The 56077-nt window shown below is 71.1% G+C and carries 50 protein-coding genes (2 of these 50 only partly in view); 22 read left to right on the forward strand and 28 right to left on the reverse strand.

Annotated features, from left to right (window positions below; translation table 11 throughout):
• From AB0I59_RS35955 to AB0I59_RS35970, 4 genes are all read right to left on the reverse strand, one after another.
• A protein-coding gene (locus AB0I59_RS35955) for a DUF4132 domain-containing protein (RefSeq protein WP_358140184.1) crosses the window boundary here: on the reverse strand, nt 1-1959 show its 5' portion. Its footprint begins 105 nt before the window's first position; only the first 1959 of its 2064 coding nucleotides appear in the window; the start codon lies at nt 1957-1959; its stop codon lies off the left edge, out of view.
• A gap of 100 nt (nt 1960-2059) precedes the next feature.
• Complete coding sequence (locus AB0I59_RS35960; protein ID WP_358140187.1) at nt 2060-3730, reverse strand: amidohydrolase; 1671 nt, start codon at nt 3728-3730, stop codon at nt 2060-2062.
• Nucleotides 3727-5637, reverse strand: a complete 1911-nt coding sequence (locus AB0I59_RS35965) for an NAD(P)-binding protein (RefSeq protein ID WP_358140190.1) — start codon at nt 5635-5637, stop codon at nt 3727-3729. Before AB0I59_RS35965 ends, AB0I59_RS35960 begins: the two co-directional genes overlap by 4 nt.
• Nucleotides 5634-7064, reverse strand: coding sequence for an APC family permease (locus AB0I59_RS35970; protein WP_358140193.1), 1431 nt, complete (start codon nt 7062-7064; stop codon nt 5634-5636). The genes AB0I59_RS35965 and AB0I59_RS35970 overlap by 4 nt, the downstream gene beginning before the upstream one ends.
• Nucleotides 7065-7151: 87 nt before the next feature.
• Between AB0I59_RS35970 and AB0I59_RS35975 the strand changes: the two genes are divergently transcribed.
• Nucleotides 7152-7835: a TetR/AcrR family transcriptional regulator gene (locus AB0I59_RS35975; RefSeq protein ID WP_358140196.1), complete on the forward strand. Its 684-nt coding sequence runs from the start codon at nt 7152-7154 to the stop codon at nt 7833-7835.
• A gap of 265 nt (nt 7836-8100) precedes the next feature.
• Here the strand turns inward: AB0I59_RS35975 and AB0I59_RS35980 are convergent, their stop codons facing one another.
• Nucleotides 8101-9591, reverse strand: a complete 1491-nt coding sequence (locus AB0I59_RS35980) for an FAD-dependent oxidoreductase (RefSeq protein WP_082777402.1) — start codon at nt 9589-9591, stop codon at nt 8101-8103.
• 56 nt (nt 9592-9647) lie between these two features.
• Nucleotides 9648-10568 (reverse strand): biphenyl-2,3-diol 1,2-dioxygenase, encoded by a 921-nt coding sequence (gene bphC, locus AB0I59_RS35985; RefSeq protein WP_061259558.1) that lies wholly within the window; start codon nt 10566-10568, stop codon nt 9648-9650.
• Between the two features lie 304 nt (nt 10569-10872).
• Between bphC and AB0I59_RS35990 the strand changes: the two genes are divergently transcribed.
• Entirely contained in the window at nt 10873-11727 is an 855-nt protein-coding gene (locus AB0I59_RS35990; RefSeq protein ID WP_358140199.1) for an SDR family NAD(P)-dependent oxidoreductase, read from the forward strand.
• A 24-nt stretch (nt 11728-11751) separates the two neighbouring features.
• Nucleotides 11752-12579, forward strand: coding sequence for an SDR family NAD(P)-dependent oxidoreductase (locus AB0I59_RS35995; protein ID WP_358140203.1), 828 nt, complete (start codon nt 11752-11754; stop codon nt 12577-12579).
• Between the two features lie 23 nt (nt 12580-12602).
• Here AB0I59_RS35995 and AB0I59_RS36000 read toward each other — a convergent pair whose 3' ends face one another.
• The 7 genes from AB0I59_RS36000 to AB0I59_RS36030 all read right to left on the reverse strand — a co-directional run bounded on the left by AB0I59_RS36000 (nt 12603) and on the right by AB0I59_RS36030 (nt 20352).
• The gene (locus AB0I59_RS36000; RefSeq protein WP_061259560.1) at nt 12603-13787 is read right to left on the reverse strand and encodes an acyl-CoA dehydrogenase family protein; all 1185 of its coding nucleotides are present in this window, start codon (nt 13785-13787) and stop codon (nt 12603-12605) included.
• Nucleotides 13784-14815, reverse strand: coding sequence for a 4-hydroxy-2-oxovalerate aldolase (gene dmpG / locus AB0I59_RS36005; protein WP_061259561.1), 1032 nt, complete (start codon nt 14813-14815; stop codon nt 13784-13786). Before dmpG ends, AB0I59_RS36000 begins: the two co-directional genes overlap by 4 nt.
• Nucleotides 14816-14856: 41 nt before the next feature.
• Complete coding sequence (locus AB0I59_RS36010; RefSeq protein WP_061259562.1) at nt 14857-15765, reverse strand: acetaldehyde dehydrogenase (acetylating); 909 nt, start codon at nt 15763-15765, stop codon at nt 14857-14859.
• A 10-nt stretch (nt 15766-15775) separates the two neighbouring features.
• A complete protein-coding gene (locus AB0I59_RS36015; RefSeq protein ID WP_358140208.1) occupies nt 15776-16597 on the reverse strand; it encodes a 2-keto-4-pentenoate hydratase in 822 nt (273 codons plus the stop codon).
• Nucleotides 16598-16766: 169 nt separating this feature from the next.
• Nucleotides 16767-17801, reverse strand: coding sequence for a 2Fe-2S iron-sulfur cluster-binding protein (locus AB0I59_RS36020; protein WP_061259564.1), 1035 nt, complete (start codon nt 17799-17801; stop codon nt 16767-16769).
• Nucleotides 17798-19483, reverse strand: a complete 1686-nt coding sequence (locus tag AB0I59_RS36025; RefSeq protein WP_358140211.1) for an FAD-binding protein — start codon at nt 19481-19483, stop codon at nt 17798-17800. The genes AB0I59_RS36020 and AB0I59_RS36025 overlap by 4 nt, the downstream gene beginning before the upstream one ends.
• Complete coding sequence (locus tag AB0I59_RS36030; protein ID WP_358140213.1) at nt 19480-20352, reverse strand: alpha/beta fold hydrolase; 873 nt, start codon at nt 20350-20352, stop codon at nt 19480-19482. Before AB0I59_RS36030 ends, AB0I59_RS36025 begins: the two co-directional genes overlap by 4 nt.
• Before the next feature lie 235 nt (nt 20353-20587).
• Here AB0I59_RS36030 and AB0I59_RS36035 point away from each other — a divergent pair, with 235 nt between their 5' ends.
• Nucleotides 20588-21160, forward strand: a complete 573-nt coding sequence (locus tag AB0I59_RS36035; protein ID WP_061259566.1) for a flavin reductase family protein — start codon at nt 20588-20590, stop codon at nt 21158-21160.
• Nucleotides 21161-21189: 29 nt separating this feature from the next.
• Here the strand turns inward: AB0I59_RS36035 and AB0I59_RS36040 are convergent, their stop codons facing one another.
• A complete protein-coding gene (locus AB0I59_RS36040; RefSeq protein ID WP_061259567.1) occupies nt 21190-22080 on the reverse strand; it encodes an IclR family transcriptional regulator in 891 nt (296 codons plus the stop codon).
• 379 nt (nt 22081-22459) lie between these two features.
• Here AB0I59_RS36040 and AB0I59_RS36045 point away from each other — a divergent pair, with 379 nt between their 5' ends.
• From AB0I59_RS36045 to AB0I59_RS36080, 8 genes are all read left to right on the forward strand, one after another.
• On the forward strand, nt 22460-23350 hold the full coding sequence (locus AB0I59_RS36045; protein ID WP_358140217.1) for an LLM class F420-dependent oxidoreductase: 891 nt from the start codon (nt 22460-22462) through the stop codon (nt 23348-23350).
• Complete coding sequence (locus AB0I59_RS36050) at nt 23347-23865, forward strand: nuclear transport factor 2 family protein (protein ID WP_358140220.1); 519 nt, start codon at nt 23347-23349, stop codon at nt 23863-23865. Before AB0I59_RS36045 ends, AB0I59_RS36050 begins: the two co-directional genes overlap by 4 nt.
• Nucleotides 23862-24323: a nuclear transport factor 2 family protein gene (locus AB0I59_RS36055; protein WP_061259570.1), complete on the forward strand. Its 462-nt coding sequence runs from the start codon at nt 23862-23864 to the stop codon at nt 24321-24323. The genes AB0I59_RS36050 and AB0I59_RS36055 overlap by 4 nt, the downstream gene beginning before the upstream one ends.
• Before the next feature lie 232 nt (nt 24324-24555).
• Nucleotides 24556-25032, forward strand: coding sequence for a hypothetical protein (locus AB0I59_RS36060; RefSeq protein WP_358140223.1), 477 nt, complete (start codon nt 24556-24558; stop codon nt 25030-25032).
• Nucleotides 25033-25141: 109 nt separating this feature from the next.
• Nucleotides 25142-26764, forward strand: coding sequence for a multicopper oxidase family protein (locus AB0I59_RS36065; RefSeq protein WP_358140226.1), 1623 nt, complete (start codon nt 25142-25144; stop codon nt 26762-26764).
• A 13-nt stretch (nt 26765-26777) separates the two neighbouring features.
• Nucleotides 26778-27671 (forward strand): F510_1955 family glycosylhydrolase, encoded by an 894-nt coding sequence (locus AB0I59_RS36070; RefSeq protein ID WP_358140229.1) that lies wholly within the window; start codon nt 26778-26780, stop codon nt 27669-27671.
• A gap of 380 nt (nt 27672-28051) precedes the next feature.
• Entirely contained in the window at nt 28052-28897 is an 846-nt protein-coding gene (locus AB0I59_RS36075; protein WP_061259574.1) for a helix-turn-helix transcriptional regulator, read from the forward strand.
• Nucleotides 28898-28968: 71 nt separating this feature from the next.
• Nucleotides 28969-30669, forward strand: coding sequence for an AMP-binding protein (locus AB0I59_RS36080; protein WP_358140232.1), 1701 nt, complete (start codon nt 28969-28971; stop codon nt 30667-30669).
• Between the two features lie 41 nt (nt 30670-30710).
• Here AB0I59_RS36080 and AB0I59_RS36085 read toward each other — a convergent pair whose 3' ends face one another.
• Genes AB0I59_RS36085 through AB0I59_RS36100 form a run of 4 tightly spaced genes read right to left on the reverse strand, consistent with a single transcriptional unit; the run spans nt 30711 to nt 35681 of the window.
• The gene (locus tag AB0I59_RS36085; protein WP_358140235.1) at nt 30711-30845 is read right to left on the reverse strand and encodes a hypothetical protein; all 135 of its coding nucleotides are present in this window, start codon (nt 30843-30845) and stop codon (nt 30711-30713) included.
• A 26-nt stretch (nt 30846-30871) separates the two neighbouring features.
• Nucleotides 30872-32209, reverse strand: a complete 1338-nt coding sequence (locus tag AB0I59_RS36090; protein WP_358140238.1) for a serine hydrolase domain-containing protein — start codon at nt 32207-32209, stop codon at nt 30872-30874.
• Nucleotides 32206-34287, reverse strand: coding sequence for a S9 family peptidase (locus AB0I59_RS36095; RefSeq protein ID WP_358140241.1), 2082 nt, complete (start codon nt 34285-34287; stop codon nt 32206-32208). Before AB0I59_RS36095 ends, AB0I59_RS36090 begins: the two co-directional genes overlap by 4 nt.
• On the reverse strand, nt 34284-35681 hold the full coding sequence (locus AB0I59_RS36100) for an MFS transporter (RefSeq protein ID WP_358140244.1): 1398 nt from the start codon (nt 35679-35681) through the stop codon (nt 34284-34286). The genes AB0I59_RS36095 and AB0I59_RS36100 overlap by 4 nt, the downstream gene beginning before the upstream one ends.
• Before the next feature lie 133 nt (nt 35682-35814).
• Between AB0I59_RS36100 and AB0I59_RS36105 the strand changes: the two genes are divergently transcribed.
• Together AB0I59_RS36105 and AB0I59_RS36110 are read left to right on the forward strand one after the other, a co-directional pair.
• Entirely contained in the window at nt 35815-36933 is a 1119-nt protein-coding gene (locus AB0I59_RS36105; RefSeq protein ID WP_061259577.1) for a sensor histidine kinase, read from the forward strand.
• Nucleotides 36933-37586, forward strand: a complete 654-nt coding sequence (locus tag AB0I59_RS36110) for a response regulator (RefSeq protein WP_061259578.1) — start codon at nt 36933-36935, stop codon at nt 37584-37586. The genes AB0I59_RS36105 and AB0I59_RS36110 overlap by 1 nt, the downstream gene beginning before the upstream one ends.
• Before the next feature lie 19 nt (nt 37587-37605).
• On the opposite strand, the gene AB0I59_RS36115 is transcribed toward AB0I59_RS36110, so the two are convergent.
• The gene (locus AB0I59_RS36115; RefSeq protein ID WP_358140248.1) at nt 37606-38958 is read right to left on the reverse strand and encodes a serine hydrolase domain-containing protein; all 1353 of its coding nucleotides are present in this window, start codon (nt 38956-38958) and stop codon (nt 37606-37608) included.
• Nucleotides 38959-39005: 47 nt separating this feature from the next.
• Nucleotides 39006-39458 (reverse strand): Lrp/AsnC family transcriptional regulator, encoded by a 453-nt coding sequence (locus AB0I59_RS36120; protein WP_358140251.1) that lies wholly within the window; start codon nt 39456-39458, stop codon nt 39006-39008.
• 30 nt (nt 39459-39488) lie between these two features.
• On the opposite strand from AB0I59_RS36120, the gene AB0I59_RS36125 reads away from it, so the two are divergent.
• Complete coding sequence (locus AB0I59_RS36125; protein ID WP_061259581.1) at nt 39489-39791, forward strand: hypothetical protein; 303 nt, start codon at nt 39489-39491, stop codon at nt 39789-39791.
• A 114-nt stretch (nt 39792-39905) separates the two neighbouring features.
• Here the strand turns inward: AB0I59_RS36125 and AB0I59_RS36130 are convergent, their stop codons facing one another.
• Nucleotides 39906-41039: a serine hydrolase domain-containing protein gene (locus tag AB0I59_RS36130; protein ID WP_358140254.1), complete on the reverse strand. Its 1134-nt coding sequence runs from the start codon at nt 41037-41039 to the stop codon at nt 39906-39908.
• A gap of 244 nt (nt 41040-41283) precedes the next feature.
• On the opposite strand from AB0I59_RS36130, the gene AB0I59_RS36135 reads away from it, so the two are divergent.
• Both AB0I59_RS36135 and AB0I59_RS36140 read left to right on the forward strand, forming a co-directional pair.
• Nucleotides 41284-42405 carry a sensor histidine kinase gene (locus AB0I59_RS36135; RefSeq protein ID WP_358140257.1) on the forward strand — a complete coding sequence of 374 codons (1122 nt, stop codon included), beginning with the start codon at nt 41284-41286 and terminating at the stop codon, nt 42403-42405.
• Nucleotides 42393-43037, forward strand: a complete 645-nt coding sequence (locus AB0I59_RS36140; protein WP_358140260.1) for a LuxR C-terminal-related transcriptional regulator — start codon at nt 42393-42395, stop codon at nt 43035-43037. Before AB0I59_RS36135 ends, AB0I59_RS36140 begins: the two co-directional genes overlap by 13 nt.
• 343 nt (nt 43038-43380) lie before the next feature.
• Here AB0I59_RS36140 and AB0I59_RS36145 read toward each other — a convergent pair whose 3' ends face one another.
• The 5 genes from AB0I59_RS36145 to AB0I59_RS36165 all read right to left on the reverse strand — a co-directional run bounded on the left by AB0I59_RS36145 (nt 43381) and on the right by AB0I59_RS36165 (nt 49612).
• Nucleotides 43381-44601 carry an acyl-CoA dehydrogenase family protein gene (locus AB0I59_RS36145; RefSeq protein ID WP_358140263.1) on the reverse strand — a complete coding sequence of 407 codons (1221 nt, stop codon included), beginning with the start codon at nt 44599-44601 and terminating at the stop codon, nt 43381-43383.
• A gap of 240 nt (nt 44602-44841) precedes the next feature.
• On the reverse strand, nt 44842-46305 hold the full coding sequence (locus tag AB0I59_RS36150) for an oxygenase MpaB family protein (protein WP_358140266.1): 1464 nt from the start codon (nt 46303-46305) through the stop codon (nt 44842-44844).
• Entirely contained in the window at nt 46302-47036 is a 735-nt protein-coding gene (gene uppS, locus AB0I59_RS36155) for a polyprenyl diphosphate synthase (protein WP_358140269.1), read from the reverse strand. The genes AB0I59_RS36150 and uppS overlap by 4 nt, the downstream gene beginning before the upstream one ends.
• Before the next feature lie 252 nt (nt 47037-47288).
• The gene (locus AB0I59_RS36160; RefSeq protein ID WP_082777404.1) at nt 47289-48239 is read right to left on the reverse strand and encodes a glucosyl-3-phosphoglycerate synthase; all 951 of its coding nucleotides are present in this window, start codon (nt 48237-48239) and stop codon (nt 47289-47291) included.
• A 98-nt stretch (nt 48240-48337) separates the two neighbouring features.
• Nucleotides 48338-49612, reverse strand: a complete 1275-nt coding sequence (locus tag AB0I59_RS36165) for an MFS transporter (protein ID WP_358140273.1) — start codon at nt 49610-49612, stop codon at nt 48338-48340.
• 122 nt (nt 49613-49734) lie between these two features.
• Here AB0I59_RS36165 and AB0I59_RS36170 point away from each other — a divergent pair, with 122 nt between their 5' ends.
• Nucleotides 49735-50310 (forward strand): TetR/AcrR family transcriptional regulator, encoded by a 576-nt coding sequence (locus tag AB0I59_RS36170; RefSeq protein ID WP_061259588.1) that lies wholly within the window; start codon nt 49735-49737, stop codon nt 50308-50310.
• Between the two features lie 62 nt (nt 50311-50372).
• Here the strand turns inward: AB0I59_RS36170 and AB0I59_RS36175 are convergent, their stop codons facing one another.
• Entirely contained in the window at nt 50373-51842 is a 1470-nt protein-coding gene (locus AB0I59_RS36175) for an XRE family transcriptional regulator (protein WP_061259589.1), read from the reverse strand.
• A gap of 423 nt (nt 51843-52265) precedes the next feature.
• Between AB0I59_RS36175 and aceA the strand changes: the two genes are divergently transcribed.
• Nucleotides 52266-53558, forward strand: coding sequence for an isocitrate lyase (gene aceA / locus AB0I59_RS36180; protein WP_061259590.1), 1293 nt, complete (start codon nt 52266-52268; stop codon nt 53556-53558).
• A gap of 160 nt (nt 53559-53718) precedes the next feature.
• Here the strand turns inward: aceA and AB0I59_RS36185 are convergent, their stop codons facing one another.
• Nucleotides 53719-54699: an alpha/beta hydrolase fold domain-containing protein gene (locus AB0I59_RS36185; protein ID WP_061259591.1), complete on the reverse strand. Its 981-nt coding sequence runs from the start codon at nt 54697-54699 to the stop codon at nt 53719-53721.
• An 89-nt stretch (nt 54700-54788) separates the two neighbouring features.
• On the opposite strand from AB0I59_RS36185, the gene AB0I59_RS36190 reads away from it, so the two are divergent.
• The 3 genes from AB0I59_RS36190 to AB0I59_RS36200 all read left to right on the forward strand — a co-directional run.
• Nucleotides 54789-55163 (forward strand): hypothetical protein, encoded by a 375-nt coding sequence (locus tag AB0I59_RS36190; RefSeq protein WP_228643933.1) that lies wholly within the window; start codon nt 54789-54791, stop codon nt 55161-55163.
• A 106-nt stretch (nt 55164-55269) separates the two neighbouring features.
• A complete protein-coding gene (locus AB0I59_RS36195; protein WP_358140278.1) occupies nt 55270-56034 on the forward strand; it encodes an ABC transporter permease in 765 nt (254 codons plus the stop codon).
• 6 nt (nt 56035-56040) lie between these two features.
• A protein-coding gene (locus tag AB0I59_RS36200; protein ID WP_358140281.1) for an ABC transporter permease crosses the window boundary here: on the forward strand, nt 56041-56077 show its 5' end (the start). The gene runs 749 nt beyond the window's last position; only the first 37 of its 786 coding nucleotides appear in the window; its start codon is at nt 56041-56043; the stop codon falls past the right edge of the window.

The following is a 56077-nucleotide window of genomic DNA, read 5'->3' on the forward strand; positions in this document are numbered from 1 at the left end:
CTCGAACGGCAGGAACACCGATGAGGCGGAGGTGAGCGGCGCGTCGCCGGGAAGATCCGCGCGGCGGAACCGGATCGCGTCGGTGGCGGCGCAGGAGGCCGTGCCCCAGGCGTCCCGCTGGGGGTCGGAGGCGACCCGCATGCCCCAGCTCGCCTGCCAGCCGGCGAGCGTCTTGACGGCCGCCCCTATGTCGCCGCCGCATTCGTAGTCCCAGTGACCGATCGACAGCCCGCTCCAGCCGCGCTGCTCCAGCAGCGCCTTGGCCTGCCCGTAGCGCACGAAGTGGCCCTTGAAACGGTCGGAGTGGGTGCGGGTGCGCTCCTCGGCGGGAGTGAGCAGGTAGACCTCGCGAAACATCTGCTTGAACGGCTGCCTGATCCCCCGCTTCAGCAGGTGGTCGCGCCAGCCGCGCACCCCCTCGGCGCTCTCCTGGATAGGGTGCCACAATCGGACGGGCGTGTCGGCGCCTGGACGCACGGATCTGCCGCTCGCGTCGACCAGTGCCCAGTCGCCGCCGCTCCTGACCGGCAGCCCGGCGAACCCGTCGGGGAGCCGCCAGATGAGGGCGCGGGTGTAGGGGCCGGTGACCGGATGGTCGAAGAAGTACTGCTCGGCCTCCTGCCAGGACAGCTCGCGTTCGACGATGAGCATCTGCTCCAGGCGCAACCGCTCGGCGGCCTGCGTGCGTTTGAGGTCTTTCAGTGTGGCCTTGAGATCGGCGAGCACGGGGTCCTTGCGGATGGACTGGGGCGCCGACTTGACGACGCGCCCGGACGCGTTGACGAACCGCAGCACCGGCCCGTCGACGTCGAGCCGGACGACGCAGTCGCCGGCCTGCTCCTCCCGGACCCCGTCGGGGCCGAGCCCGAAGGCCGGGACCGTCCGGTCGACGAGCTGTTCGTGGCTCAGCCCCTCTTGTACGGCCACCGCGTCGAGGGCATCGGACGCCTTCGCCAGCAGGGCCGGTCTACGCAGCTTGGCTCGCACGCGCGCGAGCACGCCCACCGTGTCGAGGCCGCCCCGCTTGGCCAGCGCGTTCAGTGCGGCGTTGGCCAGTCTCTCGTTGCGGCAGACGGCAGCGCCGCCGGTGCCGTTGCGCCCGATGCCGCAGTTGATGGCGACGTCGCCGAGCAGCGTGGACACCCAGGGCGCGTCGATCACCTCACAGGTCCACAGCATGCCGCGCAGCGGGAGGGCGGTGTGGCGAGCGAGGAAGACCCTGCCGCCGGGCTCGCGGCTCTCGCGATGGGTGGCCACGCGGGAGAGGATCTCGCGCAGCACTGCCACGCCGTCGTCAGTGAGCAGCGTACGGACCTTGGCGAGCCAGGGTTCGCTGGGCCTGTGGGCCTTGGCCTTGCGCCAGTGTTTCAGCAGGGGCAGCACGGCGGGGTGAGCCAGCCGGGCGGCGTACTTCCCTGCCATGGCACGGGCGATGGGGTCGCCGTCCCAGACCAGGCTGCGCACGACCCCAGCCGGCCCGTGCTCTGGGGGCTCGGTCAGGACGCGCTCCAGGTCCTTGCGTAACGCGGCCCGGCCCGGGCTGCGGTGAGCCGGGTGCCACGGCGGCGCGTCACCAAGGATCTGACGGCGCTCGGAGTATCCGAGCGCCGCGATGGCGGCCAGCGGAATCCGGTACAGCTCGGCGTGCCCGGTGTGACCGCAACTCGACAGCGCGTCGGCGATCTCCCACAGGACGCGCGCGTCCTCGAACGTCCAGGGGATGTCGCCATCGGCCACCTCACGCACCAGCCGGAGCACCTCCTCGGGGTACTCGTGGCCGCCCTTGTCGCCCAGGCTGAGCCGCAGTTGCGCCCACATGCCGAACGCCCTGCGCCCGGCCTCGTCGGCGCCAGGCCGCCTGCCCGCGTCGTACAGGGCGAACAACTCACGCGGCAGCCCCTCGATGCGGTAGTTGAGCAGGTAGCCCTGGGACTTGGGAAAGTTGCCGAGGACGCCCATGTCAGCCTCCGGCCGCCCCGGACCTGGTGCGGCGGAAGTTCACGGCGCCCGCTCTGGACGTGCTGTGGGGGAAACAGGGCAAACCCAAGCTGACGCGGCACTAGCGGCCGGCGTCGTGGACCACGACTCCCCCGGCGATGGTGGTGAGCACCGAGGCGGTGTGGATGTCCTCGACGGGGCGGGTGAAGAGGTCGTGGTCCAGGATGGCGAGGTCGGCCTTTTTGCCTCGTTCGATGGTGCCGGTGACCCGGTCCAGGTGGTTCACATAGGCCGATCCGATGGTGGCCGCCCGCAGCGCGCCGGCGAGAGTGAGGCGCTGCTCAGGCAGGAAGGGCCGATGGGCGTGCCGGGCCGGATCGGCCCCGGGGTTGTAGGTGGTGCGGTTGACCGCAACATGGAGGCCGAGGATCGGGTCCGGTGAGGAGACAGGCCAGTCACTGCCCATGGCCAGGCGGGTGCCGTACTGTTCCAGCGCCGCGAAGGGGTACTGCCAGCGGCCTCGCTCCTCGCCGAGGAAGGGCAGGGTGAGGTCGGTCATCTGGTCGTCGTGGTAGGCCCAGATCGGCTGCATCGTGGCGCCGACGCCGAGCATGGTGAAGCGGGGCAGGTCGTGGGGATGGACGATCTGGATGTGGGCCAGGTGGTGACGCAGGTCGCGGCGGCCATAACGGACCAATGCGGCCTCGACCGCGTCGAGAACCTCACGTACGGCGCGTTCGCCGATGGTGTGGAAGTGCACCTGCAGACCGGTGCCGTGGAGGTGGGTCACGACCTCGGCGAGCTCGGCCGGGTCGAAGAAGGAGATGCCGTGGTTGGCAGTGGGATGACCGTGCCGGTCCAGGTAGGGGGAGAGGGTGGCGGCGGTGAAGTTCTCGCACACCCCGTCCTGCATGATTTTCACGGCGTCCAGGGACAGGCCGGGGCCGACCGTCGCGCGTACGTGAAGGAGATCGTCGAGCTGCTCGATGCCCTGGTCGCGGCGCCACCACAGGCAACCGCGTACGCGGGCGGTGAGCAGGCCGCGGGAGATCAGCTCCTGGTAGGCGGGGATCGGATCGGGAGAGCCGGCGTATGCGCCGACGAGGGCGTCCTGCCAGGCGGTGATGCCGAACGCGTGCAGGTGGCGTTGCGCGGCAAGGAGCGCCTGGACCTGCTCGTCGAGGCCGGGTGCCGGGATCAGCCTCTCGACCAGGTGCATGGCGCCTTCGTGGAGCACGCCGGTCGGGTTGCCGCTCGCGTCGCGCTCAATCCGGCCGTCGGCCGGATCCGGGGTGACGGCGCTGATGCCGGCCAGTTCCATGGCCCGGGAGTTGACCCAGGCGCCGTGGTGGTCACGGTTGAGCAGGAAGGCCGGCCGGTCGGGGAGGATCGTGTCGAGATCGGCGGCAAGGGGGGTGCCGCCGGGGAAAGCGGCCATCATCCAGCCGCCCCCGGTGATCCAGGAGGCGGCCGGATGATCGGTGGCGTAGCGGGCGACAGCCGACAGGTACTGCTCGCGCCGGGTCAGGCCGGTCAGGTCACACCGCAGCATCTCCAGTCCGCCGATCAGCGGATGGATGTGTGCGTCCTGGAAGGACGGGATGACCATGCGGCCGTCGAGTGAGCGGACCTCGGTGCGAGGGCCGATCCACGAGCGGACCTCCTCCGCGGAGCCGACTGCGGCGATCCGCCCGTCGGAGATCGCCACGGCTTCCGCCCTGGGCCGACGCGTGTCCTGGGTATAAACCGCCGCCCCGGTCAGGACGAGGTCGGCGTGCCCGCGGGATGTCACAGATGTCCTCCCAGGTACTGGACCGCCCGGTAGGCGGATTCGATGGCGCCGTCCACGAAGCCGTGGTTGGCCTGGTCGGTCGTGGCCACGGTGATGCGGCCGACGGGCGTGCCGATGATGTCCGCAGGGGTCGGCCCCGCCGGCCAGAAGGCGGCGTCGAACGGCAGGCCGTAGTAGCGCGCGTAGCCGTGCGCCCACCGGTTCGTGGTCAGGCCGGCGATGTCGGTGGCGGGGTCGAAGCCGTGCGTGCCCAGAGTGCGCGCCAGCATGTCGCGGATGGAGCGTTCGAGTTCCGCGAACGGGGTGCGGGCGAGTTGGCCTCGACCGGCCTTGGCCCCCGCCTGCGGGTTCAACCCTGGATTGGTGAGGGCCGTGGCGAAGTGGACGATTATCGGGTCGTCGGGTCCTGCGGAGAAGCGGTACTCGCCCATGCTCACGGGGAAGTCCAGGGAAGCGCTCTTCCAGTAACCGTCGGGGAAGGAGATGCCGGAGGCACCGAGCCGCTGCCAGGCCCGCCAGTTGGTGAGCGCGACGTTGGCGTAGATGAGCGGGTACTTGACCGCCTGGTGGCCGGCCGCCTTCTGCGCGTCGGACAGGTCGGGCGCGATGTGCGGGATCATCGCGTTCCAGCAGGCCAGCACGACGCCGCCGGCGCGCACGGAGTAGAGCTTGCCGCCCTGGACGTAGGCGACGTCGAGGGTCTTGCCGTCGGGGCGGTGTTTGGCGAGGACGACGGTGCTGTTCAGGCGGATCCTGGTACGGGAGCCGGGGTTGTCGAGCTTCCTGTAGTCGCACGGGGAGGTGACCAGGTCCTCCATCGTGGAGCCCGGCAGCGCCCGCGGGTTGAGCTTGCGCACCAGCGCGCGGGCGACGGAGGCGTTGCCGTCCGGGAAGTGGAAGATGTAAGGATCCTCGTTACCCCAGAACCGTTGTCCTGACTTGCTCAGTCCGGGCCACGGCCCGCCAGAGAAGTCCAGCCCGAGCCCGGACATGCCGGAGTAGCCCTGGGCGGCGGCGTCCAGCGACGGGAACTGGTCGACGTTGACCCCGGCCCCGCCGAGGGTCGAGCCCTCCAGGTAGCGGTAGGCGTCGCCGGTCAGCCCTACCACCTGGCTCAGGTAGGTGCCGTAACTGATCTGCCCCAGCCGCTCCACCTTCTGCTCGGGCGTCAGGTCCGGCAGGTAGTCCCTCGGGGTGTCGAGCACCTCAATGAGCAGGCGTTTGGCCTCGGCGTCCATGGGCGCGTCGGCCAGGAGCTGGGCGGCCGAGGTTCCCACGGCGAGGTGGTCGCGGCCCCACTGCTCCTTGGCGAAGAACACCGCCCGGCCGCCGGCGCCGTTGCGCCGGTAGAAGCTCCGGTCGAAGTAGGTGAAGAACTTCTGCACATCGATGCCCACGTCGGTGAACAGGCGTTTGGCCTCGGCCGGATAGGCGCTGGGCGCGTCGATCGACTGTGAGCCGCCGTAGCCGATCAGCGTCCTGCCTCCGACCCGGAACTCGTTGCGCTTGGCGTGCCCGCCGAAGTCGTCGTGCGGATCGAGGATCAGGATCCTCGCCCGCGGATTGACGTCGCGCAGGTAGAAATGCGCGGCGGACAACCCGCTGATCCCGGCGCCCACCACCACCAGGTCGTAGCTCTCGCCCGTGGAGTCGGGGCTGCCCGCGTTGTCCCAGAAGGTGCCGCCGCGGAGAGAGTGCGCGATCTCGAAGGAGCCGTCGTGGCTGCCCCGCATGCCGGTGAGCGCGGGCGGGTAATACGACCCGCGGCTGTCGGCCGACGCCGTACCACCGAGAAGTGATCCGGCGGCGACCGCGCCGATGGAGACCGCCACCCCGTCAAGGAAGTCGCGGCGAGTGATCCCGCGGCGCATTCCGAGTTCTTCGTCGGACCAGTCAGAGCGAGTCATGTTGTCTCCTCAACGTTGATCGTCGTCAGCATCGCGTAGGCGTTCGGGTTGACAGCGCGCAGCCGCAGAGCCAGCAGCACGCCCACCAGGAAGATGAGGGGAAGCGGAAGGAGGAGGACCAGGTTGGTGGTCGTGCCGGCCGTGGTGAGCAGGTCGACGTGGGTCACCGCCAGCCAGCAGGCGGCGGTCAGGGCGAGCCCGCCGAGCACGGGGGCGATCAGCCGGGTCCAGGTGCCGACGGACAGATCGGCGCGCTTTCGGTAGAAGCCCGCGACGGCGAAGGAGCACAGCGCCTGGAGCGCCATGATTCCGATGACGCCCGGTGTGTTGAGCCAGACCAGCAGGTTGGTGAAGGGGTCGAGGCCGGCCACCGCGAAAGCGATGACGACGACAACGGCCAGGGCCGTGCCGACCACCCCTCCCACCCAGGGCGAACGCGTACGCGGGTGGACGCGGGCGAAGGCCGCGGGGAGCACGCGCTCGCGCCCCAGCGCGAAGAAGTAGCGGTTGGCCGCGTTGTGGAATGCCAGCACCGCGGCGAACGAGCTGGTGACGATCAGGATGTTCATCACGTCGACCGCCAGCGTGCCCACGTAATAGTCGGTGGCGGCGAAGACGAGCCCGGGGTTCTCCGCGGCCTTGGCGCCCACCACGGTGGGGCCGTAGGCGGTGACCACGATCCAGGCGATGAACGTGTAGAAGAGGGCGAGGAAGCCGACGGCGATATAGGTGGCGCGGCGCACAGCGCGTCCGGCGTCCCTGACCTCCTCGCCGTAGATCGCGGTCGCCTCGAAGCCGATGAAGGCGCCGAAGGTGACCGCCAGCGCCCCGGCGAGGCCGCCGGTGAAGACGTTGCTCGGGGCGAAGGACGCCATGCCGAACCCCTCGGGGCCGCCCTTGACCAGTACGGCGACGGCGAGCATGGCCAGGACGAGCACCTCGGCCAGCAGCGCGAAGCCGAGGACCTTGGCGCTGACCGTGACCCGGCGGAAGCCGAGGAACCAGACCAGAGCGACCGCCGCCAGCGCCCAGGCCCACCAGGGCAGGTCGAGCCCGGTCAGGTCGGCGACGGTGGTGGCGGCGAAGAACCCGAACGCGCCGTACAGGCCGATGCCGATGCCGTTGTAGGAGATCAGCGCGACCAGCGCCGCGCCGACGCCGGCGGGCTTGCCCAGGCCCTCGGCGATGTACGCGTAGAAGGCTCCGGCGTTCTTGACGTGCCGGCTCATCGAGGTGAAACCGACGGTGAAGAGCAACAGGGCCAGTCCGGCGATGAGATATCCGGGAACCGCGCCGGGTCCGGCGACGGCCAGGCCGATGGGGGCGATACCGGCCATGACGGTGAGGGGTGCCGCGGCGGCGACCACGAAGAACACCAGGTCCCAGGTGCCGATGGCGTCGCGTTCTAGGGCGGGGGGTGAGGACATTGGCTCTCCCTAAAACTTTAGGGTGTAGTTTTGCGTAGAGTAGCTCCGTCCCACCTCGTCCGGGAAGACCCTTAATCTGGCTATGTCATGAGCAGGCACACCAGACCGGCCGGCCGCCCCCGCCGCGCGATCCTGAGCGCCGAAGCCATCTACCGGACCGCCCTCGATCTCATCGACAGGGAGGGGACCGAGGCCTTCAGCCTCGTCAGACTGGCCAAAGCACTTGGCGTGCGGATGCCGTCGCTGTACAACCACGTCCACAGCCGAGAGCAGGTGGTCCACGGCGTGCGCGTCCTGCTGGCGGCGGAGATCGACTGGTCATCCCTCGGGCGCCTGACCTGGGATCAGGCGCTGGCGGAGTGGGCGCGCTCCTACCGGGCCGCGTTCGCCGAACACCCCAACACGGTCAGGCTGCTGGCCACTACGCCCGTGCGCACCCCGGAGGTGCTGGACCAGTACGAACTGGTGGTGGCCTCCCTGGAGGACGCGGGCTGGCACCCTGACCAGGCGATCTGGATCCTCAGCATGCTGGAGGCCTTCATCCTGGGCTCGGCGCTCGACCTCGCGGCTCCCGAGCAGATGATCGACATGCCCGCCGACGCCACCCGCCACCCGCGCCTCGCCGCCGCCGTCCAAGCCGCCCCCGCCTCCGGACGGGCCGATTCGGCCTTCGAGCTCGGGCTGCTCGCGCTGCTGGCGGGGCTGCGGGCCCAGCTGCACAGCCAGACGCGTGACCAGGGAGGGGAGGCCGGCGGAGCGGTCACGGGGTGAGCGCGCGACCGCACTATCCGACCTGCCTCACAGGCGACAGCAGCGGGCGCTTGGCCGTCCGCCCGTCGTCCACGTCGCCGCGAGGTCAGCCTTCCCTCGACGCCGACCAGCTCGTCATCCCGGATGAGGGGTGCCGCAGTCACGCGGCAGCACCTCGGTCGCGCGAGTGCGACCCCCTTGCCGACGGCGCCCTCGGGGAGCGGTGTCGTCGATCAGGTTGATCTGGCGGAAGCGCAGCGTCCACCGCCGGGTTTCGTCATGGTCGTCACGCCTCTCCCGCGGCGGCGCGCCCGGCCCTGCGGCCGAAGAACGTGCCGTCGCCCAGGGAGGTCCCGCTGATATAGCCCTCACCGTGGATGCCGGAGCTGGCCCGGCCCGCGGCGTACAGCCCCGGGATGGGGAGGCCCGACTGGTCGAGCACGGCGCCGTCCACGGTGGTGTGCAGCCCGCCGAGGGTGAACCCGGCGACGCCCGTGCCGGACCCCGCGCTCTCCCGATCTCCGGAGGCGAACCCGAAGCGCGGGTCGACCGCGGCGTACGGTGGCCGGAGCGGCCGCAGCCACTTGGCGTCCTTGTGGAAGTAGGGGTCCTCGCCCTGCTCCGCGTGCCGGTTGTACACGCCGACCGTCGACTCGAGCGCGCCGTGCGGCATGCCGAGCGACTCCTCGAGCTCCGCGAGCGTCTCCGCGACGAACTGCGGGCGCACACCCCACAGGTCCCGCTTCGGAATGTCCTCGTAGCCCGCCTCGTCGATGATCGCCCAGTACGGCCCCGGCCGGTGCAGCACGGCGGCGACGCTGAACAGGCCCGGATAGACGTCCTCGTTGATGAACCGCCGGCCGAGCCCGTCGACCAGCATTCCCCGGGTGATCATCGCGGGCAGCACGGTCAGCGCGATCTCCACCTCCGACATGCGCCGGGTGGCCGCGCCGAGCGCCGCCGCCATCCTGATGCCGCTGCCGTCGTCGAGACCGTCGCTGACCTTGCCGTGGCCGATGAGCACGGGGGCGTGCTCCCAGAGCATCTCCTCCGAGTCGACGAAGCCGCCGGTGGTCAGGATGACGCCCTTGCGCGCCCGGTAGGCGACGGTCTCGCCGTAACGGCGGGCGATCACGCCGACGACACGGCCGGTGTCGTCGGTCACCAGATTGGTGGCCAGGGTGTCGGCGTGGCAGGCGGCCCCGGCCTCCTTCGCGGCCGCGACCAGCTTCTCCATGATCATCCAGCCGCCGAAGCTCTCGGTCGCCGGACGGTGCCCGCGCGGCGCCGGGCGGGCGACGGTGTTGTACGGCCAGGCGTTCTCGCCCAGCCACATCAGCCCGTCCTTCGTCGGCGGCATCCAGCTCGGCGCGTCGTAGAAGCTCTCGTTGAAGGTCAGCCCGCGGTCGCGGAACCACTCGAAGTGCTCGACGCTGCCGTCGCAGTAGAGCCGCAGCTTCTCCTCGTCGGCGTGCGGGCCGAGCGCGGCCCTGAGGTAGGCGAACATGTCGTCCGCGGTGTCCTCGAAGCCGCACGCCTTCTGCACCGCCGTGCCGCCGCCGAGGTAGAGCTCGCCTCCGGACAACGCGGACGAGCCACCCGGCCCGCCCGCGCGTTCGAGCACGAGCACCTCGGCGCCCGCCGTGGCGGCTTCGAACGCGGCGGACGCGCCGGCGCAGCCGAATCCGACGACGAGCACATCACATTCATGGTCGAAGCCGGCGACCGAGGCCGCCGGGACCGGCTGGACCTGCCGGACCGGGGACGGGGAGGTCACGACACCACCCGGAGGTCACGCTGCGGAGTCCGCATGTCGATCGACTCGCCTCTCGCTCAGGACCGCGGGATGAAAGCGGCGAGCGGCTCGGAGCCGGACCAGTCGTGCCCCCAGTAGCTGTCGGCGGTGATCTCCTCGGCGGTGTAGTACGTCTCGTCGACGAGCATGCCCTCGGTGCCGTACTCGATGTCCCAGCCTCCGGGAGCGCGCACGTAGAACGACACCATCTTGTCGTTGGTGTGCCGCCCCAGCGTCGAGGAGATGGAGAAGCCGAGCTGGCGCACCTTGTCCAGGGCCATCCCGACCGCGTCGAGGGTGTCGACCTCGATCATGAGGTGCACCAGGCCGGGCTCCTCGCCGTGCGGCGCGGGGCAGACGGCGAGGCTGTGGTGGCGCTGGTTGACCCCCATGAAGCGCACCCGCCGTACGGGCCCGCTGCCCTTGCCGCCGCCGACCTTGATGGCGCCGCGCGGCAGGAAGCCGAGCACCTCCGTGTAGAAGGAGACGGTCTCCTGCATGGCGGTGGTGGGCAGCACCACGTGGCCCATGCCCTGCGGGCCGGTGACGAACCGCTGGCCCCTGCCGGTGAGCACCGGGCTGTGGTCGAGCACGGGGCCGAAGAAGACCTCGACCGGCGTCCCGGCCGGGTCCTCGAAGGCGATGACCTGCTCGGCGGACCGCTCGGCGGCCTCCGCCTCCGACAGCACCTTGACGGCGGTGCCCGCGGCCTCGACCGCGCGGCCCACCGTGGCGAGCGCGAACTGGTCGCGCACCTCCCAGCCGACGGCGAGCACCCGGTCGGAGTCGCCGGGAAGCACGATGAGCCGCGCCTGGCGCTCGTCCATCCGCAGGTACAGGCCGTCCGGGTCAGGCCCGGTTCCCTCGGCGAAACCGAGGCCGTCGATCACGAGCTCACGCCAGCGCTTGATGTCACGCGTCTGGACCTTGAGATAGCCCAGCCCTCGGATCTGCGTCACAGTCCTCAATCCAATCTGCCGGTGCCCTGGTCGGGCGTGGAAGCCCTCCGGTCCCTCTCGCCCCCGGACGGGGCGGTCTTCTCTGCCCCCAAAGGTGACAGAGCCGCCGCCGTACCGCCTTCGCTCTCCCGCTCAGTGAGAGTCCGCAGGCTCGGCCGGGTGAACGCGGCGGATGACGGGCTCCCGCTGAGCGAGATCCGTACCCCATGACACCGGGCGGGCGTTCCACCATGCCTGGAGCTCCCCACCGGCAAAACCCACCGGTCCCCCGAACGACCGAACGATTGACGAGGTGCGCGACCCGATGGCGTCAGCGACAGGAACCCCGGCCGGACGCCCGACGGCACTGGTCACCGGAGCGAGCCGGGGAATCGGCCGCGAGACGGCCCTCGCCCTCGCCCGCGCCGGGTACGACGTCGCGTTCACCGCCCGCACCGTCGAGGAGGGGCAGGGGGTGATCCCTCCTCGCTACAGCGACGACGGTCCGGAGCGGATCGCGGTCCCGGGAAGCCTGCGCACGACGGCCGCGCGGATCGAGGCGCTCGGCGTGCGGGCGCTGCCGATCCGGATGGACCTCCTCGACCGCCACAGCGTACGGGCGGCGGCGGACACGGTGCTCCGCGAGTGGGGGCGTGTCGACGTGCTGGTCAACAACGCGGTGGCGCACATCGCCGGGAACCACGACCGCTTCCTCGACCTCGACGTCGACGTGGCCGCCCGGACCGTCGCGGGGAACTACCTGAACCAGATCGTGCTGCTGCAGGCGGTGCTCCCCGGGATGGTCGAGCGAGGCGGCGGCACGATCGTCAACATGTGCTCAGGTTCGGCCACCACCGACCCGCCCGCACCGCCCGGCGAGGGCGGCTGGGGCGTCGCGTACTCCGCGTCGAAGGCGGCGTTCGGGCGGCTCGCCGGCGCGATCAACGCGGAGTACCTGAAGCACGGCGTACGCGCGTTCAACCTCGACCCGGGCTTCGTGATCACAGAGGCGGGTTCGGCGCGCGGCGGCACCGGCTCGATCGCGGACAAGGGGTTCGACCCCACTCCGGAGGATGCGTCGGGGAGAGCGATCGTCTGGCTGGTCTCCTCACCCGACGCGGACCGGTTCCTCGGCAGGGTGATCTGGACGCCCAAGCTGGTCGCGAGCCTCGGTGACTGACCGAACCACCATCACAGAGCAGGGATGACGATGCGACAGGACAAGGCGGAGGCGTACGGCAGGCTGGCCGGGCGGGTGGCGGTGATCACCGGCGCGGGCGACGGCATCGGCAGGGGCGTCGCGCGGAGGTTCGCCGCCGAGGGCGCGGCGATCGTCGTCGCGGAGATCGACGAGGCGACCGGGGAGAGCACCACCCGGGAGCTGGTGGAGGAGTTCGGCGCCGACGCGCGTTTCGTGCGCACGGACGTCACCGACAGGGAGCAGGTGGAGGCCATGGTGGCCGCCGCCGTGGAGACGTGGGGCCGGATCGACGTCCTGGTCAACAACGCCTGGGGCGGCACCGGCGGCGTCGGCCGGGTCGAGAACAAGACGGACGAGCAGCTGGACCGTGGTTTCGCCATGGGTTACTACGGCCCGTTCTGGGCGATGCGGGCGGCGTTCCCGCACATGAGGGAACAGGGCTGGGGGCGCGTGATCAACATGTGCTCGCTCAACGGGGTCAACGCCCACATGGGCACCCTGGAGTACAACTCCGCCAAGGAGGCGCTGCGCGCGCTGACCCGTACGGCGGCGCGGGAGTGGGCGCCCACGGGCGTCGTCGTCAACGCCGTCTGCCCCGGGGCCAAGAGCGCGGCCTTCCGCCGCAGGATGGCGGCCAACCCGGAACTGGCGACGGCCGCCGACCGGAGCAACCCGATGGGGCGGATCGGCGACCCCGAGCAGGACATCGCCCCCGTCGTGCTGTTCCTCGCGAGTGAGGACGCCCGCTATCTCACGGGGAACACGCTGTTCGTCGACGGCGGCTCCCACATCAACGGCGTGGTGTGGGAGCCGGACCTCGACGCCTCCTGAGCCCCCGCGGCTCGGTGCGCTCCCTAGATCATGGAGCGCATCGGGCCGTGCGGCGGCTCGATGTCGAGCTGTGTCAGAGAGGACACGTGGAAGACCGAGCCGGGCACGTGGATGGCGTGCGCCAGGCCCATGTGCGCGTCCCGCCAGAAGCGCTGGATCGGGTTGTCCATACGCATGGCGTTGCCGCCCGAGCGGGCCACGATCTCGTCCACGGCGCGGACCGCGCGCCAGGCCGCCGCGACCTGGGTGCGCCGGCCGACCGCGCGCTCGTCGAAGGTGACCTCGCGCCCCGAGGCCACGATGTCGTACATCCGGGAGGCGTTGTCGAGCAGCGCGGACCGGGCCGCCGCGATCTCCGCCGCCGCCTCGCCGATCGCGAAGAGCACGTACGGGTCGTCCTTGATCTTGGTGCCGGTGACCTGGACGCGGCTCTTCTGGTACGCCATGTGGTGCGCGAGGGCGCCCTCGCAGATGCCGATCAGCGAGGCCGTGATGCCGAGGGGGAACGCGGCCGAGAACGGCAGGTGGTAGGTCGGGTTGGTCAGCCCCGCCTCCTTGGCCGCGGAGCCGTCCACGACCTTGCTGTACTCCAGGGTGCGGTACGCGGGGACGAACGCGTCCTTGACGATGATGTCCTTGCTGCCGGTGCCGCGCAGCCCGACCACGTCCCAGGAGTCCTCGACGATCTGGTAGTCGGACCGCGGGAGGATCAGGTGCAGTGAGACGGGCGGGTGGGCCATCTTGCCCTCCTCGTCACCGAGGAAGCCGCCGAGGAAGATCCAGTCGCAGTGGTCGGTGCCGGAGGAGAACTGCCAGCGGCCGTTGAAGACGTACCCGCCGTCCACCGGCCGGGCGATGCCCATCGGCGCGTACGGCGAGGCGATCCAGGTGTCCTGGTCCTCGCCCCAGATCTCCTCCTGCACCTTCGGGTCGGCGAACGCCATCTCCCACGGGTGCACGCCGACGACGCCGGAGACCCAGCCGGTCGACCCGTCGAGGCTGGCGATCTTCATCACCGTCTCGGCGAAGTCCCGGGGATGGAACTCGAGGCCGCCGTACGTCTTCGGCTGGAGCATCCGGATGACGCCCGACTCGCGCAGCACCTTGGCCGCCTGGTCGTCCAGCCGGCCGAGCTTCTCGTTGGACAGACCGAGCGCGCTGAGTTCGTCGGCGCGCTGGACGATCGCCTCGAGTACCTGGTTGGTCATGCCTGTTCCCGCTTCCCCGCGAGTGCGACTGCGATTTCGATGAGCTGGTCTTCCTGGCCGCCGACGAGCTTGCGCCGCCCGGCCTCGATGAGGATCTCGGCGCCCGAAACCCCGTACTTCCTTGCCTGGCGGTCGGCGTGCTTCAGGAAGCTGGAGTAGACCCCGGCGTAGCCCATGGTCAGCGAGAGCCGGTCGAGCAGGCACTCCCCGTCCATGACCGGGCGTACGACGTCCTCGGCGGCGTCGATGATCTTCAGTGTGTCGATGCCGGTGCGGATGCCGAGCTTCTCGGCGACCGCGGCGAACCCCTCGACGGGGGTGTTGCCGGCTCCGGCCCCGAACCTGCGGGTCGAGCCGTCGATCTGGAGCGCGCCCGCGCGTACGGCGAGCACGGAGTTGGCGACACCGAGGCCGAGGTTCTCGTGGCCGTGGAAGCCGACCTGGGCGTCCGCCCCGAGCTCGGCCACCAGCGCGGAGATCCGGTCGCCGGTCTGCTCCATGATCAGCGCACCGGCGGAGTCGACGACGTACACGCACTGGCAGCCGGCGTCGGCCATGATCCGCGCCTGCTTGGCCAGGACCTCGGGCGGCTGGCTGTGCGCCATCATCAGGAAGCCGACGGTCTCCAGGCCGAGATCCCTGGCCAGCCCGAAGTGCTGCACGGAGATGTCCGCCTCGGTGCAGTGCGTGGCGATCCGGCACACGCTCGCGCCGTTGCCCGCGGCCTCGCGGATGTCGTCCTGCACACCCAGGCCGGGCAGCATGAGGAACGCGATCTTCGCCCGCTTGGCGGTCTTGACCGCCGTCTTGATCAGCTCCTGCTCGGGGGTGTGGCTGAATCCGTAGTTGAACGACGAGCCGCCGAGCCCGTCGCCGTGCGTGACCTCGATGACCGGCACACCGGCGTCGTCGAGGGCGCCGACGATGGACCGGACGTGCTCGACGGTGAACTGGTGCTGCTTGGCGTGCGAGCCGTCACGCAACGACGAGTCGGTGACCCGGATGTCGAGGTCGGCGCTGTAGGGCATGGAAGGGTCTCCTTGTGACGAGGAGGTGACGGGGGACGTGACTAGGACGGCACACGCTCGGAGACGATGCGCTGCGCGAAGCCCTCACCGACCTTGGTGGCGGCGGCGGTCATGATGTCGAGGTTGCCGGAGTACGGCGGGAGGAAGTCCCCGGCGCCCTCGACCTCCAGGAAGACCGCGACCCGGGCCAGCCCGCCGCTCACCGGCGTCGGGTCGTCGAACTGCGGCTCGGCGCGCAGCCGGTAGCCCGGCACGTACGACGCGACGGTCGCGGCCACGTCCGCGATCGAGGCGGCGATGGCGTCCCGGTCGGCGTCCTCGGGGATCGCGCAGAAGACGGTGTCCTGCATCAGCATCGGCGGCTCGGCCGGGTTGAGGATGATGATCGCCTTGCCCCGGGCGGCGCCGCCGATCGTCTCGATGCCGCGGCTGGTGGTCTTGGTGAACTCGTCGATGTTGGCCCGCGTGCCGGGACCGGCCGACGGCGAGGCGACGCTGGCGACGATCTCGGCGTAGGCGACCTCGGTGACCCGGGAGACCGCGTGCACCATCGGGATCGTGGCCTGGCCGCCGCAGGTGATCAGGCTGACGTTGGGCGCGTCCAGGTGGGCGCCGAGGTTGACCGCGGGCACGACGGCCGGGCCGAGCGCGGCCGGGGTCAGGTCGACGGCCTGGATGCCGAGCGCCTCGTACTTCGGCGCGTTCACCTTGTGGACGTACGCGGAGGTGGCCTCGAAGACGATGTCGGGCCGCTCGTCCTGCGCGAGCAGCCAGTCGACCCCGTCTGCGGAGGTGGTCAGGCCGTGCGCGTCCGCCCGCTTCAGGCCGGGGCTGTCGGGATCCACGCCGATCATCCAGCGCGGCTCGATCAGGTCTGATCGGAGCAGCTTGTACATCAGGTCGGTCCCGATGTTGCCCGAGCCGACGATGGCGGCGGTCGCCTTGGTCACAGTCTCACCCTCATTCGAATCGAGCGGTCACGGAGCCGAGCCCGGCGAACTCGGCGCGGAAGGTGTCGCCGGGGCGCGCGTCCACGGCGCGGGTGCAGGATCCGGGAAGGATCACATGCCCGGCTTCGAGCTTCACTCCGAAGGAGGCCACCTTCCTGGCCAGCCAGGCCACGGCGGTGGTGGGGTCACCGAGGACGGCGTTGGTGTTCCCGCGCGCGATCTCCGTGGCGCCGGACGTGCTGCATGACATGCCGTCGGACGTGCCGTCGGAGTACAGGACGGCCTCGATGTCGGCCGGGTCCAGGTCCCTGGGGCTCACCCGGGCCGCCCCGAGGAGCACGCCCGCCGAGGACGCGTTGTCGGCGATGGTGTCGGCGAGCCCGATCCTCCAGTCCGTGATCCGGCTGTCGATGAGCTCGATGCTCGGCACGATGTACTCGGTCGCGGCGAGCACGTCCGCCTCGGTGCACCCCTCGCCCGGCAGGCTCGCGCCCAGCACGTAGCCGATCTCGACCTCGATCCGCGGGTAGCAGTACGCGCCGGCCTCGATGGGCGTGTCCTCCGACAGCACCATGGTGTCGAGCAGGTGCCCGTAGTCGGGCTCGTCGACGCCCATCATCCGCTGCATCACGAGGGAGGACAGGCCCACCTTGTGCCCGTACACCCGGGCCCCGCCGGCGAGCTGCCTGCGGATGTTGATCAGCTGGATCTCGTACGCGTCGACGACGTCGATGTCCGGGAGGGACTCGGTCAGCGGAGCGATCGGCTCCCGGTCCCGCTGTGCCGCCCACAGCCGGTCGGCCGCGGACACGCGTTGTGCCGCCTCCAACATCCACATCCTCCTGGGTCGTCGGCCCGTGCTCGGGTCGGCAGGGCTCCTGAGTCAAAGGTTCCAGTCACGGATCGCCGGTGGCGCCGCGTCTCCCGCTCAGTGGGAATCCGGCGAAAATCCGGCGTGAATCCGATGGAAGCGGCCGTGGAGAGACCGGAGAGCGGGCGGCTCAGGCGTCGTAGGTGACCCTGAGCCGTTCGCTGACCGGGATCGCCTGGCAGGCCAGGATCAGGCCGTCGGCGAGGTCCTGCTTGTCAAGGACCGTGTTGTGCTCCATGGTGACCTCACCCGAAAGGAGGACGCAGGCGCACGCGCTGCACGAACCCTCGCGGCAGGAGAACGGCGCGTCCATGCCGGCGTCGAGCAGCACGTCGAGCAGGCGGTTGCCCCGCGGCCAGGACACGGTCCGCGTCTCGCCGTCCAGCTCGACCTCGACCTCGCTGACCGGCCCGTCGGCCTCGATGACGACGCCGGACCCGGCGAACGGGTCGCCCGCGAGCGAGGAGAACCGCTCGACATGCACCCGCCGGCCCGGCACGCCGAGGCCGGCGAGCACGGACACCGTGAGATTCATGAACGCCTCGGGACCGCACACGAACGCCTGCCGGCCGCTGTACGGCCGGGCCAGCGCGGCGAGTCCGGAGGCGGTGGGCAGGCCCTGCACGGACTCCAGCCAGTGGACCACCGTCAGGCGGTCGCCGTACTCCGTCGCCAGCGCGACCAGTTCGTCCCGGAAGATGACCGAGTCCTCGTCCCGGTTGGCGTAGATCAGCGTGACCGCGCCGGTCCCGCCGTACAGGCAGGATTTGAGTATCGACATGACCGGCGTGACGCCGCTGCCCCCCGCGAACAGGAGGAAGTCCTCGTCGAGCGAGTCCGGGGTGAAGGTGCCCGACGGCCGCAGCACCTCCAGGGTGTCCCCTTCGGTGACGTTGTCGCAGATCCAGTTCGACGCGTAGCCGTCCCTGACCCGCTTGACGGTCACCTTGAGCTTCTCGTCGCGGACCGGCGAGCTGCACAGGGAGTAGCAGCGCGCCGCCCCGCCCTCGCGCGTGGTCGGCACCCGGATGGTGAGGAACTGGCCGGGACGGTAACCGAACCGGTCCCGGCCACCCTCGGTGGGTTCGAGCACGAGCGAGTGCGCGTCCGCGGTCTCGCGGATGACCTCGACGACGCGCACTTCGAGCGATCCCGGCTGGGTCATGCCGTGACTCCCGCCGCGTGCCGGGCGGCGATGTATCCGAAGACGATCGAGGGACCGATGGTGGCGCCCGGACCCGCGTACTCGTTGCCCATCACCGACGCGGACGTGTTGCCGGTGGCGTAGAGGCCCTCGATCACCGAACCGTCCTCCCGCTGTACCCGGCCGTACTCGTCGCAGACCAGCCCGCCCTTGGTGCCGAGGTCCCCGGCCTCGATCCGGAACGCGTAGTACGGAGCCCGGTCGATCACATCGATGTTCGGGTTCTTGAGCGTGGGGTCGCCGTAGTAGCGGTCGTACGCGCTGTCGCCCCGGCCGAAGTCCTCATCCTTACCGTTCCTGGCGAAGCCGTTGAACCGCTCGACGGTCTCGGCCAGCGCCTCCGGCGGGACGCCGATCTTCCCGGCCAGCTCCGCGACCGTGTCGGCGCGGAACGCCAGGCCCTGGTCGTAGAACTCCTTCGGGATCGGCATCCCGGGGAGGATCTGCGCGAACGGGTAGCGGGCCCGCGCCTTGGCGTCCATCACGAACCACACCGGGACGTGCCCGCCCGCGAGCTGGTCGTGCACGAAGTTCACGTACGGCGACGACTCGTTGGTGAAGCGCCTGCCCTCCGCCGACACGATGATCGACGGCGGGATGCACCGCTCGGAGACGAGCGGGATCGTCGCCCCGGCCGGGTGCCGTACGGCGGGCATCCACCAGGCGTCGTCCATGAAGTCGAGGGCGGCGCCGAGCCGCTCCCCCGCCACGATGCCGTCGCCGGTGTTCTCCCGCGCACCCATGCTGAAGTCGGCCCGGCCGCCCTCGGGCAGGTACTTCGCGCGCAGCTCGGGGTTGTGGTCGAAGCCGCCGGTGGCCAGCAGCACGCCCTTCCTGGCGCGCAGCCGCACGGTGCGGGGCTCCGTGCCCTTCTCGCCCCGGCGCTCGGCGACGATGCCGGTGACCCTGCCGTCGTCCGGGCCGCCGTCGCCGACGACCAGCTCGGTCATGGAGGTACGCAGCCACAGCGGGATACCGGCGTCCTTGAGCGCCATCCGCAGCCGGGCGACGAGCGCCCGCCCACCGGTCGCCATGTGGCGGCGGCGGATCACGTTGGAGGAGACCCGCCAGGCGGCCACGACCGAGGCCCACCGCCCGCGCCAGGTGCGCTTGACCATGGCCAGGTCGTGGTAGTCCTTGCTGGTGATCCAGAGGCCGAGCGGGCCCTTCATGCTGTTGGGGCGCTGGAACTTCTCGTCCTCGCCGAGCTTGCGGGTGTCGAACGGGATCGCCTCGATCGACCGGCCGAGCGGGCGGCCGCCCTCCAGTTCGGGGTGGTAGTCGGCGTACCCCTTGGTCCAGAAGAAGCGCATCCACCGGCTCTTGCCGAGCAGCGCCATCGCGGCCGGACCGTTGTCCACGTACGCGTCGAGCCGCGCCGCGGGCACCCGGCCCTCGGTGAGCAGGTCGAGGTACCGCCGGATCGACGCGCGGCTGTCGTCGTGGCCCCTGGCCCGCAGGGTCGGGTTGTTGGGGATCCAGATGCCGCCGCCGGAGATGCCGGTGCTGCCGCCGAACATCCTGCCCTTCTCGACCACCAGGACGGAGAGCCCGCAGTCGACGGCGGCCAGCGCGGCCGTCATGCCGCCACCGCCGCTGCCGACGACGATGAGGTCGTACTCGTCGTCCCATCCGGCGGTCATGCGTTGTCCTTCCGGGTGAGGAAGGCGAGGACGGCGCTCTCCCACGCCTCCTTCTGCTCGATCATCACCCAGTGCCCGCAGTTGGGGAACACGTGCACCTCGATGTCGGGGATGGTGCGCATCGGCACGAGCGCCATGTCGAGCGGGCTGACCCGGTCGTCGCGGCCCCACGTCAGCAGGGTCCTCGCCCTGACCTTGTGCAACATCGCCCAGTACGGCGGGGCGTCCGAGGCGGCCGCGGCCCTCGCGCGCGCCGCCATGGCGGCCTTGCCGTACATCCTCCTGGCGCTGGCGAGCGTGTCCGGGTCGGTGGCCTGCGCCCAGCGCTCCTCGATCAGCTCCTCGGTGACCAGGGCGGGGTCGTAGACCATGGAGTTCAGCCACTGGACGAGCGCCTCGCGGGTGGGGTTCTCGGTGAACTCCATCAGCAGGTTGATGCCCTCGCCCGGTCCGGGGCTGAAGATGTTCCTGCCGATCCCGCCGATGGTGACCAGCCGGCGGACGCGGTCAGGATGGCTGATCGCGAACTGGGTGCCGATGATGCCGCCCATGGAGTTGCCGATCACGTCGACCTGATGGAGGCCGAGCCCGTCGAGGAAGCGGACCACCGCGGAGTTCGCGGCGATCATCGGGTGCTCGTCGGTCGGGTCGCTCACGCCGAAGCCGGGGAACTCGAGGACGAGGCAGCGGAAGTGCTCGGCGAACACGGCGAGGTTGCCGCGGAAGTTGCGCCAGCCGGTGACGCCGGGGCCGGAGCCGTGCAGCAGCAGCAGCGGCGGGCCGTCTCCGGCCTCGTGATATCGCAGGACTCCCTGGTCTGTCGCGAGCTCGCGCAGCGTCGACTCGTAGGTCAGCTCCGTGGTCATCATCCGCTCCGGTCATAGGAATGTCAGCTTGCTGGGACGGTAGCCAGCGGCGGCCCGTCCCGACCCCGGCCATCCCGATGAGCGAGACGTCGGACCCCCGGTACGGCGTCCCGGGGAGGCGCCATCCATGGCCGTTGTGACCTTCCACTCATCGGGATGGTCTTCTGCACGGCATGCGGTGCGGCTTACGTTCGTTTCCTGAGCCACCGCAAACCGCCGTGACACACGAGGGGAACCCATGACAACCGAGACCCCGCTCTCGACGGAACCCGTCGACGTCGCCCCACCCACGCCGCTGGAGCTGCGGCGCGCCATGGGGGCGTTCGCCAGCGGTGTCACCGTGGTCACCGGAATCGACGACGGCGAGGCGGTGGGCTTCGCCTGCCAGTCGTTCGCGTCGGTGTCGCTGGAGCCGCCGCTGGTGCTGTTCTGCGCCGACCACAACGGCCGCGCCTGGCCGAGGATCCGGAACGCCGGGCGCTTCTGCGTGAACGTCCTCAGCGAGGAGCAGGTCGACGTCTGCCGCCGATTCGGTTCCAGCAAGGGCAGCAAGTTCGAGGGGCTCGAATGGGATCGCTCCCGGTGGGGTGCTCCGGCCCTGCGGGACGTGCTGCTCCGCGTGCACGCCGAAGTGCACGACGTGCACGTCGCCGGCGACCACGACGTGGTGATCGGCCGGGTGCTGGAGGTCGAGACGGTCACCGAGCAGCGGCCGATGATCTTCTACCGGGGACGGTTCGGCATCGACGAGGACGAGCCGCAGGCGCAGATCGGGCCGAACCTGTGGGGGTGGGGCGACCACTGGGGGTAGCCCCGGTCCGGGGTCACCCCTGAGGGTGGTCACATCCAGTCGCCGTTCTGGCCGGTCTCCAGGAGCCGGTTCATCGTCGCCGAAGACCACGTCTGGTCCGGCACCGCCATCATGAGGCGGGCCCGGCGCGGGGTCGCCAGGTCGGGGAACAGGGACAGCGATGCCTGCCGCGCGGCGTCGATCACCAACGGCGCGACCTTCTCCAGCGGCGTGCGGGTGTCGCCCACCAGGGAGATGCTGGCCACCGGACCCTCATAGCCGCGGATCGCCCCCGCGACGCACGCGATGTTCGGGAAGCACTCGCCCCGCTCGAACGCCAGCCCGTGCCGCTGCCGGATGCGGTGCAGCTCCTGGTGCAGGGTGCCCATCTCTCCGATGGTGCGGTTCGTCATCCGGCTGATGAAGCCGCTGATCCGGGACTCGACCTGCTCCGGTTCGAGCCAGGCCAGGATGGCCTTGCCGAGCGCGGTGCAGTGCGCGGGGGCCCGGCCGCCGACCCGCGAGGGAACCGAGGTGGCGAACCGGCCGCCGACCTTGTCGAGGTAGAACACCTGCGCGCCGTCGAGGACCGCGAGGTGGACGACCATCCCGGTCTTGATCTGGAGCTCGTGCAGCAGCGGCGCGGCCGCCTCGCGGATCTCGCCGTGGCTCCCGTCCCTGCCGCCGAGTCCCAGCGCGCGCTGTCCGAGGCGGTAGCCGAACGAGGTGTGCTCCAGCCAGTTGAGACGGACGAGCTGGTCGAGGATGCGGTGCGCGGTCGAGCGCGGGAGGTGCGTGCAGCGCGCGACGTCCTCCAGGGTCAGCCGGGTCGAGCGGCCGGCGAAGGCATCCATGATCAGAGTCATCCGCTCGACCATGGACGGGGGCAGCTCCCGGCGTGCCGGTGCCGCGATCTCCGGTGAAGGACTGAGAGCGGTCATTGAGTCCTCCTGGCCAAAACTGAAATGAATTCTTGTTAACGCGAATGTAGCAACGAGACGCGCCGCGCGGAAGGGCGAGATGCTATCCCGGATGTCGTCGGATGACCGGTCCTTCGAGGTCCCCGGGGATGCGGCCCCGACTTGGACGGGTTTCCGCCGCGCGCGGTCGAGGTTCCGGCCTGCTTCCGGCCCACCTCCGGTGGCGTGCCCGGCATGCTCCCGACTCGTGCGGGGCCGATCCGCCGTGCCGCGCGGGTCGAGGTCGCGGCGAGTTCCTGACAATCGTTTCAGTGCGGTTCCGCTGACCGGGACCGCGTCTGCCGCCCGGCTCGCCCTCCCGTTAGGAAGGAACCGTTCCAGGAGCGAAAGGTGTTGCCGTATGCGGATCGGGATCGTCACGCCGGTGGTCGTGCAGCTACCGGGCGTGCACTCCGAGTGGGAGCGCTCAGCCGGGATCGAGGAGATCGGGCTGATCGCCGAGGCCGCGGACCGGCTCGGCTACCACCATCTGACCTGCAGCGAGCACGTGGCCATCCCGGCCCCCGTCGCCGAGGAGCGCGGCGGCACCTACTGGGACCCGCTGGCCACGCTCGGCTACCTCGCGGCGCGTACCCGCCGGATCCGGCTCGCCACGCAGGTGCTGGTGCTCGGCTACCACCACCCGCTCGCCGTCGCCAAGCGGTACGGCACGCTCGACCGGATCAGCGGAGGACGGCTCACGCTGGGCCTCGGCGTGGGCAGCCTCAAGGAGGAGTTCGAGCTGCTCGGCGCCTCGTTCGAGGGGCGCGGACCGCGCGCGGACGAGGCCATCGCCGCCCTCCGCGCGGCCCTCTCCCAGCGGGAGCCGGAGTTCCACGGCGAGTTCTACGACTTCTCGGGCTTCGTGGTCGAGCCGCACGCACGGCAGGAACGGGTGCCGATGTGGATCGGCGGCCGGACCGCGCGATCCCTGCGCCGCGCGGTGACGTACGGCGACGGCTGGGTGCCGTTCGGCCTCCCCTTCGACCGGCTCTCGGAGATGGTCGGCGAGGCCGACCTCCCGGCCGGGTTCGAAGTCGTCCTCGCCACCGGCCGCGCGCTCGACCCGATCGGCGCGCCGGACATCGCGGCACGCGCCCTCGAACGCGTACGCGACGCGGGCGCGACGGTGGCCGGGGTCACCATCGCCGCCGCCTCGGCCGAGAACTATGTCGAACAGCTCCAGGCGCTGCGCGACCTGGGCATCGGCATGGGCATCAGCTTCGGAACCCAGGACGGGAGCGCGGAATGAGCGACACCGAGCAGCGGCTGGCCAGGCTCGAACAGCGCCTGGGCGCGATCGAGGACGAGCTGGCGATCACCCGGCTGATCCTCTCGTACGGCCCGCTCGTGGACAGCGGCAGCGCGGACGCCGTCGCGGCGCTGTGGGAGGCCGACGGCGTCTACGACGTCGACGAACTGCTGATGAACGGGCGCGACGAGATCACGGCCATGGTCCTGTCGAAGGCGCACCAGCGCTGGATCTCGGGCGGTTGCGCCCACTTCGTCGGGGCGCCGCACGTCACGGTGAACGGCGACGACGCGGTCGCGGTCGGCTACACCCTCATGATCGTCAGAGACGCCGCGTCCGGCGCGTTCACGCTGCGCCGCGCCACGGCCAACCACTGGCGGCTGCGCCGGGGATCGGACGGATGGCGGGTCACCACCCGGACCAACCGCGTGCTCGACGGCCGTCCCGAGTCGCCGGAGCTGCTCGCGAGCACGTTCGCCGGCTCGCACACCGGCGAGCGCGGGAGCACCGTGTGACGTCCCCCGGCCCCGCTTCCGCCCCCGCCGACGAGGGGAACACCCGCGACCGCACCGACCGGGACCAGATCGTCGAACGGCTGGCCGAACTCGCCTCCGCGCTCGACCGGCGCGACTGGGACCGCGTCGGCGCGGCCTTCACCGAGACGGCCACCGGCTACCGCCGCACCGGACGGGCGGAGATCGTGCGGACCGTCCGGAGCCACCTGGGCGGATGCGGGCCGTCCCAGCACCTGCTCGGCAACCACCGCGTCGCCGTCGACGGGGACCGGGCCAGGTCCCTGACGTACGCGCGGGTCTACCACCAAGGGGCGGGCCCGTGGGAGGGCCGCTCGTACGAATGCTTCGGCGAGTACGACGACCGCTGGGCGCGCACCACGGACGGCTGGCGGATCACCTCGCGCGTCTTCACGATCACGATCTCGCTGGGCGACTTCGACGTCCTGCGACCCGGCTGACCGACCGCTCCCCCAGCCCCGGTTCCGGGCGGTCTCACGGTTCATCCTGAGCCTGATGCCCGCAGCCGGATGCGCCGGAGCCGGATGTCCCGGAGCATCCCCGGATTGTCGCCCCCGATCCGCCTCTCGTGCGGCTCCTGATCGCCCCGGACCCCAACGCCCAGGGACGCCCGTCGATCGCGCGACCGGCGGCGGGTCCGGGGGCGGGGTGTGCCGCCGGTAGTGTGAAACGGTGCGCACTCGGCGGGAGACCGGCAGGAGCGCGGTCGCGGTGGTGCTGCCCAAGCTGGTGTTGCTCGCGTCCGTGCTGCTCGGCGTCGGCCTGAGCTACGCGACCGCGCACTTCTGCGGAATGTCCATGTCCGGGGCGCCTCTTTCGCACTCCTCCACGCACGGTGTGCCCGCGGCGTCCTTCGCGGACATCACTCCGGCGCACGGGATCCCCGCGGCATCGTCCGGCCTGTCGGTCACGGCTCTGCAGAACGTGGCGGCGGTCCACGAGGGGGCGAGCGGTGCCAATCCGTTCGTGCAGTGCCTGACGGCGGTCGCCGCCGTGCTGGTCACCGTGGCGCTGGGCCTGATCGTCCTGGGCCGCCCGTCCGGAGACGCCGCCAACGTCCGGGAGCGCCCGGCCCGGTTGCCCGCCGTACGCGGATCGCCGTCGCCGTTCGCGCTGTCGCTCCAACGGGTCACGGTCCTGCGCGTATAGAGGCTCCCACCGGGCCCGGCGAACACGCGGCCGTCCTCGGGACGCCCCGCCACCTCGCCCGGGTCCTTCAGGATCCTCATTCAGCTGCGAACCGTGAGCGGAATTTCCCATGCCATCGATCGATCGACGGTTCTTCCTGCGCGCCGGCCTGGCCGCCGCGGCGGGCGGAGCCCTTGCTTCCGCGTGCTCCCGTGAGAGCACCGATTTCGTCCGGCCCACCGGGGACGAGGTGCGCGCCGCCGAGGCGGCCCGGCGCCCCGGCCGGGTACGCGAGTTCCACCTGCTGGCCCAGGAGGGCCACGCCGACCTGGGCGGCCCCGCCGTACGCACCTGGATGTACGGCGACCGCCTCCCGGGCGAGCCGATCCGGGTCAGGGCCGGTGAGGTCGTCCGGGCCCGCCTGACCAACCGGCTGCCCCAGGACACGACCGTGCACTGGCACGGCCTCGCCCTGCGCAACGACGCCGACGGCGTGCCGGGCGTCACCCAGCCGGCCATCCCCGCGGGCGGCGAGCTGGTCTACGAGTTCACCGCCTCCCATCCCGGGACGTACTGGTTCCATCCGCACCACGGCCCCCAGCTCGACCGGGGGCTGTACGCGCCTCTCATCGTGGAGGATCCGGCCGAGCCGCTGAGCTACGACGAGGAATGGGTCGTCGTCCTGGACGACTGGCTGGACGGCGTCACCGGAACGCCCGACGAGGTGCTCGCCGAACTCACCTCCATGGCGGCCATGGGCCACGCCGCGAGCACCCCGAGCGGCGGGCACGGCGGGCACGGCGCGATGTCCGACGGCGGCGCGTCCGACGGCGGCGCGGCCGACGGGGACGGCGCGGACGGCGGACACGGGGGCCACGGTGACATGGCGATGCCCACCCCCACCCCCTCGGCCTCCGCGAAGTGGCCGCACATGATGATGAACGCGGAGAGCGACCTCCTGGGCGGCGACGCCGGGGACGTCTACTACCCGCACTTCCTGGTCAACGGAAAGATCCCGGCGTCACCGGAGACCCGTACGGCCAAGCCGGGTACCCGGCTGCGAATCCGGTTGATCAACGCGGGCGGCGACACGGCGTTCCGGGTCGCGCTGGGCGGTCACGCCATGACCGTGACCCACACCGACGGCTACGCCGTCGCACCCGTGGAGACCGACGCCCTGCTGATCGGGATGGGTGAGCGGTACGACGTGCTGGTCACCCTCAAGGACGGGGTGTTCCCCCTGGTCGCGCTGGCGGAGGGCAAACGCGCCCTCGGTCGTGCTCTGGTCCGCACCGCCGCGAGCGCCCGCGCGCCCCGGGCCGATGTCCGACCGGCCGAACTGGACGGCCGTCTCGTCGGCTACGACGCGCTCGTCCCGGCGGACGCCGTACGGCTGGCCGGGAAGACACCGGACCGCACGATCACGCTGACGCTCACCGGCAGCATGGCGAAGTACGACTGGGCGATCAACGGGAAGGCGTTCGATCCGAAGGTCGTCGAACCGGTCCGGCCGGGCGAGCGGGTGCGGCTTTCCTTCGTCAACCGGAGCCTGATGTGGCATCCGATGCACCTGCACGGCCACACCTTCGCCCTGGGGAGGAGCGGCGCGCGCAAGGACACGGCGATCGTGCTGCCCGGCGCGACGGTGAACGCCGACTTCGAGGCGGACAACCCCGGCCTCTGGATGATCCACTGCCACAACGTCTACCACGCCGAGGCCGGGATGATGACCCTGCTCGGTTACCAGGCCTGAAGGGAGCCTTGAGATGATCAAGAAGTTCGGCCTGGCCGCCGGCGCACTGCTACTGGCGGCGGTGCTGACCGCCTGCGGCGCGGACGAGTCGTCCCCGCAGGACGCGCCACAGAGCACGCGACAGAGCACGCGGCAGAGCACGTCGCGGGCCGCCGACCCGGGCGTCGGGCACGTGCACGGGCTGGGCGTCGATCCGGCCACCGGCACGGTGTACGTCGCGGGACACTACGGCCTGTTCACCGTCGAAGGGGGCACGCTGCGCCGCGTCGGCGACCGCGACGCCGACCACATGGGCTTCACCGTCGCCGGCCCCGGGACGTTCTACGCCAGCGGCCACCCGTCCGCCGAGGACATCGCGGACGGGCGGCCCCCGCACCTGGGCCTGATCCGCTCGTCGGACGCCGGAGCCACGTGGCAGCAGGTGGCACTCGCCGGGAAGGCCGACTTCCACGCGCTCCAGGTCGCGGGCACGAGGGTGTACGGCTACGACGCGCAGACCGGCCAGGTCTGGCGCGGCGAGGGCGCGACGCTCACCCCGGAGGCCCGGCTCGACCTGCTCGACCTGGGCGCGGGCACCGGAAGGCCCGGCACCGTCTACGCCACCACACCCGACGGGGTGAAGATCAGCACGGACTCGGGCCGGACCTTCCGGCTCCTGAAGGGCGCGCCGCTGCTGTCATTCCTCGACGTGACGGACAAGGACGGCCTGATCGGTGTGGCGCCCGACGGCCAGGTGCGCTCCAGCACGGACGGCGGCGCCACCTGGAAGGCCGGAGGCCGCCTGCCCATGCAGGCCGTCGCCTTCACCGCCGTCTCGGCGGAGCGCCTCCTCGCCGCCTCGATGGACGGCACCGTGTACGAGTCGACGGACGGAGGCACGAGCTTCACCACCATCCACCAGCCCTGAGCGCGTACGGCTCGCTCATGAGTCGGGCGATCCCCTCCGGCACCGAGCTGGAGGGGCGTCGGGCCGATGAGCCGGACGGCCGGGGAGGGGCGTCAGCCGCATCTCCGCGCGCCGCCTGACCGTCATCTCTCTGGACGGCATGGATGCTCGACGAGATACCGCAGCTCGGCCTCGGTGAAGATCATGACTTCACTCTGCTAACTCAACCATGCTTGAGGTCAATCCCGTTCGGCACGCTCATGACCCTGCGCACACGGCCCCTGCGCGCCCCGGACGCCGCCGCCCTCGACGACACGGGTCGACCGGCGACGCACGTGATCCACGGAGAAGCGGCCCGTCGACGACGTTCCTTCCGGGCACGAATCGGGGCAAGATGAAGCATGGTCAGGCTCGGCACCGCCACGTCCTCGGACGTCCCGCGGATATGGGGGCGTGAGCTGCGCTCACTGCGCGACGCCACGGGCGCCCCGATCGCCTTCGGCGGCCCGGTCACGGACGGCCGGCTGCGCCTCCAGCACTTCGACGGCACCCGTACCGGCCTCCTGTCCGGGCTCGCGGTGTCTTCGGGCGCCGGGGTCGGAGGCCGCGCTTGGGGCGAGGGCCGCGTGGTCGGCGTGGACGACTACCGCACGGCCGGCGAGATCTCCCACGACTACGACGTCCCCGTCCTGGCCGAAGGGATCCGAGCCACCGTCGCGGCGCCGGTGCTCGTCGGCAGGACGGTCCGAGGCGTGATCTACTCCGCCGTTCGCGAGAGTCCGGGACTGGGTGACCGCCTCAAGACCGCGACCACGGCGGCGGCCCGCACGCTGGCACGGCGGCTGGCCATGGAGGATGAGATCGACCGGCGCGTGGCCGCCCACGTCGAGTCGGTCGGCAGGCTGCACGCGAGCGCGGTCGAAAGGCTGCGCACAGTCCACTCCGGCCTGCACGCGTTGCTGCGGAGCACGTCCGACGACGCGCTCCGCCGGCGGATCGCCGAGCTGCTGGCGGAGGTGTCCGGAGCCGCCGGCGAGACGTCCGGTGACGTGCCCGCGCTCAGCGCTCGCGAGCTGGCCGTGCTGTCGATGGTGGCGACGGGACGGACCTACCCGAGCGTGGCGGCGGAACTCGGCATCTCACCTATGACCGTCAAGAGCTACATGCGCGACATCCTCGTCCGGCTCGACGCGCACAGCCGGCACGAGGCCGTCGTCGCCGCCCGTCGCCACGGCCTCATCCCGTGACCCCCCATCGGGGGGTGTCGCGGCGGGACGATCAGGGTCACCATGTGCGGCGGACGACCAAGGAGGCCGCGATGTCGATCGACCCCACATCCGCACTGCGCGCCGCGCGAGACGAGCTGCTCGACCTGCGCACCTCATACGGCGACGCCGTCGAGAGGTTCTCGTGGCCCGACGTGGGCGACACCTTCAACTGGGCGCACGACTGGTTCGAGACGTGGGCGCGGGACAACGAGCGCACCGGCCTGGTGATCGTCGAGGAGGACGGGAGCCGCGCCGCGTACTCGTTCGCCGAGCTGTGCCGCAGGTCCGACCAGGTGGCCCGTCATCTCGCGGCCGGTGGAGTCGGCCGCGGCGACAGCGTCGTGATCATGCTCGGCAACCAGGTCGAGCTGTGGGAGACGATGCTCGCCGTCATGAAGCTGGGCGCGGTCATCATGCCGACGACCACGGCGGCCGGTCCTGCGGAGCTCACCGACCGGCTCGACCGCGGGAACGCGAAGGCGGTCGTCTGCAATGTGGCGGACACGGCGAAATTCGAGGCCGTTCCCGGCGGCTACCTGAAGGTCGTCGTGGGAGGAACGGCCGACGGCTGGAGCGAACTCGCGGCGGCGTACGAGCTCGACGCCGCCCCGCTTCCGCACCCGGGCAACGTGAGCACGGACCGGTTGCTGCTCTACTTCACCTCGGGCACGACCAGCAGGCCCAAGCTCGTCGAGCACACCCACGTGTCCTATCCGGTGGGCCACCTGTCGACGATGTACTGGCTGGGCCTGCGACCCGGAGACGTCCACCTCAACATCTCCTCGCCCGGCTGGGCGAAGCACGCCTGGTCGAACTTCTTCGCGCCGTGGCTCGCCGAAGCGACCGTCTTCGTCTACAACTACGCGCGTTTCGACCCGGTGGCGCTGCTGGCGCGGCTGCGGTCCGAGAACGTGACCACGTTCTGCGCCCCTCCCACGGTGTGGCGCATGCTCATCAACGCCGACCTGTCCGAGTCACCCGGAGCGCTTCGCGAGGTGGTCGGCGCGGGCGAGCCGTTGAATCCCGAGGTCATCAGCCAGGTCGAGAAGAACTGGGGGCTGACCATCCGGGACGGTTTCGGGCAGACCGAGACCTCCGCGCTGGTGGGCAACTCACCCGGCCAGCGCGTCAAGCCGGGATCCATGGGCCGCCCGCTGCCCGGCGTCCCGGTCGTTCTCGTGGACGCGACGACCGGTGCGCGGCTCTCCGGCGAGGGCGAGGGAGAGATCTGCCTGGACCTGTCCCGGTCCCCGTTGAGCCTCATGACCGGATACCAAGGGGACGAGACGCGCAACGCCGAGGCGATGGCGGACGGCTACTACCACACCGGCGACGTCGCGAGCCGGGACGCCGACGGCTACGTCACCTTCATCGGGCGCACCGACGACGTCTTCAAGGCCTCCGACTACAAGGTCAGCCCCTTCGAGCTGGAGAGCGTCCTCATCGAGCATCCCGCCGTCGCGGAGGCCGCCGTCGTTCCCGCTCCTGACTCCGTCCGGCTGGCCGTTCCGAAGGCGTACGTGGTGCTGGCACCGGGTCACGAGCCCGGCGAGGAGACGGCGCGGTCGATCCTCGCCTACGCCCGGGAGCATCTGCCCCCCTACCTCCGGGTCCGCCGGCTGGAGTTCTACGACCTGCCGAAGACGATCTCCGGCAAGATCCGCCGGGTCGAACTGCGGGCCCGCGAGGAGCGGCACGCGGACACGCGCCTGACCGGCGAGTGGCGCGACGACCAGTTCGACCTGTCCTGAGCCCGCCGGGGCCCGCCTGATCCGCGCCACCCAGCGCCGGATCAGGCCGCCAGGTCGGGTTCGAGGTGGGAGCCGAGCTGGCAGTACAGCTCGAGCTGGTCGTAGTAGTCCCGGTCGGTGATGATCCGGCCGTTCTCGGTCGCGCACGCGCAACCCCGGCCCAGCGGCCCGCCCACAGGCCGCTGGGCCGGGGGTCGCAGCGTCAGGTGCGGACGTTCAACCGTCCGGTGTGCAGGAAGCGCGGCCGGTCGCCGTCGCCATCACCGACGAAGGCGACCGCCGGGTGGACGCCGCCCCGGGCCTCGGCGAACACGAAGGTGTCGCCGCGCAGCCGGGCCAGCTCGAACCGCCGCGGCCCGCCGTGCTCGGCCATCACGCCGAGCGGCGTGACCGTCACCCACAGCCGTCCGGCCTCGTCCCCGGCCACCTCCCACGCCATCACGTCCGAGACGTACCGGCCGGCGTAGCGCGGGACGTCGATCGGCAGCGGAGGGGCCGGGGGCGACGGCGGCTCCGGCGGCACGACCCCGGCCAGGCGGCGCAGGATCGGATCGACCAGCCCGGCGCGCAGGGGGTCGGGGTCGCCGCCGTTGGTCAGCAGCGCCACGGCCACTCCCGCGTCGGGCACGAGCCGCAGCGTCGCGGCCTGCCCCGGGGTGGACCCGTCGTGCCCGGCCACCGTTCCGCCGGTCCAGCGCGGCAGCTCCCAGCCGAGCCCCCAGTGGCCCGGACGGCCGAGATCGGGCAGCGCGACCTGCGGCTCCCGCATCAGCCGCGCCGACGACACGGGCAGCAACGCCGGGTCCCCGCGCATGTGGGCACGGGCGAAGGCCAGCAGGTCGCCGGCGCGCATCGCCAGGCTGGCCCCGGCCGGGTCGTTCGACCGCATCAGCGACCAGACCGGCACCGGCTCGCCGTCCGCGTGCCCGACCGCCGTATCGTGGAGGATCGCCTCGTCGGCGCAGGTCGCGGCGTGGGTCAGGCCGAGCGGGGCGATCAGGTGCGTGCGCAGCGCCGTGTTGTACGGCACGCCGCGCAGCACCTCGACGATCCGCCCGAGCACGACGTATCCGGCGTTGTTATAGGACCAGACCGCCCCCGGCGGCGAGAGCCGCGGCACGTCCTTGAGCAGTGCGACCAGCTTCTCGATCGCGTCGTCGCCCCGACCGGTGTCCACGAAGACGTCCCCTTCGAAGCCGCCGGTGTGCGCGAGGAGCTGCCTGATCGTCACCGGCTCCGGCAGCCCCAGTTCGGGCAGCACGGACTGCGCGGTCTGGTCGAGGTCGAGCCGTCCCTCGCCTACGAGCTGGAGGATCAGGGTCGCCGTCCACGCCTTGGCGATCGAGCCGATCTGGAAGAGCGAGTCGGTGGTCGCGGGCCGCCCGGTGCGGGTGTTGAGCAGGCCGGTCGCCGCCTCGGCCGTCTCGTCGCCGGCGGCGATGGCGATCGCGGCTCCGGTGATCCCGTGCTGCCGGGCCAGCTCGCCCAGGCGGGCACGCAGGGCGTCCGGGTCGAGCGGGTCGCGCGGTTCGATGGTCACGCGGCTCCTCCGAAGGTCGGGTCGATGCGGTACCCGAACGGCGGCTCGGCGCCGATCAGGTGCCGGGTGAGGAAGTCCCACTGGCGGCGGAGCACGTGCGCCTCGGCGTGCATGTAGCCGTGCGCGGCGTTGGGGACCATGAGCATCTCGAAGTCGGCGTCCGCCCGGATGAGCGCGTCGACGAGGCGCAGCGACAGGGCGGGATGGCAGTTGTCGTCCATCTCGCCGAAGAGGATCAGCAGTTTGCCCTTCAGCCGCTCGGCGTGCGGCAGCAGCGAGTCGGCGGTGTAGTCCTGCGGCGGCGGCCCCTGGTAGGTCTCGCTCCAGATCGCGTAGTAGCCGCTGTGCTCGTGGTCGCCGGCGGAGGCGACGCCCACGTCGAAGAGCTCCGGGTGCGTCAGCAGCGCCCGGACGGTGGCCGCGCCGCCGCCCGAGTGGCCGGCGATCCCGACCCGGTCCAGGTCGAGGTAGGGCCGCTCGGCCGCGAGCTGGGTGATCGCCGCCACGTGGTCGGCGAGTCCCACCGACACTCCGGGGTCCCCGTAGGAGGCGTCCTGGAACGCCTTGCCCCGGTACGGCGTGCCGCGCCCGTCGAGCACCACCACGGCGAGGCCGAGCGCGGCCAGCGACGCCGCCCCGGCCGCGGGGTCGAGCAGCCAGGGGTCGAGTGAGTGGCCGCGCAGCGTGGTGCGGAGCTGCCGGGGGATCTGGGGGCCGTTGTAGACCGAGTCGAGGATCGGGTAGCGCCGGGACGGGTCGAAGTCGCCGGGCAGGAACAGCAGGCCGTGCACGTCGGTCACGCCGTCGGCGGCCTTGGCCGTGAACCGCTCGGGCGCCCGCCAGCCCGCCTTCTCCAGCGCGCTCAGGTCGGCGCGCTCCAGCTCCATCACGACCGCGCCGTCGGCGTCGCGCAGCACCGTGACGCTCGGCATTCCCGGTGTGGCGTAGGTGTCGACCAGCCGGCGGCCGTCGGGCGACACCTGGACGTGGTGGTCGCCGTCCTCGGGCGTGAGCACGGTGACGCCACCGCCGTCCAGGCCGGCTCGGCACAGCCGCCGGTCGTACGGGTTGGAGCCGTGTCCGCCAGACATGAAGAGCACCTCGCGGGCGTCCCAGTCCACCCGGAGCACATCGCGCACCAGCCACTCGCCCTCGGTCACGGCGTTCTTCAGCTCGCCGCCCGCGTATCGGTAGAGGTGGCCCCAGCCCGAGCGGTCGGAGTACCAGAGCACCTCGTCGCCGCGGGTGCTCACCAGCGGGGCCTCCACGATGGTCGGCGCGGAGTACATCACCGTCTCGCTGTGCTCCCGCAGGACCACGGTCGCCTCGCCGGTCCTGGCGTCGATCCGGTACAGCACGGCGGCCCGGTAGCCGCGGGTGCCGTACAGCATCCAGAGCGTCTCGTCGTCCTCCCACCAGACCCTGCCGACGCCGAGCGGCGCGTCGTGGGTGAAGGTGAGCGGCTCGATGGCGATGTCGACTCGGTCGCCCGTCTCCGCGTCGAAGATCATCTGCTGGAAGGTGGGGAGCGGGTCGCCCGGCATCTCGTAGTGCAGGGTGTGGGCGAGCGGCCGGGGCCCTCCGCCCGGCGGGCTGGCCTGGGTGAGGGTGAGCGTGGGCACATGCCGCTGGTCGACGCGGAGCGTGACGAACCTGCGCCCGTCCGGGGCCCAGACGAGCAGCGGCGGCGTGGTCATGCCGGCCTGGGCGACCACGATCGGCAGCCGGTTCTGGTCGCTGGGCAGGCCGTACGCGTGGCCCTCCGTGCCGTCATGGGTGATCCGCACGCCGTTCACCGCGAGGTTCCCGTCCTCGACGGAGACGGCGTGGCGTCCGTCCGGCGAGGTCTGGACGCCGGTCAGCTCGGGCGGCAGCACGGGCTCCGCCGCCGGAGGGGCCCCCTCCTCCACCCGCTCCCGCTTGTCCGGAAATATCCGGACAAGTGAGGGGCCGTCGGGGGTGCTCACCTGGTAGGAAAACGATCCGTCCTCCCAGACCGGGGTGATCGCCGCCCGGTGCACGAGCCTCGGCTCCTGCGACGGATGCAGCGCCTCGGCACGGCGATACGCCTCAATCATTCGGTCTCTCCAATCGCGTGATCGATCAGGGCGTCGAGATCGCCCATGAGGGTTTTGTGGATGGTCGCGACGAACCACGCCCCGGCGACCGCGGGGACGAGCAGCAGCAGGAGGCCGCCGCGCAGGTCGAGCGCCGCCGTGGACAGCGCGAGCAGCCCGGCCCCGATCAGCCCGCCGAGCGCGATGATCAGCCCCAGGGCCGCCATCGCGTGCGCCCGGTCCGCGGGCCGTACGACCGAGAGCGCGCCGATGAACAGGCACGGCCCGATCACCGCGAGCAGGGCCTGGCCCAGCGCGAGCAGTGTGAGCATCACCCACAGGTTCGGCGCGACCGCCGACAGGCCGAAGGCCGCCGCGGCCGCCCCGAGCGTGCCGCCGGACAGCGCCATGAAGCGCGCCGGCCCCGCCCGGTAGGCCGCCTCCGCCCGGCCGCCGAAGGCCGCGAGCGCCACGATCGACACCGCGGCGCCCGCGCTGGTGAACAGGCCGCGCTGGCCGGGGGTCAGGCCGTAGTCCTGCTCCAGCAGCGTCGAGACCACCACGCCGTACGGCACAGCCAGCGCGCCCATCGCGGTGAAGCCGACGCATATCCGCCGCACCGACGGGACGCGCAGCACCCTCCGCACGGTCCCCCAGAAGCCGGGCAGGTGCTCCTGGGCCGGGGCCTCCGCCGCCGTCCCCGACCTGGCCCGCAGCTCGGCCACGTCCCAGCGGCCGAGCTCCGGCTCACGCAGCCGCAGCGCGTACAGGCAGGCCACCAACGACACGGCGCCGAGCGTGGCGAACACCGCCCGCCAGTCCATGCCGAGCCACGACACCAGCCCGGCGATGACCAGCGGTGCCAGGATCCCGGCCAGCGGCGAGGACGCCGAATACAGCGACATCACCCGCATCCGGGCGGCGGGCGGGTAGGCGTCCATCAGCAGGGGCGGGTGCAGCAGCGCCACGGTGCCGGTGCTCGCGCCGTTCAGCACCATGAGCCCGGCCAGTGAGACCGGCCCGACCACCGAGCCGGTGAACAGCGTGGTGAGGCTCCAGGCGAACCCGGTGCCGACGGCCAGCCGCACCCGGTGCGGATAGCGGCGCAGGAGTGCCGCCACCGCGAACGGCGCCACCCCCGCCGCCACGCCCTGGGCGGCGACGATCCCCGACAGGGAACCGGCGTTCATCCCGAACGAGGCGGCGACCTCGGGCGCGAGCACGCCGAACGCCTGGGTCTGGAAGTTGTCCACGACCGCGAGCACGGTCAGCGCCGCCATGAAGGACAGCCCGACGCCGTGCTCCCCGAGTGTGCGCAGCAGCGGCGCGGTGTCGCCCTTCCCACCGGTGACGCCCAGCACGGCGCGGGCGTCCTGCCTGCTCAGCGGATCGGCTGAGCGTGAAGGATCGTTCATGCCGAACGATGATCACGCGCCGGGGCGGCGGCGCACGAGGGCCGTTGGGGTGGGGACCGATGGGAAAGGTGGGGGGCTGGAACCTACTTTCGTCGCATCCGCCCCCTCTGCCCGCGCCGGTAGCGTTGCCGGCATGGATGCGGGGGTCAGGAGGCTGGCCGGCGACGTCGCGCTGGCCGCGGCGGTGGGCGTGGTGGGCGTCGGCAGCGACCTGGCGATCAACGGGGCGGTGCCGATGGCGCTGGTCCCCGAGGTGCGGTGGCACGGGATCTGGGTGCAGATCGCGGGCGCGGCGCTCCTGCTCGTGCGGCGGCGCTTCCCCCTCGCGGTGGTCCTGGCCACGATCCCGCTCTGCTCCGTCGAGGTGCCGCTGTCCATACCGTTCGCGTTGTACTCGCTCGGCGCCCATCGCGGCGACCGGCGCCTGCTGCTGGCGGTGTCCGCGCTGGCGCTGCTCGTGCTGTGCCATCTGTGGGAGGCCCGCGACCTGACCACGCTGCTGCAGATCGCCTCGATCTGCGGCCTGATCGTGGTGCCCGCCACTCTGCTCGGCCTGTACGCCGACACCCAGCGGCGGCTCAACACGGCGCTCGCCGAGCGGGCCGAACGCGCCGAACGTGAGCAGCGGCTGCTGGTCGAGCAGGCCAGGGCCGAGGAGCGCACCCGGCTCGCCCGCGAGATGCACGACGTGGTCACCCACCACGTCAGCCTGATGGTCCTGCAGGCGGGGTCGCTGCGGATGGCCGCGCCCACCCCGGAGGTGCGCGCCGCGGCCGAGGAGCTGCGCACGACGGGCCGGCGCGCCCTCGGCGAGCTGCGCGAGGTCGTCGGGGTGCTGCACGACAGCGAGCCCGCCGACCTCGCTCCCCCGCCGAGCCTGCTGGACGTCTCCCGGCTCGTCACCGAGTCCGGGCTGCGCGTGTCGCTGCACCAGGACGAGGGGATCGAGGTGTCGGCGCCGCTCGGCCGCACCGCGTACCGGGTGGTGCAGGAGGCGCTGACCAACGCGCGCAAGCACGCCCCCGGCGCCCCCGTGCGCGTACGGCTGAGCCGCCACGAGGGCGGGGTACGCGTCGCGGTGAGCAACCCGGCGGCGGCCGCGCCGCCGCCCGAGGACCTGCCGCCGTCCGGCACCGGGCTGCTCGGGCTGCGGCAGCGGGTGGAGCTGGTCGGCGGCGCGTTCTCCGCCGGCCCGACCGAGGACGGCGGCTTCCGCCTGCTGGCGGCGCTGCCCGGCAGGCGGGAGGCGTGATGATCAGGGTTCTGCTGGTGGACGACGAGCGCATGGTCTGCGCCCACCTGCGCGCGATCCTGTCGCGCGCCGACGACCTGGAGGTGGTGGGCGAGGCCTACGACGGCGCCGAGGCCGTCGAGGCGATCGTCCGCCTGTCGCCGGACGTCGTGCTGATGGACATCCGGATGCCCGGCGTGGACGGCCTGGCCGCGACCGAGCGCGCCTGCGCGTTGCCCGGCCCACCGAAGATCATCATGCTGACCACCTTCGACCTCGACGAGTACGCGGTGCGGGCGATGCGCGCGGGCGCGTTCGGCTTCCTGCTCAAGGACACCGACCCCGAGGACCTCGCCGGCGTGGTCAGGGTCGCCGCCGAGGGGCACGCGGTCATCTCCCCGGCCATGGCGAGGCGGCTGTTCTCGGCTTTCGCGCCCGGCGAGCCGGCCAGGCGCACCGCGCGGGCGCTGGTGGCCGGGCTCTCCGAGCGGGAGACCGAGGTGCTGACCTGCCTCGCGGAGGGGCTGTCCAACGCGGCGATCGGGGCCCGGCTGTTCCTGAGCGAGACGACGGTCAAGGGATACGTCTCGCGGCTGCTGGCCAAGCTGGGCTGCGCCAACCGCACCCAGGCGGCGCTGCTGGCCTACGACGCCGGCCTGGTCTCTCGGGAGTGAGCCTGGTCCCGGAGCGGGGTCAGCGGACCCTGCGGGCGGCGAACGCCCCGCTGACCAGGCGTACGGCGCTGCCGTCCTCGACCACGAAGGCCAGATCCCAGCCCCGGCCGCCCGACAGGTCCACCTCGGGCAGGAACCGGTCCCCGTCCAGCGGCAGCAGCGCGACCGGCGGGCTCGACCGACCGGTCGCCGCCTCCTCCAGTGTCACGGTCAGCACGCCGTCCGCCGAGGTCACGTCGTAGCGCAGGTCGCAGGCGGCGTAGCGTCCCTCGTACCGGCCGGGGTCGGCGGTCTGCCGCGTGACCGGCTCGACGTCCTCCGGGACGGAGCCCAGCACGTGCGCGGCCACCTCGGCGGCCAGCGGATAACCGGCGTGCGGTGTGTTGCACACCACCGCGACGACGGTGCCGGTGGACGGCGACCAAAGAAGCGTCGAGGAGCCGCCGAGGTTGGTCCCGCTGTGCCCGAAGACCTCCAGCCCGGAGAAGTCCCGCCGGTACGGCCCCAGACACCATTCGTCGGCGAATCGCCTGGTCGGCAGCGCCACCTGGGGGACCTGCATCGCGGCGCAGGCACCGGGCGAGAGCACCCCGCCGCCGTCGCGCAGGAACAACTCGCCGAACCGGGCGAGGTCGGCGGCCGTCGAGCACAGCGTGCTCCCCGCGGGCCCCGATCCGCGGGCCAGTGCCCACGGACGCACCACCGAGCCGTCCGGCGCGTGGCCGACGGCGATCCGGTGGTAGGGCAGCTCCTCCCACAGCGTGGCGCGGTCCCGCAGGCCGAGCGGCTCGAACACCCGGCGCCGTAGCGCCTCGTCCCAGCTCAGCCCGGTCATCCGGGCGACCAGCGCGCCGGAGACGACCGTCGAGGCATTGCTGTACGAGTAGCCGTCCCCCGGCGCGAACAGCATGTCCAGGTCCGCGAACGTCGAGAGGTAGCCGAGGGGGTCGTCGTGGTCGTCGTCGTAGCGGCCGTTGTCGATCCCGCTGGTCATGGACAGCAGGTGGCGCGGCGTCACCGAGCGGGCGGCCTCCTCGTCGGCCAGCCGCAGCTCCGGCAGGTAGCGCCTGACCGGGGCGTCCAGGTCCACCAGGCCCTCGTCCACGAGGGTCATCACCAGCACCGCCGTGTGCAGTTTGGCGGTCGAACCGATCTGGATCAGGGTGCGCGGGTCCATCGGGATGCCGAGCTCGGCGTTGGCCGTCCCGACCGCCGCCACGCGCGGCTCGCCCCCGGCGATCACGGCGGCCTGCGCCCCGGTCACGCCGAGGCGGCGGGCGGCCTCGGTGAGCATGTCCTCCATGGCGATCGAGTCTCGGCGTTCCGCGTCCGCCCGATCAAGATCGGGACGGCGCTCCCCGACTTTCGGCACGGACGGTCCCTACCTTCGTGTGGCCGGCCGGTCGGTCGGTCGGTCGGTCAGGGGCGCACCGGGCGTTCGAAGAAGGTCTCCAGGACGACGATCGCCTGGGTGCTCGTCACTCCCTGGATGCCGTAGATCCGCCGCAACACGTCCTGGAGCTGCTCGGTGGTCGCCGTACGCACCTTGACGAGCACCGACGCCTCCCCCGCGATCACGTGCGCTTCCATGATCTCCGAGATCCCCGCGAAGGCACCCCCGGACTCCCCCATCCACGCGTCGGCGCCGACCATCACGTATGCCAGCACCGGCCGGTCCAGCGCCACGGGATCCACCTCGACCGTGGTCGCCCGGATGACCCCGCGCTCGCGCAGCTTGCGCACCCGCTCGTGCACCGCCCCGGCCGACAGCCCGACCGCCCGCCCCAGCGCCGCGTAGGACTGCGCGGCGTCGCGCTGCAGTTCGGCCACGAGCGTGCGATCGACCTCGTCCAACTGAATTCTGTTTGGCATAATGCCAATATTATCGAAGGAGATTCAGTCATGGAGCGATTCCGGGCCGAGTTCGAGGTTCTCGACGAGCGTTTCGGCTACGACGGCGGCGACGACTACGTGGAGGTGCTCCACAGCGGCGGCCGCAAGACCGAAGGGCCCGCGTACTTCCCCGCCGGACGGTATCTGGTGTGGAGCGACATCCCCAACGACGTGGTGGTCCGCTCGGACGGCACGATCTGGTTCACCGACCCGCGCTACGGCATCACCGGCTACTACGAGGGCAGCCCGGCCGAGAGCGAGATCGGCGGCGACCTGTACTCGATCCGGGTGACCTTCGCCGGGGCCAGGTGAACCATGTGCTCCCCGTCCCCTCTCCTTCCAGGACGGAAGCCGGGGCGCCGCCCGCTCGTCTTGCGCACCGAGGCCGACCCGCGGGCCGCTGCGGCCGCTGGAGCCGCCGCGCGCTCAGGAGGTGATCGCGCCCCTGCCGGCGTTCGGGGGCGTGCACAGCGCGTCGTCGACCAGCTTGCTCACAGCCTGTTCCACGCGCATGACGTGGTCCGCCGATTCGGCGAGTACGCCCGACAACGAGACCGTGACGCTGCGCCGGCCGTCGGCGGTGACACCGACGGCGCTGATCCAGCCGGAGTCGCCGCCCTCATGGCCCCAGTAGCTGCCGCCGCACGACAGCGGGCGTGAGAAGACCCCCAGCCCGTCACGTGCGCCCGGCATGAGCGGTTCGAACTCCTTGCCGACTGGAATGGTCTGTTTCATCTGCGCCATCTGCGTCGGGGGCAGGAGTCGGCCGCCGAGCAGGGCGCGGAAGAATCGGTTGAGATCGGCGGTCGTGGAGACGAGTCCGGCCTCTCCATTGTTGCCCAGGCCGACCTGCTCGGTGACGTCCACGAGCCGTTCGCCGGGTTGGAACCTCTGGTAAGTCTCGGCGTGCGGCTGGGGCAGCTTGGGTGAAGTACCCGGCCAGAAGGTGTGATTGAGGCCGAGCGGCCGGACGATCCGATTCTGTACCTCCTCATGCCAGGGGTGCCCGGTGACCCGCTGGATGATCATGCCGAGCAGGACGTAGCCGGTGTTGGAGTAACTCCAGTCCTTTCCGGGCTGGAAGTCCGGGCGGTGGCGCATCGCCCGGGCGACGGTCTGCTTGGGCGTGTAGGTGTCGTATCGGTGCTGGTAGAAGTTCTTTGCCGAGGTGTAGTCGCCGTAGTCGTCGTGGATGCCGCTGGTGTGCTGGAGCAGTTGGCGGATGGTGATCGCGCGGCCGTCATTGCCGTTTCCGGACACCACGCCGGGCAGCCATCGCTCGACCGTGTCGTCCAGGGAGAGCCTGCCGTCGCCGGCCAACTGGAGGATCACGGTGGCTACGAACGTCTTGGTGACGCTGGCGATCCGGAAGTAGCCATTCCGAGGGACCGGCCGCCGGGTCATCAGGTCGGCGATGCCGCTGCTGGCGGTCAGATTCCGGCCGGCAGAGGTGATCAAGCGGGCCTGGACGCCCGTCACGCCGAGTGCGGTGATCGCGGCGGCGTCGCGCCGAAGCTGGGCCTGGTCGTCGTGCTGGCTGGCGGCGCTCGCGCCGGGCACGATGGTAGAGAGGGTGCTGGCCACGATGGCGGCCAGAGCCAGGTTCCGTCGGATGGACCGGCCGCGCCGCCGCGGTGAATGAATCGGTGAACTCGTCATGGGCGTTGACGCTAGGTCTGGCGGGGGAAGCGGACGATACAGCTCACTAGTGAGAAAAAGGGGTAGCGGGCTGTAGTGCCAGGCTCGGTCGCCATGGCTCAGACTTGTGCGGATGAACCACCATGGGGCGAGTCGGCTTTCGGCGATGTGGCGCGGTCTGGGTTATCTGCTGGGAAGCCTGTTCACCGCTGCGGTCGCCCTGTTCGCGCTGCCCGTACTCATCGTCCCGATGATGGCCCGCGCCTGGGCGTCCTGGCATCGTCGCCGCGCCGACCGGTTGCTGCTTTCTCCGCGTTCTGGTCCCGTCCGTGTCGGTACGTGGCGTGTTCTCGGGTGGCTGTGCACGTTCATCGTGACGAGTCTGGCGTTCGGGCTCGTCGTGGTGGTGTGCGCGGGCAACGCGGTTGCCACGGCCGTCACGGTGCCCTTGTGGTGGGCGTTGCCCGCCGGCACCCGCGCGGGCGGCTTCGCCGCCGGTGTTCCACTGTCCGGGTGGGGCACGGCGTTGACCCTGGGGACCGTACAGTTCGTCATCTTCGCGGCCCTGACCTACTGGCTGGTTCCACTCCTGGCGCGCCTGCACGCCCGGATCTGTGTTGCGTTGCTGTCCCCTTCGGCCGCGGAGCGGTTGGCGCACCGTGTGGAGACGCTGACCGAGACGCGAGCCGGCGCTATGAACGCGCACGGCGCGGAACTCCGCCGGATCGAACGTGACCTGCATGACGGCACCCAGGCTCGGCTGGTGGCCATCGCGATGCGGCTGGGCGTGGCCCGTGAGTCGCTGGGCGAGGACCCGGAGATGGTGGGCAGACTCCTGCGGGAGGCGCATGAGAATACCGAGGAGGCCATGGCGGAGCTTCGTGCGGTGATCCGGACGATCTACCCGCCGATCCTCGCCGACCGCGGCCTCGCCGGCGCGCTGACCGCCCTGGGGACCCGATCGGCAATCGATACCACCCTCGATATCGGCGACCTCGGCACGATCCCCGCCGCGGTCGAGGCCGTGGCCTACTTCACCATCGCCGAGACGCTCACCAACGCTGCCAAGCACAGCCAGGCCACCCGGACCACCGTCCGCGTCGCACGCGTCGGTGACCGGCTGTCGATCGAGGTCACCGACGATGGGATCGGCGGCGCCGACGATACGCTGGGCACCGGCATCGCCGGAATCCGCCACCGCGTCCTGGCACTCGACGGCACCATCCACATCCACAGCCCCACCGGCGGCCCGACCACGATCACTGTGAGCCTGCCATGCGCGTCGTGATCGCCGAGGACAACGTCCTGCTGTCCAGTGGACTGGAACTCCTGCTGACCGCCAAGGGCTTCCACGTCGCCGCGATCACCCAGGACGCCCCCGGCTTCATCACCGCCGTCACCGAACACCGACCCGACATCACCATCGTCGACGTACGGCTACCGCCAACCTTCCGCGACGAGGGCATCCGCGCCGCCCTTCACGCTCGCCGCCGGCATCCCGGCCTGCCCGTGCTCGTCCTCTCCCAGTACGTCGAGCAGCAGTACGCCGGCGAGCTGATCTCCGATGAACGCGGCGGCGTCGGCTACCTCCTCAAGGACCGGGTGAGCCGGGTGAGCGAGTTCATCGACACGCTGCGGCGGGTCGCCGCCGGCGGCACCGTCATGGACGCCGAGGTGATCGCGCAACTCCTCACCCGGCGTGCTCACGACCCGATCGCCACCCTCACGCCGCGCGAACGCCAAGTGCTCGCCCTGATGGCCGAGGGAAAGGACAACGCCACAATCGCGGCCCGGCTCGTCATCACCGAAAACGCCGTCCACAAGCACATCGGCAACGTCTTCACCAAGCTCGGCCTTTCGCCGGCCGACAGCGGCCACCGCCGCGTCCTCGCAGTCCTCACATACCTCAGCCGCCAATGAGCCCCCGTTTCTGACACCCGCCCGGACGCCGGCCACGCCGGTCCAGGTCGTCCTCGTGCGCCTTCCCGACCAGAGCCGAGGCCGGGCCGAGGTCGTGGGTCAGCAGCCGCGCAACCGTCAGCTCGTAGCGCGCCGTGAGGCGGCAATCGTGTGGCGGTTCCGAGGTCGGGCTCCTGACGATGGGCTTCCTCGCCCGGTCCGCCGAGGGCCGGACGTTCGTCGTCACCGCCCTGACTGACGTCCAACCCACGCGCCGCCTACGACGAGGCGCACGCCGCGAACGAGTTGCCCACCCTGATCAGCGGATCCTTCACGCTCCTGGCCGAAAGCCGACGGCGCCTCGCTACCGGACGGGCAGGCCGGTGACGGAGCGGCCGATGATCAGACGCTGGATCTCGGACGTACCCTCAAAAATCGTGTAGATCTTGGCATCGCGGTGGAAGCGCTCCACGGGGTGCTCGCGGGTGTATCCGGCGCCGCCGAGGATCTGGATGGCCTGCTCGGTCACCCACACCGCGGCCTCGCTGGCGACCAGCTTGCTCATCGACCCTTCGGCCTGATCCATCGGGCGCCCGTGCCGGGCCATCCACGCGGCGCGCCAGGTCATCAGGCGCGCGACGTCCACGCGGGTGGCCATGTCGGCGAGCAGGAACGCGACCGCCTGGTTCTCGCCGATCTTGCGGCCGAACTGCTCGCGCTCGCGGGCGTAGTCCCTGGCGTACTCGTACGCGGCGCGAGCGGTGCCCACCGCCATGGCGGCCACCAGCGGCCGGGTGGACTCGAAGGTCCGCATGGCGCCCTGCTCGCCGCCGCGCGCGCCGGAGCGCACGCGGGCGAGGCGGGCGTCGAGCTTCTCCTTGCCGCCGAGCAGGCACGAACCGGGAACGCGGACGTTGTCCAGGACGACCTCTGCGGTGTGCGAGGCGCGGATGCCGTGCTTGCGGAACTTCTGCCCCTGCGAGAGTCCCGGGGTGCCCGGCGGGATGATGAAGGACGCCTGCCCGCGGGTCCCCAGCTCGGGATCGACGGAGGCGACGACGATGTGCACGTTGGCGATGCCGCCGTTGGTCGCCCAGGTCTTCACGCCGTTGAGGACCCAGTCGCCGTTGTCGTACACGGCGCGGGTCCTGATCGAGCCCACGTCGCTCCCGGCGTCCGGCTCGGAGGCGCAGAACGCGCCGACCTTGACGTCGTCGGGGGTCCCGAACATCTGGGGCAGCCACTCCCCCATCTGCTCCGGCGTGCCGCCGGTGGACAGGGCGGCCGCGGCGAGGCCGGTGCCGACGATGGACAGGCCGATGCCGGCGTCTCCCCAGAAGAGCTCCTCGAACGCCACGTGCAGCCCGAGCCCGGACTCCTCGAACCACTGCTGAGCGAAGAAGTCCAGGGAGTACAGCCCGATCTTGGCGGCCTCCTGGATGACCGGCCAGGGGGTCTCCTCGCGCTCGTCCCACTCCGCTCCGGCCGGGCGCACGACGTCACGAGCGAACTCGCGCACCCAGTCACGTACCTCGCGGATGTCGTCGTTCAGTTCGGGGCAGAACCCCGTCGCGCCGTCGCTCATCGCACTTCTCCACAGGGGTCGAGATATGGGGGCCGGGCTGTGAGATCACCAACCGTAGCACCGGCCGGCGAGCAAACTTACCGGCGAGTAGCATTCCCGGCAAGCGGCCCGGAACCCCGTTTCCCCCTGCGGGACGAACGCACCGCTCCCCGCCTCGAGAAGATCGACCGGACCGGCTCATCCGCGCTCTTCGCCGACCGCGGCCCGGAGCGACACCCGCCCAGCGAGGCGGCGACGCGGTCAGGATTGGGCGAATAACCGGTCGTAGGCGTCTGAGTGCCGGCGGCCGGCCATGAAGTTCAGGAACCGGCGGACGAACTCGGCACGGGTCAGTCGCTCGTCTCCGTCGCCCGGGTCGCGATTGAACGCCGTGCGGAAGAGGACCCGGTACTCCCGCGCGTCGATGACCTGGTCGTCGTCCGCATCGGTGACGTCGAACAGGACGTCGGCGACCCTGATGAGGGCGGAGCTGGTCATGGCGGCGGTCGCCGCGGCGTACTCGTGGCCGGTGATGCGTCCGTCGCCGTCGGTGTCCAGCTCTTTCTGCAGCTCTCGCCACCAGTCGGCGAAGGCGGTGAACAGGCGGTCCTCGTCCTCGGTCGCCAGGTCGAGACGGGTGGCGATCTCCCGGGCCATCGCGGCGAGGTCGGGCCAGTCGAGGTGGCCGTTGCCGGTCTGGTCCAGGACCTCGGAGAAGAACCGTGAGGCGGACCGTAGCGTCGAGTCGCCGGTGGCGGCCGTCCTCGGGGTGGGCGTGAGGAGGCGGAGGAGCGCCCCCGCCTTCGCCGCGCCGCGGCGCAGCTCTGTCAGCGCGTCGCTGCCCGGTCGGGGAGAGTACGTCGGGTCGAGCATGTCCATGACCGTGTCCAGCCGTGTCCACGCCTCCGGCAGCAGCTGCGTCGCGAGCCTTGTGGACAGGTACGTGGTGTGAATCAACATGCGTGCGCCAGGCAACTCGGGAAGCCCCAGCCGTGCGCGAAGCGGCTCGGGCAGCGACGCCACGGTGATCGCGGTGGCCACGGGGCCGGCGACCGCCCTGCCCGCCGCCCACAAGGCCGGGCGGTCGCGAAGCAGAGGTGGAGCGGGTACCTGCGCGAACAGGCGGTCGAGGATGACGTGGACCGCTTCGGTGTTCTCCAGCCGCTCCTCGATCATGAATTCGTAATAGCGCCAGAACTCCCGCAGCGTGGGCGGAAGCTCCCCTCCGCCTGGGTCCATCAGGGCGAGGAACGCCAGGAACTCGGAGTACAGCCGGTCCAGGGCGGGGCCGTCGAGGGACTCGCCGCTCAGCCGGCACATCGTGACCGTGGACTCGAACAGCGTCGCCACCACCCAGGCGCGCGCCTCGGGATCTGCCGCATTGAACGGGCGGCCCTCGGCGTCGGTGCCGGTGATGCGCGCGTGCAGGCGATTGAGCCGGGCCGCCTCCCGCTGTCGCACCCGCTCGTCGGGGTCGAACATCCGCTGTGCGCTGAGCACGGTGTTGCGCAGCCGCCGCCAGGGGTGCGCGACGAAGGTCGAGTTGGTCATCAGCGCCGCGCCGATCTGGGGGTGCGCGGCCTCCAGGACGATGGCTCGGGACGCCACCAGCCCCCAGCGCGTCTGATGGGCCAACGGGTGGAGCATCGATCCCGGCCCGAGCGGGTCGTCGGGGTCCGCGGGCATGCTGCCGTCATCGGTCCCGGCGGGTGCGGCGTAGCTCATCGAAGTCCCTTTCCTGTCGCGGTCGGCACCTGTACGCCGCCGAACCGGCGGTCCCGCCGTCGGTAGACGTCCAGGCATTCCCAGAAGTGCTCGGAGCGGAAGTCCGGCCACAGCACGCGGGGAAAGACCCATTCGGCGTAGGCCACCTGCCAGAGCATGAAGTTGGAGATCCGCTGTTCCCCGGAGGTACGGATGACCAGGTCCACCTCCGGCATGTCGGGATGGGGCAGATAGCGGGCGAAGCTCTCCTCGGTGACCTGCTCGGGTGGCACCCCGTCGCGGATCAGCGACCGGGCGGCCTCGACGATGTCGCGGCGTCCGCCGTGGTCGAACGCCACCGTCAACGTCATCCGCCGGTTGTCGCGGGTCAGCGCCATCAGGTCGGCGATGTCCCGGGCCAGCGGCGGCGGGATCCGGGGGTCGGTGACCCCCAGGAAGCGGCATCGGATCCCGCGCGTGTGCAGTGCCAGGGCGTGTTTCCGGATGGCGCGCCGCACCAGCCGCAGCAGGACGTCGACCTCGGCGGCCGGCCGCCGCCAGTTCTCGGTGGAGAAGGCGTACAGACTCAACCACTCGACGCCGGCCGCGTTGGCCGCCTCGATGACATCGATCACGGCGGCCTCGGCCGCCTGATGCCCCGCGGTGCGGGGCATCGACCGCTGTGCGGCCCACCGGCCGTTTCCGTCCATGACGCATGCCACATGATGGGGCAGGCCTCTCACACCGCCCACCGTGAGGAGGAGAACATCGCCGCTCCCGTCGTTCGCCGAACCTCAAAAGTGCGCATGGGGAAACCATGTCGCACCTCACGCAATGACCCGCCGCGGCAACTTTTACCCTGTAATCAGGCGACTACACTTTGGAATCGCCACTGTCGGCCGCGGCCGGATACGCGCGAGGAACCCGGCTCAACCCGCGTGTCCGTCGACCGACGTCCGGCACGCTGAGTCGATCACGGCGCGTCAGGCCGCCTACCGGGACGCCTACGATGAGCCGGCGTAGTGCGGGATGGTCACCATCGGCGGGCGCTCCGCGACGGCGACGTCCCGCACCACGGGGTCGTGTCCGGACACGCCGCGCCTGAACTGGGTGAGCGCGGGAGAGGGGGAGTGCAGAGAGACGATGTGGTTCTGGCGCTCCAGCCGCGACCAGGCGGTGTACATGATCTGTCCGGCCATCCCGCCGAGCGCCTCGGTGGACTGGTGGGAGTGCACCCGCCGTCCGAGGTCGACCTGGGCCAGCGCGTCCAGTCCGGCCAGGTCGAGCAGGTCGATCAGCAGGCCGAGCTCCACGCCGTACCCGGTGACGAAGGGCACCCGTTCCAGGGCGCTGCGCCGCCCGGCGTACTCGCCCGCCAGCGGCTGCACGAACCCCGCGAGCAGCGGCCAGTGCAGGTTGAGCAGCGGCCGCGCCACCAGCTCGGTGACCCGCCCGCCGCCGCCCTGGAGCTCGGACAGCGGCCGGTCGTAGCACCCCTTGACGTACACGATCGAGGGGTCGGCGAGCAGCGGCCCGAGCAGGCCGGTCACGAACGAGGTGCGGAACTCCCGCAGGTCGGCGTCGACGAAGACGATGAGATCTCCGGTGCTCACGGCGAGGGACTTCCACAACGCCTCGCCCTTGCCGTCGAGCGGGTGCAGGTCGCACAGGATCTCGTCCTGCGCGAAGACCTTCGCCCCCGCCTGTACGGCGTGCGCCGCCGTCTCGTCGGTCGACCGGGAGTCGATGACGATGAGCTCGTCCACCAGCGGGACCGCCTCGACGAGATCCCGCCGGATCGCCGAGACGATCTCACCGACGGTCTCGGCCTCGTTCCTGGCCGGCAGCACGACGCTGATCCTCGTGGCGCCCTTGGCGTCCATCAGAGCCCTGACGGGCCAGTCGGCCGAGGATGTCATACGGCCGTGCAGCCAGGCTTCCACCTCAGGCAGCACGCACGATCCTCTTCTCTACGCCACAGTCCACACTCATCACCTTATGGCGTCCCGTACCGGGCGGGCGGCGGCGGCCGTACCGCACCCGCCGGAGGGCGTCACCGCGCCCGGATCGCGGATGCGGTGAGGATGAGGGCGGCGCCGGCGAGGAGCGCCACGGCGACGGCGGCCACCAGGACGGCGAAACCGTGCTCAGCCAGCGCGGACGCGGCCTGCGGTCCCAGGCTCGCGCCGACGAACAGGAAGAACGTGAACAGGGAGACCGCGGTGCCGCGCGCCCGCCCCGCGAGGCCGCCGACCGTCTCGATCACGCTGGGCGCGGCGATGCCGATGGCGAAGGCGAACACGGCCAGGAGGAGCGCCAGCCCGACGACGCCCGAGGCGGTCACCGCTATCACGACGGCGCTCGCGGCGGCCACCACCAGGGCCAGGCCGGCCCGGCGACCGGAGGCGATCCTGGCCAGCCACGGTGTGACGAACGGGATCGCGACGAACGCGGGCAGCGCGGTCGCCCGGAGCGCCAGCAGCGCGGCGGGGTTCCCGGCGATCTCGGCGGGGCCCTCGAGCTGGAGCGCGGTGTAGATCGCGACGAACGCGCCCAGGATCACCAGCGTGGCGGCGTAGAGCAGCACGAGCCGCGGGTCACGGACCAGGGCGGGGACGGCGGCGTAGGGGTTGGCGACCGCGCCGGTCGCGGTGTCCGGGAGCATCACCCTGGCGAGGACCACGGCCATGACGGCGAAGGCGGCGCCGCCGACGAGAAACACCGTCCGCCACCCGGCCAGGTCGGCGACGGCCTTGGCGGCGAGTTGGCCGATCACGGCCGAGGCGAAGAACGCGGAGGTCACGGAGGTCATCGTGACGCCGCGGCGCCGGGGTTCGATCCGCTCGGCGATATAGGCGAAGGCGACGGGCGCGAACGCCGCCGTGGTGGCGCCCTCGACGAAGCGCAGGGCGATGGCCGTGCCCGCTCCGGTGCTCGCCGCGACCAGCGCCGTGGTGAGCGCGGTGGCCGCCATGCCCGCCACGATCACCCGGCGCCTGCCGTACCGGTCGGAGAGCGGGCCGAAGACCAGGAACCCCGAGGCGTAGCCGAAGCCGAAGGCGCTGACCAGCCAGGTGAGCGTGGTGGCCGAGGTGCCCCAGTCGTTCGACATCGTGTCGAAGAGGGGGATGACGCCGTAGAGATGGCCGGTGGCGAGCAGGCCGGTCAGCACGAAAACGAGCACCGTACGGCCGAAGGGCACCGGAACGGCCGGTCCGGCGGGTGAAGGGACGGGCGACGGGACGGGTGACGGGACGGGTGACGAGGTGGGCGGCGAGGTGGGCGGCGAGGTGGGCGGGCGGGAGGCGGGGAGGGGCGTCGAGGTCATGCCGGGAAGGTAGCCAACCAACTAGTTGGATGTCAACCAACTAGTTGGTGGCATGGTTCGGGGTTCCGGCCGTATCCTGGAGACCCGCCACGGCAGCACCTCCCGGGAAGAGGCCTCTTCAGATGTCACCCAAGGATTCGACCGCCGCGACCAGGACGGCCCTCCTTGACGCCGCCCGCGTCGAGTTTGCGGCGAAGGGCGTCGCCGGCGCGCGCGTCGACACCATCGCCGAGCGCGCGGGGGTGAACAAGGAGCGGATCTACGGCCACTTCGGCAACAAGGAGAAGCTGTTCGACGCCGTCATCGTCACCGCGCTCGACGAGCTCGCCGAGGCCGTGGCCATGCCCGGGAAGGACGCGGGCGACTACGTGGGGCGGCTGTTCGACTATTACCGCGACCATCCGGACCTGGTCCGGCTGCTCATGTGGGAGGCGCTGCACTACCGGGGCCAGGAACTGCTGCCCGGCCAGGAGTACCGGGTGGAGAAATGCGGCAGGAAGACCGCGTCACTGGCCGATGGGATGGGCCGCGCCCCGTCGCCGGAGGTCGCGCGCACACTGATGACGCTCGTCGGAATGGCCATATGGCCCACCGCGATGCCCCAGTTCGGCCGGATCTTCCTCGGCGAGGACGCGGCGGGCGACCACGAGGCGATGCGCGAGAGCCTCGTGAATCTCGTCCGCTCCGCCCTGGACTGACGGGACCCGGCCGGAGCCTTGAGCGGCGGGGTACATGGGCTCCGGCCGGGCGGTCCGATGGATCAGGACGCGGCGTGCCGCTCCAGGAACGCGTACACGTCGGCCTCGTCGACGCCGGGGAACGAGCCCGGCGGCAGGGCCGCGAGAACGTGGGAGTTCGCCCGCGCCGACGGCCAGGCGTAGCCCTCCCAGCGCTGGGCCAGCTCGGAGGGCGGCCGGCGGCAGCACTCGCCGTTCGGGCAGTTGGACCTGGTCCGGTTGGTCGTCTCCCTGCCGCGGAACCAGCGGGACTCGCGGAACGGCACACCCAGGGTGATCGCGTAGTCCTTGCCCTGGGACGGGTCCACGTGGGCCACGCAGAAGTACGTCCCCGTGGGCGAGTCGGAGTACTGGTAGTACACCGAGAACCGGTCGGGTGACAGGAACACCTGGCGGCCCGACCACTGCACGCACATCCGCTGGCCCTCGATGGCGCCCTGCTCGTCGGCGGGGAAGACGATGCCGTCGTTCTCGTACGCCTTGTAGATGATGCCTCCGGCGTTGTTGCGCACGAAGTGGCAGACGAGGTCGAGATGCCTGGTCGCCAGGTTGGTGAACCGGTGCGCCGCCATCTCGTACGAGACGGCGAAGACGTCACGCAGGTCCTCCACCGACAGCGCCCGGTCCTGCTTGGCCTCCCGCAGGTACGGCACGGCCGCCGCCTCCGGTACGAGCACGGCCGCGGCGAAGTAGTTCGCCTCCACCCGCTGGCGGAGGAAGTCGGCGAAGTCGCGCGGCTTGTGGTGCTGGAGCGCGAAGTGGCCGAGGGTCTGCAGGAGGACGGTGCGCGGGGTGTGCATGCCGAGTTGCTCGCGCTTGAGGTAGATCCGCCGGTTGCGCAGGTCCGTCACGGAGCGGGCGGAACGCGGCAGATCCTGCGCGGTGTGGACGGTGAACCCGAAGTGGGACACGAGCGCCTGCACGGTGCTCTCCGAGAGCGCGCCCGTGCGGTAGCCCACGGCGGCCAGCGACTCGGCGGCGGCGTTCTCGATCTCCTCGAAGTAGTTGCCCAGCTCACGCTGCTTGCGGCGCAGCTCGGCGTTGGCGGCCCGCGCCTCCTCGGGCGTCGCCGTCCCCTTGGCCTGGCGCGCCTTGAGCTCCTCGTACAGCCCGAGGATGTGCTCGAGCACGTCGTTGGTGACGCGGGCGGAGACCTTCAGCCTGCTCAGCCCGAGGCTCGCGTAGATCGGATCCCGCTGGGCCTCCTCAAGCGCGATCTCCAACTGGGCCCGCCGGTTGGGGGCCTGCCTGCGGAGCAGTTCCTCGACCGGCACGTTCAGCGCGGCGGCAAGGGACTTCAGCAGCGACAGCTTCGGCTCGCGCTTGCCGTTCTCCAGTAGGGAGAGCTGGCTCGGCGCGCGCCCGACGCGTTCCCCCAGCTCGGAGAGGGTCAGGCCACGCTGCTTGCGCAGATGCTTGAGCCGCTGACCGAAGGCGAGGAGATCGAGCTCCTGCGTCAAAGACAGCGGTTCTTCGCCAAGCAAGGATGCCATACCGCGATCATATGCGAAATTTCGTGATTTCTTCCACTCCGGGGCGTCGCAGAGCGTCCGCGGCTCCGCGCCGTACTGGTTCCATTGCCGCGAGACCCGTGCTCCGCGCTCGGCGGAGCCGCGCCGCCGGTGCGACTTCCGTTCCCTCGCGCGCCCCCGCGCCCCCTCGGCGCTCCTGCCGCCGCGAGCCCGGAGGGGCGACTGTCATTGGTCTAGTCCATAGAGAAAAGTCCGCGTTTCTTCTCTTCTGAATACCCGCCAGTATTCGTCCGGTCGAAAAATCTGCCGTCTTTCACAGCGATCTCGCCTTGCTGGAACTCCCGACATCGCCGCAAACTCGAACCAAGCACCCAGGTGACGACAGAACGCATCAAACAGGGCAAATGTCCTGTAGTGGGCGGCAGCAACAAGGGAGTGACGACAATGTCGGACCGGTTCAAGGCGGCCACGCAGCGGCTCCAGGACGACTGGGACACCAACCCCCGATGGAAGGACGTCCAGCGCACCTACACGGCGGAGGACGTGGTGCGGCTGCGCGGATCCGTCCAGGAGGAGCACACGCTGGCCCGGCTCGGCGCCGAGCGGCTGTGGCACCTGCTGCAGACCGAGGAGTACGTGCACTCCCTGGGCGCGCTCACCGGCAACCAGGCCGTGCAGCAGGTCAAGGCCGGCCTGAAGGCCATCTACCTGTCCGGCTGGCAGGTCGCCGCCGACGCCAACCTGGGCGGCCAGACGTACCCCGACCAGAGCCTCTACCCGGCCAACTCGGTGCCCGCGGTCGTGCGGCGCATCAACAACGCCCTGCTGCGGGCCGACCAGATCACCTGGTCCGAGGACGACGCGAACGCTCCCCACTGGCTGGCGCCGATCGTGGCCGACGCCGAGGCCGGGTTCGGCGGGGTGCTCAACGCGTTCGAGCTGATGAAGGGCATGATCGCCGCCGGAGCCGCGGGCGTGCACTGGGAGGACCAGCTCGCCTCGGAGAAGAAGTGCGGCCACCTGGGCGGCAAGGTGCTGATCCCCACCGCGCAGCACATCAAGACCCTCAACGCGGCCCGCCTCGCGGCCGACGTCTGCGGAGTCCCCTCGCTGATCGTCGCGCGGACCGACGCCCAGGCCGCGACGCTGCTGACCAGCGACGTGGACCCCCGCGACCAGTCGTTCTGCACCGGCGACCGCACCGCTGAGGGCTTCTACCGCGTCCGCAACGGCGTCGACGCCTGCGTCGCCCGCGGCCTGGCGTACGCGCCGTACTCCGACCTGCTCTGGATGGAGACCTCCACGCCCGACCTCGACGTGGCCCGCGCGTTCGCCGAGGCGATCAAGGCGCAGTACCCCGACCAGATGCTCGCCTACAACTGCTCGCCGTCGTTCAACTGGAAGCAGCACCTGGACGACTCCACGATCGCCAAGTTCCAGCGGGAACTCGGACACATGGGGTACAAGTTCCAGTTCATCACGCTCGCCGGCTTCCACTCGCTGAACTACTCGATGTTCGAGCTGGCCCGCGGCTACGCCGAGGACGGCATGAGCGCCTACGTCGAGCTGCAGGAAAAGGAGTTCGCGGCCGAGTCCCGCGGCTACACCGCCACCCGCCACCAGCGCGAGGTCGGCACCGGATACTTCGACCTGGTCAGCACGGCCATCGCGCCGGACTCCTCGACGACGGCCCTGAAGGGCTCGACCGAGGAGGAGCAGTTCGCGCAGGCTCACTAACCAGCGGGATCGGGTGACGTCCGCCTCCCTCCGGGGGCGGGCGGACCCGTACCAGGTCGATGAGAGGGCCCCGTCACGGCGCCGCAGGTCACCCCCGGGATCTGACGGCAGGTGACGGGGCCCTACTCACGTCTCTCAGGTGTTCACGGGGCGGGGACGGTCACGCGGCGGCGGTGTCGGAGCCTCCGGCCCGGACCTCGACGGCGTTGAGGAAGCGCGACACGTGCCGGAAGAAGATCCGCGCCTCGGGCACCACGTCGGCCAGGATCGGGAACACGTGCGGCATGCGGCGCCACTCCTCGTAGGTCACCGGGACGCCGTTCTCCCGCGCGCTCAGCGCGACCCGGCGGGCCTCGTTCCGCAGGATCTCGGTCGAGCCGGTCACGATCATGAGCGGAGGAATGCCCGTGTAGTCCCCGAACACCGGCGAGACCAGGGGGTCACGGCAGTCGAGGCCCTCCGTCCACTGCCGGGCGAGCCAGTCCACCCGGCCCGCGGGCAACATCGGATCCAGCCAGCGGTTGTCCTTGCGGCACCCGTCGGTCAGGTCGGTCCACGGCGACAGGCAGATGGCGGCGGAGGGCAGGGGAACGCCCCGGTCCCGCAGGGCCAGCAGCGTGGCGAGGGTCAGATGCCCGCCGGCCGAGTCCCCGGCCAGCAGCATGTCCTTCGCCGCGAAGCCCCGATCGAGCAGGCATTCGTACGCCTCGAGGGCGTCGCTGAGGGACTCGGCGAGGGAGTGGACCGGCCCCTGCCGGTAGTCGAGCGCGAGCACCGGGCGCCGGGTGGCCGCCGACAACCGCCAGGTGATGGGCCGGTGGGTGGCCGCCGAGCAGATGAAGTAGGCGCCGCCGTGGAAATAGAGCAGCACCTTGGTCTCGTCCAGGCCGGGGCCGCCTCGTACCCATTCTCCCGAGCAGCCGTTGAAGCTGGCCTGGACGGTGGAGGCCTCCGGCGGGAGACGTCCCGGCACCCATTGCCCGAGGCCGATCAACCTGCTGGCGAGGGCCATTCCGGCTGTGTGCCGCAGGAGGACGGCGGAGATGGGGCGGGCCGTACCCCGCATGATCCCGTTGAAAGCGGCGGCCTGCCAGCTGACGGGATAGCCGGGATGGATGTCGATATCGATCTCCGATTTCACGCTGACCTCCACTCCCGTCTGCTGGGATGATTGCCGCGGACTACCGCTCTTGCGGACGGAGACCACGCCGACCGGAAGGATTTCACTATATGTCGGGATATTCCGGAACCCCTCTGCCCAGAAAACTGGGGATCAAGCCCGGACACCGGGTGCTCATGATCAACTCCCCCTCAGGGCTCGGCATCGACGACCACGAAGGGCCGGAGCCGTACGACGTGATCCTGCTGTTCTGTCCGGACATGGCCACTCTTCTGGACGAGTTCCCCGGCGCCGCCGGGCGGCTCGCGAGGGACGGCGGGCTGTGGGTGTGCTGGCCCAAGAAATCCAGCGGCGTCGCGACGGACCTGTCCGGAGGCCCGGTCCGCGAATACGGCCTCGAGCGGGGACTGGTGGACAACAAGGTCTGCGCCGTCGACGAGACATGGTCGGGGCTGCGCTTCGTCTACCGGTTGGTCGATCGTTAAATCCGTTGCCCGCTCTCCAGCGGGACGCTAAGTTTCGTCGTTCGTGCCCACACTTCATCGGAGGTTCCTCACCGAATCGCACCTCTTATCCCTTTATGCCCAACTTGTGCGATATAGCTTCCGCAAGCACGCGACCTACTGGGGAGCCGCCGCAGCCGGGGCGTTCACCAACACGGTCTTCGGGGTCCTGCGGGCGTACGTGCTGATCGCCCTCTGGCAGGCCCGTCCCGCACTCGGCGGGTACGACGTCACCGACGCGGTGACCTTCTGCTTCCTCACCCAGGCGTACATCGGCCCGATGCAGGTCTTCGGCGGCGGCCTGGAGATCACCCAGCGCATCCGTACCGGCGACATCGCCCTCGACCTGGTGCGCCCGGCACCCCTTCTGCTGTGGAGCCTGTCGGAGGACCTGGGCCGTGCCGGGTTCCTCTTCTTCGTACGGAGCGTCCCGCCGACCATCGCCGGCGCGCTGCTGTTCGGGATCGGCTTCCCCGGCGAGGCGACCGTGTGGGCCGCGTTCGCGGTGAGCTTCGCGCTCGGTGTCGTCATCAGCTTCGGCTGGCGCTACATCGTCGCGCTGGCGACCTGCTGGCTGCGCGACGACCGGGGCCTCGCGGTCATGTCACTGGTCCTGACGACGTTCTTCAGCGGGCTGATGCTCCCCCTGGTCATCTTCCCGGGCTGGCTGGGCACGTTCGCCCGAGCCCTCCCCTGGTCGGCGATGGTCCAGGTCCCCGCCGACATCTATCTCGGCAAGGCCGACATCCCGGGCGCGCTGGGGTTCCAGGTGATGTGGGCCGCCGTCCTGCTCGGCCTGGGCGCCCTCCTGACCCGGGCGGCACGGCGGAAGGTGGTCGTCGATGGTGGGTGAGAGCCGATGCGCGTCTACCTCCTGCTGATCTGGACGTGGACCA

Source organism: Microtetraspora glauca (genome assembly GCF_040656155.1).
GTDB classification, from domain to species: Bacteria; Actinomycetota; Actinomycetes; order Streptosporangiales; family Streptosporangiaceae; genus Microtetraspora; species Microtetraspora glauca.

Excerpts from the sequence above, each read along its gene's own strand:
- AB0I59_RS35965 (WP_358140190.1), bottom strand. The coding sequence starts at position 5,637 with ATGACTCGCTCTGACTGGTCCGACGAAGAACTCGGAATGCGCCGCGGG.
- AB0I59_RS35970 (WP_358140193.1), bottom strand. The coding sequence starts at position 7,064 with ATGTCCTCACCCCCCGCCCTAGAACGCGACGCCATCGGCACCTGGGAC.
- AB0I59_RS35975 (WP_358140196.1), top strand. The coding sequence starts at position 7,152 with ATGAGCAGGCACACCAGACCGGCCGGCCGCCCCCGCCGCGCGATCCTG.
- AB0I59_RS35990 (WP_358140199.1), top strand. The coding sequence starts at position 10,873 with ATGGCGTCAGCGACAGGAACCCCGGCCGGACGCCCGACGGCACTGGTC.
- AB0I59_RS35995 (WP_358140203.1), top strand. The coding sequence starts at position 11,752 with ATGACGATGCGACAGGACAAGGCGGAGGCGTACGGCAGGCTGGCCGGG.
- AB0I59_RS36000 (WP_061259560.1), bottom strand. The coding sequence starts at position 13,787 with ATGACCAACCAGGTACTCGAGGCGATCGTCCAGCGCGCCGACGAACTC.
- dmpG (WP_061259561.1), bottom strand. The coding sequence starts at position 14,815 with ATGCCCTACAGCGCCGACCTCGACATCCGGGTCACCGACTCGTCGTTG.
- AB0I59_RS36015 (WP_358140208.1), bottom strand. The coding sequence starts at position 16,597 with ATGTTGGAGGCGGCACAACGCGTGTCCGCGGCCGACCGGCTGTGGGCG.
- AB0I59_RS36020 (WP_061259564.1), bottom strand. The coding sequence starts at position 17,801 with ATGACCCAGCCGGGATCGCTCGAAGTGCGCGTCGTCGAGGTCATCCGC.
- AB0I59_RS36025 (WP_358140211.1), bottom strand. The coding sequence starts at position 19,483 with ATGACCGCCGGATGGGACGACGAGTACGACCTCATCGTCGTCGGCAGC.
- AB0I59_RS36030 (WP_358140213.1), bottom strand. The coding sequence starts at position 20,352 with ATGATGACCACGGAGCTGACCTACGAGTCGACGCTGCGCGAGCTCGCG.
- AB0I59_RS36035 (WP_061259566.1), top strand. The coding sequence starts at position 20,588 with ATGACAACCGAGACCCCGCTCTCGACGGAACCCGTCGACGTCGCCCCA.
- AB0I59_RS36040 (WP_061259567.1), bottom strand. The coding sequence starts at position 22,080 with ATGACCGCTCTCAGTCCTTCACCGGAGATCGCGGCACCGGCACGCCGG.
- AB0I59_RS36045 (WP_358140217.1), top strand. The coding sequence starts at position 22,460 with ATGCGGATCGGGATCGTCACGCCGGTGGTCGTGCAGCTACCGGGCGTG.
- AB0I59_RS36050 (WP_358140220.1), top strand. The coding sequence starts at position 23,347 with ATGAGCGACACCGAGCAGCGGCTGGCCAGGCTCGAACAGCGCCTGGGC.
- AB0I59_RS36065 (WP_358140226.1), top strand. The coding sequence starts at position 25,142 with ATGCCATCGATCGATCGACGGTTCTTCCTGCGCGCCGGCCTGGCCGCC.
- AB0I59_RS36070 (WP_358140229.1), top strand. The coding sequence starts at position 26,778 with ATGATCAAGAAGTTCGGCCTGGCCGCCGGCGCACTGCTACTGGCGGCG.
- AB0I59_RS36075 (WP_061259574.1), top strand. The coding sequence starts at position 28,052 with ATGGTCAGGCTCGGCACCGCCACGTCCTCGGACGTCCCGCGGATATGG.
- AB0I59_RS36080 (WP_358140232.1), top strand. The coding sequence starts at position 28,969 with ATGTCGATCGACCCCACATCCGCACTGCGCGCCGCGCGAGACGAGCTG.
- AB0I59_RS36095 (WP_358140241.1), bottom strand. The coding sequence starts at position 34,287 with ATGATTGAGGCGTATCGCCGTGCCGAGGCGCTGCATCCGTCGCAGGAG.
- AB0I59_RS36100 (WP_358140244.1), bottom strand. The coding sequence starts at position 35,681 with ATGAACGATCCTTCACGCTCAGCCGATCCGCTGAGCAGGCAGGACGCC.
- AB0I59_RS36105 (WP_061259577.1), top strand. The coding sequence starts at position 35,815 with ATGGATGCGGGGGTCAGGAGGCTGGCCGGCGACGTCGCGCTGGCCGCG.
- AB0I59_RS36110 (WP_061259578.1), top strand. The coding sequence starts at position 36,933 with ATGATCAGGGTTCTGCTGGTGGACGACGAGCGCATGGTCTGCGCCCAC.
- AB0I59_RS36120 (WP_358140251.1), bottom strand. The coding sequence starts at position 39,458 with ATGCCAAACAGAATTCAGTTGGACGAGGTCGATCGCACGCTCGTGGCC.
- AB0I59_RS36125 (WP_061259581.1), top strand. The coding sequence starts at position 39,489 with ATGGAGCGATTCCGGGCCGAGTTCGAGGTTCTCGACGAGCGTTTCGGC.
- AB0I59_RS36135 (WP_358140257.1), top strand. The coding sequence starts at position 41,284 with ATGTGGCGCGGTCTGGGTTATCTGCTGGGAAGCCTGTTCACCGCTGCG.
- AB0I59_RS36140 (WP_358140260.1), top strand. The coding sequence starts at position 42,393 with ATGCGCGTCGTGATCGCCGAGGACAACGTCCTGCTGTCCAGTGGACTG.
- AB0I59_RS36145 (WP_358140263.1), bottom strand. The coding sequence starts at position 44,601 with ATGAGCGACGGCGCGACGGGGTTCTGCCCCGAACTGAACGACGACATC.
- AB0I59_RS36150 (WP_358140266.1), bottom strand. The coding sequence starts at position 46,305 with ATGAGCTACGCCGCACCCGCCGGGACCGATGACGGCAGCATGCCCGCG.
- AB0I59_RS36165 (WP_358140273.1), bottom strand. The coding sequence starts at position 49,612 with ATGACCTCGACGCCCCTCCCCGCCTCCCGCCCGCCCACCTCGCCGCCC.
- AB0I59_RS36170 (WP_061259588.1), top strand. The coding sequence starts at position 49,735 with ATGTCACCCAAGGATTCGACCGCCGCGACCAGGACGGCCCTCCTTGAC.
- AB0I59_RS36175 (WP_061259589.1), bottom strand. The coding sequence starts at position 51,842 with ATGGCATCCTTGCTTGGCGAAGAACCGCTGTCTTTGACGCAGGAGCTC.
- aceA (WP_061259590.1), top strand. The coding sequence starts at position 52,266 with ATGTCGGACCGGTTCAAGGCGGCCACGCAGCGGCTCCAGGACGACTGG.
- AB0I59_RS36190 (WP_228643933.1), top strand. The coding sequence starts at position 54,789 with ATGTCGGGATATTCCGGAACCCCTCTGCCCAGAAAACTGGGGATCAAG.